The organism is Acidimicrobiales bacterium, assembly GCA_035294085.1.
Lineage (GTDB): Bacteria > Actinomycetota > Acidimicrobiia > Acidimicrobiales > Bog-793 > DATGLP01.
In genome coordinates this window covers 1-57,671 of the sequence record DATGLP010000018.1, presented here as the reverse complement: position 1 = coordinate 57,671, position 57,671 = coordinate 1, and the positions used below count along the sequence as shown (strand labels likewise).

Genomic DNA, 57,671 nt, shown 5'->3' with positions numbered 1-57,671 from the left:
CGAGGCCCTCTTCGCGCTCGTCTTCGCCGTCTTCGGCTACCGCATCTCGACCCGCTACCGTGCCGCTCGCGGCGTCACCCCCTGGCACCTGCCCTCGCTCGTGTGGGCGCTCATCTGCCTCGTGCTCCAGCCCTTCGGCATCATCGTCGAGCTCTTCGCCGAGTTCACGACCCGCGCCGCAGGCGTGACGCTGTCCGGCGAGCGGTTCGACCCCCTCGAGGTCGTGCCGGCCCGGAAGCTCGCGCCGAGCCCCATGCCGGCAGCCACCTGGGCGGTGCCCGTCGACGAGGCAGGGCGCACCGCCCTCTTCGGGTGGTACCCCGACCCATCGGGCCGCCACGAGCTGCGCTACTTCGACGGGCGCGTCTGGTCGGACCAGGTCGCCGACCGGGGGGCGGTCGCCACCGATCCCCTGTAGCGCCGGCACCGGCGCGCCGCGCGGCCCGGCGCCCGGGTGAGGGACCGGCGCGGCGGGAGTCACGACGGCCCCGGCCCCGTCCGCGAGGCGCAGCGCGCGAGGGCGTCGTGCGCCGCCGCCTCCACGCCGTGCGCTCCGGCGCGCTCCCGCAGCTCGAGAAGCCCGCGCGCGCCGCGCGCGGCGCGGGGGGCGACGAGCCAGGTCGGCGACGGCACCGCGCTCGGCGCGCGCGAGGTCGACGTCGTCGCGCGCCGGCCTCGGCGACGGACGCCGTCGACTGGACCACGGCGAGGCCGGTCGGCGCGCGACCGACGGCGACCGCCCGCGTCCGGCGCGTGCTGGCCGGAGACCGGCGCCGCGCTCGGCGTGGGCCGGTAGGTGCTGGCCGCCTACCCCGCCGGCGTCGCCGCTGCCAGCTCGCGGTGCGTGGCGCGGCGCCGGGGGCGGCCTCCGGCGACCGGCCGGATCACAGCTCCTTGTCGGGCAGGGCTTCGACGTTCACGTCCTTGAAGGTGACGACGCGCACCGACGAGACGAAGCGGGCCGGACGGTACATGTCCCAGACCCACGCGTCGCCGAGCTCGATCTCGAAGTAGGTCGCGCCGTCCCCCTCGTGGGGGGTCACCTTGACGTCGTTCGCGAGGTAGAAGCGCCGCTCGGTCTCGACGACGTAGCGGAACATCGGCAGCACCGCCCGGTACTCCTGGTAGAGGGCGAGCTCGATCTCCGCTTCGAACTGGTCGAGGTCCTCCTCTGCGCTCATCGTCGCCACTCCATCACCACGGGCTCCCCACGGTCCCACCGGCGCGCCGCGCCGCTAGCGGGCCTGGCGGCGCTCCCGCACCTTCGCGGCCCGGCCGACCCGGTCGCGCAGGTAGTAGAGCTTCGCCCGCCGCACGGCGCCCTCGCTCACGACCTCGATCTGCTGGATGATCGGCGAGTGCACGGGGAAGGTCCGCTCGACGCCGACACCGAAGCTGACCTTGCGCACGCTGAAGGTCTCCCGCGACCCGGACCCCTGGCGTCGGATCACCACGCCCTGGAACACCTGGATCCGCTCCCGGTTGCCCTCGACGACCCGGACGTGCACCTTCACGGTGTCGCCGGGGCGGAACTCGGGCACGTCGTCGCGCGCGTTGGCGCGGTCGACGAGGTCGGTCGGGTTCATGGCAGCTCACGCTCCTTGCGAGGTCGCGCCCGCCGCGGGGAGGCGCCCGCCGTCGGCGGCTCGGCGGCAGGAAGACAATAGCCGTGCTCCGCGAGGAGGCGCACCTCGTCCTCGCTGAGGCCGCCGCGCGCCTCGATGAGGTCGGGACGGCGCTCGAGGGTGCGCGCCAGGGCCATGGCGCGCCGCCAGGCCGCGACCCGGCCGTGGTCGCCGCTGCGCAGCACCTCGGGAACCTCGAGGCCTCGGAAGCTCGCCGGCCTCGTGTACTGGGGGTACTCGAGCAAGCCGGTGGCGAAGCTCTCCTCGCCCGGCGACGCCTCGTTGCCGAGCACCCCGGGAACGAGCCGGGCCACCGCCTCGAGGACGACGAGGGCCGCGAGCTCGCCACCGGCGAGCACGTAGTCACCGATGGAGAGCTCGCCGTCCACGAGCGCGTCGGCGATGCGCTGGTCGACCCCCTCGTAGCGGCCGCACAGCAGGGAGAACGCCCCGAGCTCGGCGAGGCGGGCGCAGCGGCGCTGGTCGAGTCGCTCGCCGCTCGGCGAGAGCAGGTAGAGCGGACGGGGCGGAGCGGCCGCCTCCACGGCCGCGAAGACCGGGCCGGGGGCGAGCACCATGCCGGGGCCGCCGCCGAAGGGTGCGTCGTCGACGGATCGCCGGGCGTCGGCGGCCCCCGCCCGCAGGTCGTGCACGGCGAGCTCGAGCAGCCCCGAGCGCCGGGCCCGGCCGAGGATGCTGGCGTTCGCGTACGCCTCGATGACGTCGGGGAAGATCGTGAAGATCGCGACGACGAGCGGCGCGCTCACTCGAAGAGCCCCTCGGGCACCTCGACGACGACGCGCCCACCCGTTCGAGCGACGACGAAGCGGAGCGGGACGAGGTAGCGGTCGTCGACGACGAGCAGGTCGCTCGCCGGGTTCGCCTCGAGCGCGGTCACCCGACCGCGCACCTCGCCGGCGAGGTCGACGACCTCTGCGCCGACGAGCTCGTGGACGAAGAGGGCCTCGGGGTCATCGATCGGGTCGCCCTCGAGGACCGCGCCGGTCAGCGCGCCCGCCGCCTCGCGGTCGTCCACCCCGGCGAAGCGGAGCAGGTGCCCGTGCCGGTGCGAGCGCGCCGAGACGACGACGAGCTCTGTCGGGAGGTCACGGCCCGGCTCCTCCCGCACGCCGAGGCGCGCCCCCGGCTCGAGCCGTTCGGGGCGGTTCGAGACGAGGTGGACGACGACCTCGCCCGACAGGCCGTGCGGCCTGCCGATCCGGCCGAGCTCGAGGCGGCGGCCCACCGCGCTAGCGAACTGCCGGGCGCGCGCCGCCTCGACCGGAGCGACCCCGGGGGGACCCGCTCCCGGGTGCGCCCGGACGAGTCCGTCGCGGCGTCGCGCGACTCGCCCGGGTCCGGCGACCGTCACTCGAGGGCGCGGCAGCGAGCGAGCGTGCGCAGAGCACGGCGCGCGAGCCGCCGGGCCGGTCGTGCCGGCACCCGTCCGAGGGCGCCCCGCCGCCGCGAGGCCGAGGCGGGCTCGCCGGGCGCGCCGGCGAGGCGGGAAGCCCGAGGCGCGGAAGCGCCGGGCGGAGCGGCCCGAGCGCGGGGGCGCGCCGCAGGGCGAGCGTCGCGCTCCCGCCGCCGATCGCCCTCACGCTGCCTGCACCTTCGCCCACCTCCGTGCCCTCGCGGCCCCCCGTCGCCGGTGGCCCGGCGCTCCCGTCCAGGCGCTGCACGACGCCGGTCGACCGCCTCGCGCCGATCGCCCCACGCTGCCATGCGACTGGGGAAGCCGCAACGCACCTGCGACCTCGCCTGCACGCCGACGCGCTCGCGCAGCGGCCCCCTCGCCCACGCACGGGCCTGAGCCACCTGCGGGCCCGGAACCTCCTGCCGGCGGCAAGGCCGCGAGGCGTTGCGCGCGTGCGACAGGCTGGGATACGTTTGCGGCATCGATTCCACACTCGGAACGAGCGGGGGTTCCCCGGGGGGAGGGCGACGCGAGGGCGGGGGGACGGCCCGAGCAGCCGGGACGCGCTCGTCCGGCTCGATCGGCCGCTCACCCTCACGTGCGGCCCCTTCCCGGTCGCTCCCCTCGGCAGAGCACGTCGCAGGTCACCTGCTCATCACCCGGTAGCAAGGGGGGAACACATGAAGCTGCATTCGGTCCACCGTTTCCGGACACCGGTCGCGCTCGTGGCCGCCGGTCTCGTGGCCGCCGGCCTTGCGGCGGGCTCGGCCGCGGCGGGCGCCACCGTCCGCTCGCGCCACGCCGGCTCCTCCCAGCCGGCGACGCTCGGCACCTTCCAGACGAGCGGCAACGCCTCGACCTGGGTCGTCTGGAACCGCTCGCGCTGTCGGTTCGTGCCGACGAGGAAGCACCCGCGTCGCTACCTCGCCGTCCTGCGCAAGCAGCCCAAGCGGCTCCTCCTCGGCTACGGCACGCAGAACGAGAACAGCCAGTTCCTCAACATCATGAACCTGAACATCCAGAACACCGCCGAGCGCGCCGGCTTCGCCTTCCACATGGTGAACTACCAGTACCCGAGCGAGCCGGACGCGATCGCGGCCGCGGAGTCCCTCGCGCTCGAGCACCCGGCGGTCGTCATCAGCTACAACGTGGACACGACGATCGATGGTCAGCTGAACTCGACCTTCAGGTGCACACCGGTCATCAAGATCTCGACGCCGTCGACGTCTGTGAACACGGTCGAGTTCGGCGCCGACAACGCTGCCATCGGCCACGCCGAGGGGGTGTGGCTGGCGCAGTACGCGAAGAAGCACGGCTGGAAGGCCTCGGGCACCGAGGCGTTCGGCGTCGTCATCCCCGCCCTCGCGGCGATCAACGAGCGCGTCACCGACTGCTTCGCCACGCTGAGGAAGCTGATGCCAGGACTGCAGACCTCCGCCGAGGCGATCACGTCGAGCACGACCCCGCTCACCGAGTCGGCCGCGGCGTCGTGGCTGACTGCCCACCCCTCGGTCCAGCACGTCCTCGGCTGCTCGATCTCCGATATCAACGGCGTCGGCTACAACGAGGCGCTCGAGACCGCCGGGCGCGCCACTGGGTCGGCGATCGTCGGCGTCGGCGTCGAGTCCATCGGTCTCGCGGCGATGGGTCCGGGGAGCGCCTTCAAGGCCTCGGTCAACATCGGCTACGCCACCGCCGGTAGGATCCTCGTCCCGATGGCCGAGGACATCCTCGCGGGTCGCCCCGTCCCGACCGAGGTGTTCTCGCTCACGCGGGTCTACAGCCGCGGCAGCTGAGCAGGCCGGATCGCGGCTCCACGCGTCGGCCAGGGACAGGGACCCAGAGGTGCGGTTGCCTGCGGTGCGAACGAGATGACGGTCCAAGCTCCCGTCGGTCTGCCGGAGCCGAGCGCAGCAGCGGCTGAGGACGCCGAAGCTCCTCAGCCGCTGCTGCGGCGAACCGTCGGCCTCCTCTACCACGCCAACTGGGCGGGGCTCCTCGTCGCGATCGTCGCCGTCTGCGTTGCCTTCTCCCTGCTCAGCCCCTACTTCGCCACCGCAGGCAACGTCGCGAACATCGTGCGTGCCCAGGCCTACATCGGCATCTGCGCCTCGATCACCACGATCGTGCTGATCGCGGGCGGTATCGATCTGTCGATCGGCGCCAACATGTCGCTGAGCACGGTCATCGCGGCGCAGCTGATGTCCCAGTACCACCTCGCCTGGTGGGCCGCGATCGCCATCACCCTGGCGGTCGGGCTCGGCATCGGCTTGGTCAACGGGTTGGTCATCGTGCGTATCGGCATCAACGCGCTCATCGCCACGATCGCGACCCAGTTCCTGCTCTACGGGGCGTCCTACCTCGCCGGCGGCGGCGCGGCAGGCGACATCCTGATCACGAACCGAACCTTCGTCGAGTTCGGTCGCGGCATGGTCCTGCACGTGCCCGTCCCGGGGATCCTCGTCATCGTCTCGTTCCTCGTCACCGGCTGGATCCTCTCTCGTACTCGCTTCGGCCTGCAGGTGAGGGCGATCGGCGGCACGCCGAACGGGTCCGCGGCGCGCCTCGCTGGCGTCAACGTGGCCCGCCAGCGGCTCATCGTGTACGTGCTGAGCGGGCTGTTCTCCGCGATCAGCGGCATCGTCCTCGCTGGCTACACCGGCTCGGGCAACTCGCAGGAAGCCTTCGGCGTCGAGCTCACGGTCATCGCCGCGGTCATCATCGGCGGCACCGCGCTCGGCGGTGGGTCCGGCTCGGTCTTCGGCTCCTTCCTCGGCGTGGTCCTGCTCGGCGTCGTCCTGGACGGCCTCCTGCTCGAGAACGTGCCGATCTCCTGGCAGTACGTGACGCAGGGGGGGGCGCTCCTCGTGGCGGTGGTCGTCGACGAGTACCGTCGTCGTAGCCAGCAGTCGACCTTCGTATGACGGCGAGCGACCACACCGCGCCCGCCGGCGCCGTCGGTGCCCTCGGGGATGCCGACGGCCAGGTCGTGTTCGAGGCTCGAGGCCTGTCCAAGCGCTACGGACCCGTCGAGGCGTGCCGCGACGTCTCCCTGCAGGTCGCTCGCGGCGAGCTCCTCGCCATCGTCGGCGACAACGGGGCCGGGAAGTCCACGGTCGCCAAGATCCTCACCGGCGCCCTCAAGCCCGACAGCGGGGAGCTGTTCCTCTTCGGCAAGCCGGTGTCCTTCACCGATCCCCTCGAGGCGCGGCTGGCCGGCGTCGAGGCCGTCTACCAGGAGCTCGCCCTCGCCCCGAACCTCGACGTCGTCGAGAACCTCTTCCTCGGCCGCGAGATGGTGCGCCCGGCCTTCCACCTGCCCTTCCTGCGGCGCCTCGCCGACCGGGAGATGACCGAGCTCGCCCGGCGGCAGCTGCGCGACCTGCAGATCCGCATCCCGCGCCTGCGCGGGGTTCCCGTCGGGCGCATGTCCGGCGGACAGCGCCAGACGATCGCCATCGCCCGCGCCATCTTCTGGGCGAGCCAGGTGCTCGTGATGGACGAGCCGACCGCCGCGCTCGGCGTGAAGGAGGCGGGCGCGGTGCTCGGCCTGGTGAGAGAGGCGGTCGCCCGCGGCATCGCGGTCGTCATGATCAGCCACGTCATGAGCCACGTCGTCGACCTCGCCGATCACGTCGTCGTGATGCGCCACGGGGTCAAGGTCGACGACCTGCGGCGGGGAGAGTTCGACACGGAACGGCTCGTCCGCTCCATCGTCGGCGCGTGACGTCGCGCGAGGGCACCGAGGCGAGGTACGAGGGGGACCGGTGCCGGGCACGCCCGAGCCTCGGGCGAGGCGGCCGGCCCGGTGCGCCGCGCGCCGCGAACGGCGCGGCCCGCAGTGCTCGCTGACCTCCTCGTCCGCGGTGGCCGGGTCATCGATCCCGCACGCGGCGTCGACGCGCCGTGCGACGTCGCGATCGCCGGCGGCAGAATCCTCGACGTCGCGCCCTCCATCGACCCTGCTCTGGCGGCGCGCACCGTCGCCGCGACGGGGTGCATCGTCGCGCCGGGCCTGGTCGATCTCCATGCCCACGTCTTCGCGGGCCAGGACCTGGGCGTCGACGCCGGCCGCTACGGTCCGCCCGCGGGCACGACCACCTTCGTCGACGCTGGGAGCGCAGGAGCGCACCTCTTCGACGCCTTCCGTCGCGCCTGCATCGAGCCGGCACGCGGTCAGGTTCTCGCCTTCCTCAACGTCTCGACGATCGGGACGACGAGCATCCGTCTGGCCGGGGAGTGCAACGACCTGCGCTACTGCTCGCTCGACGAGTGCCTCCGCTGCTTCGAGCGCCACGCCGACGTGCTCGTCGGCATCAAGGTCAGGGCGTCGGCGGACGCGGTCGGAACCAACGGGCTGGCACCGCTGCGCATCGCTCGGGAGGCCGCGGATCGCCTCGGTGTGCCGCTCATGGTGCACGTCGCCGAGCAGCCTCCGGGTATCGCCGAGGTCCTCGGCCAGCTGCGGGCCGGCGACATCCTCACGCACTGCTTCACGGGGTTCGGCAACCGCCTCGTCGACGACGCGGGCCGGCCGATCCCGGAGGCCGTTGCGGCCCGAGAGCGCGGCGTGCTCTTCGACGTCGGCCACGGCGCGCGATCCTTCGACGCGTCGGTCGCGGCGGCGATGCTCTCGCACGGCTTCGGGCCGGACACGATCAGCTCGGACCTCCATGCGTACAGCGCGGACCGCGTCACGGGCCTCCCGCAGGTGCTCTCACGGTTCCTGGCGCTCGGCTGCGACGTGCGCGACCTCGTCCGCCTCGCGACGATCGCGCCGGCGCGCGCCATCGGTCGGGACAGCCTCGCGTCGCTCAGGCCCGGCTCCCCCGCGACGATGGTCGTGCTCGAGGTGGTCCGGGAGCCCTGCTCGTGGGAGGACGCCTGGGGCCACGTGCTGCACGGGGCGGCGCGCCTCGAGGTCCGGATGACCTTGGACCGCGGCGTCCCCACCTACCTGAGCCTCCCGGCGCGAAGCGGGTAGCCGTGGCAGCTCGCAGCGCGATCGCCGCCGGGCGACGACGTGGCGCCACCCTCGGCCTCCCGCCGCAGCGCTCGCGCGCCAACCACGACGCCGCCCTGCGGCTCGTCGCCACGAGGAGCTGATAGGTGCGCCAGCGCAGGGAAGCCCTCGAGCGCCGCGGCATCCACGGCAGCCGGCGGGACCTCGCCGAGGAGTTCCTCGCCCGCCCATTCGGGAGCCACACGCCCGACCTGCAGTACCTCCTGAACGTCATGCGCTCGGCGCCCGACGCGGGCAAGCACTTCCTCTACGTGCGCGAGCCGCACCGCGTCTGGGAGCTCGCGCGCCTCGGCCCGGAGCCCTCGCTCCTGCCGATCGAGCTGAGCGGCCGCACCTTCAGGGACCTCCTGGCAGCCGAGCGCTACGTGTTCGAGGTCCGCTGGCGGGAGCTCTTCGGCAGCTGGCCCCTCGAGGATCAGGTCGAGCCCGTGGCGGGCGTGGCGACGACCACGAGCGGTCGCCTGCCGCTCCTCGCCTACGCCAGCGCCCAGAGCGTCGTCGCCGGCGATCAGATCTCGTTCTGCGTCAGCTGCGACGCCCCTCGCTACCGGGCCGACGTCGTGCGCCTCCACTGTCCGGACGTCGGGCCGGACGGTCCGCCGTTTCGCGAGGAGGTCGTCGACTGCGCGCTCAGCGGCGGGTACGACGGTCGCCGCCAGCCGATCCACCCCGGCTCCTACCTCTGCAGCGACGCCCGCGTGCCCCTGCCGGCCACCTTCTCGTTCCGGCTCGGGATCCTCCCGACCCTCCCGGACGCCCCCCATCGCCAGACCGTGCTCGACCTCGAGGCCGAGACCCAGCGCGTCCTGCTCTACGTCGAGGACGGGACGCTCGCCCTCGAGCTCGTCGCGCACGGCGTGACGGCCAGGCTCGACGCGCCGCTCGTCGCTGGTGCCTGGGCGGGCGTCGTCTGCGAGGTCGACCTGGCCTCGGGCGGCGCCGCCCTGCACGCTCGGGCCCGGGGCGACCGCGGCCTCGAGCTCGACTGGTCGGCGGACGCGACCGTCGGCACGCTGGCCGGCTCGACGCAAGGCGACGAGGCGCTAGCAGACTTCCGGGTGGTCCTGGGGGCGCAGGCGAACGCGCCCGGGGTTCCGGGCGTGGCCCCGGCGTGCAACCACTTCAACGGCAAGGTGGAGCGCCTCACGCTCTTCACGCAGCGCCTCGACGCCACCGCGACCGAGCGCGTCGCGCGCGGCGGTCCGAACGAAGAGGTGGGCGCCGCGCTCCTCGACTGGGACTTCGCCCACGGCATCGCCGACACCGAGCACGTCGCGGACGCGAGCGGCAACGGCCACGGGGCCTCGGCGCACCAGCTGCCGGCGCGGGCCGTGAAGAGCTCGAACTGGGACGGCTCCCAGATCGACTGGCGCGCCGCGCCCGAGCAGTACGCGGCGGTGCACTTCCACGAGGACGACCTCGCCGACGCCGGCTGGGACGCGACCCACGTGCTCACGGTGCCGCCCGACTGGCCGAGCGGCTGCTACGCGCTCCGCCTCGTCGCCGGTCGCCACGAGTGGCGGGTGCCCTTCTTCGTCCGACCACGCGCGCGGCGCAACCGCGTCGCCTACCTCGTGCCGACCGCGACGTACGCCGCCTACGCCAACATGCACCTGCGGGTCCGGGCCCCCTTCAACGAGATGAACCAGGGGCGCCTCATCGTCCTCGACGACACGGACCTGCTCCTGCTCGAGCTGCCCGAGCTCGGGAGGTCGACCTACGACGTCCACCGCGACGGCAGCGCGGTGCTGTACTCCTCGCTCCGCCGGCCCGTCACGAACTTCCGGCCGAGAGGCCGCATCTACAAGTTCTGCCTCGACCTCCTGCTCGTCGACTGGCTCGAGCACGAGGGCGTCCCCTTCGACGTCCTCACCGACGAGGACCTGCACCGCGAGGGACCCGCCGCGCTCGACGGCTACGCCGTCACGATCGTCGCGACCCACCCCGAGTACTACAGCTGGAGGATGCTCGACGCCCTCGAGGACTACGTCCGCAGCGGCGGACGGCTGATGGTGCTCGGCGGCAACGCCTTCTACTGGAACGCCGAGTTCCACCCCGAACGCACGGGCACGGTCGAGGTCCGGCGGCCCGGTGCGAAGACGCTGTGGACCGTGGACTACAGCGAGTCCGTGTACAACGTCAACCCGGCACCTGGCGGGGAGCTGCAGAAGGTCGGCCGCCCGCCGGCGCGCCTGTCGGGCTCGACCTACGTCACGATGGGCTTCGACGAGTCTCGCCCCTACCGCCGCCTCCCGGTACCAGAGGCGTGCGGCTTCGCCTTCGAGGGCGTGCGCGGAGAGGTCTTCGGTCAGACCGGGCTGCTCGCGGGCGGGGCGGCCGGCTACGAGATCGACCGGGCCGCCCCGAGCCTCGGCACGCCTCGCCACGCCGTCCGGCTCGCGACGTCGTTCGCGCACTCGAACAACTTCGACAACATGCTCGAGTCATGGTCCGACAAGGTCCCGCCGGCCAGCGACGACGAACCCGAGCCGGTGCGGGCGGACATCGTCTTCTTCTCCCTCCCCTCGGGCGGTGCGGTCTTCTCCGTCGGGTCGATCGCCTGGGCAGGCTCGCTGCCCGTGAACGGCTACCGCAACGACGTCCGGCGGGTCACGGCCAACGTGCTCGGCCGCTTCCTCGATCCCACCCCGTTCGACGAGCCGTCGCGCGATGGCGCGCTCGGGTCGCACGGGCATCCCGGGCGATGATGGCTGCCGGCGCAGGCTGCGCGATCGGCCACGGCAGATCCTCTCGCGCACCGGAACTCGACGATTCCCGCCCGATCCGCAAGGAGGTGCCCTCATGACGCTCTACGCCGGCGCGGCGCGCCTCGCGCTCGAGCCGCCCCTCGGCCTGCCGATGATCGGCTTCGTCCGCCAGCGCCTGCCCGCCACCGGCTACGGCGCGTGGCCGCTCGAGACGAGCGCGATCGCTCTCGACGCCGACGGCAGGCGCGTGATTCTCTGCGGCGTCGACGTGATCGGGGTCGGCGAGCCGGAGGTCAGCGACCTGATCGATCGCGTGGTCGACGCGACCGGCGCCGACCCGGCCGGCGTCGTCCTCAACTGGAGCCACACGCACCTCGCCCCCCCGGGCAGCGGCTGGGCCGGCGAGCTCCTCGGCGAGCCGGACGCGCGCCGCGAGGCGCGCGTCCGCTCGTTCGCCGACGTCCTCCAGGACAAGGTCGTCTCCGTCTGCCGGCTGGCGTTCGAGCGGCTCGAGCCGGCGCGCGTCGTGTGGGGGCTCGGCGAGGCCGACCTCGCCGTGAACCGCCGCGAGCGCGTCGGCGGCCGGACGATCCTCGGGTGGAACCCCGACAACCTCGTCGACAACCACGTCGGCGTCCTCCAGGCGCGCCGGCCCGACGACTCGGCAATCGCGACCGTCGTCGCCTACGGGTGCCACCCCGTCACGACCGGCTTCGACATGTCCGTCTACTCGGCGGACTACCCGGGGCCGCTTCGGGAGCTGGTACGGCGCATCACCGGGGGGGAGTGCGTCTTCCTGCAGGCGGCCGGCGGCAACGTGCTGCCCCGCGTGGCGTTCACCGACGACGAACGGGAGGCCGAGCGCATGGGCCGGCGGCTGGCCCTCGAAGCGCTCCACGCCGTCGCGGACCGGCCGTCGGCACCGGTCCGGATCGTCCGGCAGGACGACGGCTCGGTGACGCCGATCTCCGCGTACCGCAGGCAGGAGGAGGCTGCCGAGGCGCCCCTCCTCGCCGCGACACGCCGGCGCGTCACGTTCCCGCTGCTCCCGCTCCCCTCGCTCGACGAGGTCGCCGCGCAGCGGCAGGCCGCCGACGCCGAGCTCGAGGCGGCTCGGGCGAGCGGCGACGCCGGAAGGATCAAGGTCGCGTGGTACCACGCGGGGTGGGCCCGCAAGGTGGAGCGTGCACTCCGGGACGGGACCGCTCCGAGAGCAACCGAGGGCTGGGTCAACGCGGTCAGGATCGGCGACGGGCTCATCGCGACCGGGCCGGGCGAGATCTTCACCGAGATCGGGATGGCGGTGAAGGAGCGGGCGCCGGGCGTTCCGACGCTCTACCTCGGCTACACGAACGGCATCGTCTCGTACTTCCCGACCGCTGCCGAGTACCCCTACGGCGGCTACGAGGCCGACTACGCCTGCCGCAGCTACGGCCTGCCCGCGCAGGTCGCCCCCGAGTGCGAGCAGATCCTCGTCGAGACAGCCGTCCGGGCGGGCGAGGAGCTCTTCCCCGACGCGATCGCCTGGGACGCCACGAAGGGATGGCACGCGACCGGGAAGCTCCCGGAGCTCCCGGCGCCACCGCCCCTCCTCCACCCGTCGCGCGCCACGGGGGAGCCCGAGGGAGCAGGGATCGGCGCGGCCGCTCACCACCATCCTGCGCACGGCCGGGCCTGATCGCGAACGTCGGGCGGTGCGCCCCGGCAGGGGCCCGGGCCCGCGGTGACGGCCGCTCGGCTCGGGTGCCCACCGACGGGCGCCCGTCGTCCGGTCCGGCGGCGCGCGTCGGCTGCCGCGGGGTCGTCGCGAGGTCGTGCTCGATCCCACCGCAGCGGCGGACGCCGCCTCGGAGGGCACGGCGGGCGCGGGTATAGGGTGGCACCGGGCGGCCGACCTGCCACGAATCGCACCACGGGCACCGGACGCGCCGATGAACCGAGCGGTCCGGCAGCACGCCCGACCGGAGGAGGGACCGTGAGCGGAGCACCCATCGAAGGCATCAAGACCGTCCTCTACCCCGTCGCCGACCTCGCTGCGGCGAAGGCCGTCTTCACCGCCCTGCTCGGCGCGCCTCCCCAGGTCGACTCGCCCTACTACGTCGGCTTCGACGCGGCAGGCCAGCACGTCGGGCTCGTCCCCCGCGGCACGCCGCAGGCGCCGGCCACGCCCGTCGCGTACTGGCACGTGGCGGACATCGACTCGAAGCTCGCCGAGCTCCGCGCCGCTGGCGCGAGCGTCCAGGAAGCGCCGCGCGAGGTCGGCGGGGGACGGCGCGTCGCGACGCTCGCCGATCCTGACGGCAACCCCATCGGGCTGCTGCAGGACGGCTGAACGGCCGGGGCCGCCTGGCCCCGGCCGGCCGAGGCGGGCCGGCGCACGGCGGGGGGTCTGACCGGGTCGTCGAGCGCGACCGAGCGCTCGCGAGGCCGAGCCTGGCGCTCGTGCGCCGATCGGTCGCCGGGGACGGCGTCCCGGGCGCGAGGAGGCCGGGTCCGGCCGTCGGCAGCAGGTCGCCTCGTCCTAGTCGACGATGTCGACGGTCGCGTCCGTCCCCTCGCGCGACGCCGCCGCGCGCACGAGGGCGCGCATCGCCTGCGCGACCCGGCCGCGCTTGCCGATGATCCGCCCCATGTCGGAGGGGGCGACGTGGAGCGAGAGCCTGAGGCCCCCGCGCGCCTCCTCGACCTCGACGACGACCGCGTCGGGCTCGTCGACGATCGACCGGGCCACGTGCTCGAGCACCGAGCGTGCGGTCCCACCGGCGAGGCGGTTCCCCGCGTCCTCGTCCAGCTCGTCGTGCGCCGCGAGCCCGGAGAAGTCCGGCTCCTCGAAGGTCGCGTTGGCCCGACCCTCGCCGAGGGTTGCGTCGTCGCTCATCGGCCGTCCCTCACCGCCCAACGTCCGGAGCGTGCGAGACCTCGGTCGACGCCGTCCCCGGGCGGCGGCGCGCCGTGAACTCTCCCCACACGCCTGCGATCTCGAGCAGCCTGCGCACCGTGTCCGTCGGCTGCGCGCCCTTGGCGAGCCAGGCGAGCGCCTTCGTCGAGTCGACGTCGATCGCCGACGGTTCCGCGCGCGGCGCGTAGGTGCCCACGATCTCGATGAAGCGACCGTCTCTCGGGGAGCGGCTGTCGGCTGCGACGATGCGATAGGTCGGCTGCTTGGTCTTGCCCATCCGCATGAGGCGGAGCTTCACGGCCACCTGGCGTCCTTTCTGTCTCCCGGTCTTCGTCCGCGCCCGGCCTCAGCGCCCGGCGCCCTTCAGCGAGGCGCTCGTCCGCCCGCCCTTCTTGCGCTTGGCGCCGCGCCTCCCGCCTCGCGCCAGCCCGGCGAGGCCCGAGGAGCGCATGAGCCGCTGCATCTCCTTGAACTGGCGCAGGAGGTTGTTCACGTCGGTCGCCGTCGTCCCGCTGCCTGCCGCGATGCGCGCCCGGCGCGAGCCGTTGATGATCGTCGGGTCGTCGCGCTCCTCGGGCGTCATCGAGCGGATGATCGCCTCGACGCGCGTCACGTCGCGATCGTCGATCGGCGCGTCCTTCAGCTCCTTCGGCAGCCCGGGGAGCATCCCGATCACGCTCTTCAGGGGACCGAGCCGCTTCATCTGCTGGAGCTGCTCGTGGAAGTCGTCGAGGGTGAAGCGCCCGGCCTGCAGGCGCTCCATGGCGCGGGCCGTGACCTGCGCGTCGTAGGCACGCTCGGCGCGCTCGATGAGGGTCAGCACGTCCCCCATCCCGAGGATGCGGCTCGCCATGCGGTCGGGGTGGAACTGCTCGAAGTCCGCGACCTTCTCGCCGGTCGAGACGAAGGCGATCGGACGGCCGAGCACCTTCTTCACCGAGAGGGCGGCGCCGCCGCGCGCGTCGCCGTCGAGCTTCGTGAGGATGACCCCGTCGAGGTCGAGGGACTCGTGGAAGGCGATGGCGGTGCGCAGGGCGTCCTGGCCGGCCATGGCGTCGAGCACGAGGAAGCGGTAGTGGGGGCGAACCGCCTCGGCGACGCGCCGCACCTCGTCCATGAGCGCCTCGTCGACGGCGAGCCGGCCCGCGGTGTCGATGACCACGACGTCGCGGCCGACGCGCTCTGCCTCCGCGACCCCCCGGCGCGCGACCGTGACGGGGTCGCTCGGCTCGCTGAACACCGCCGCGCCCGCGTCGCGACCGAGGACGCGCAGCTGCTCGACGGCGGCCGGCCGCTGGAGGTCGGCGCCGACGAGCAGCGGGTGCCGGCCCTGCTGGCGCAGGTAACGAGCGAGCTTGGCGGCGGCCGTCGTCTTGCCCGACCCCTGGAGGCCGGCGAGCAGGATCACCGTCGGCGGACGCGAGGCGAAGGTGAGGCGGAAGGCCTCGCCGCCGAGGACGGCGGTGAGCTCCTCGTTGACGACCTTCACCACCTGCTGGGCCGGGCTCAGGCTCTTCGAGAGCTCCGCCCCCGTGCAGCGCTCGCGGATCGCGGCGACGAGGTCGCGCACGACGTCGAGGTGGACGTCCGCCTCGAGGAGGGCGACCCGAATCTCGCGCAGCGCCTCGTCCACGTCGGCCGCGGCGAGCCGGCCGCGGCCCCGAAGGCGCGTGAAGATCTGGTCGAAGCGATCGGCGAGGGTCTCGAACATGCGAGGGACAGGTTACCCGGCGCTCGACCAGGGGCCGCTGTGCCTCAGCCGAGGAGCGCGGCGGCGAACTCGCCGGGGTCGAAGTCGACGAGGTCCTCGGCTCGCTCGCCGAGGCCGACGAGCTTGATCGGGATGCCGAGCTCGGCGCGGATCGCGAGCACGATCCCGCCCTTCGCCGAGCCGTCGAGCTTCGTGAGGACGACGCCGGTCACCCCGACCGCCTCGCTGAACTCGCGCGCCTGGGCCAGGCCGTTCTGGCCGGTCGTGGCGTCGATGACGAGGAGGACCTCGGACACCTTGCCGGGCGGGCGGTCGGCTACCCGGCGCACCTTGCGCAGCTCCTCCATGAGGTTGACCTTCGTGTGGAGGCGGCCGGCCGTGTCTGCGAGGACGACGTCGGCGCCGCGGGCCGCCGCGTGCTGGATCGCGTCGAAGATCACCGAGGAGGGATCCGCCCCGTCGGCCCCCCGCACGATCTCGCTCGAGGTCCGCTCCGACCACAGGGTCAGCTGATCCCCCGCCGCGGCGCGGAACGTGTCGCCGGCCGCGAGCACGACCGAGCGCCCGGAACGTGCGAGGCGCGCCGCGACCTTGCCGATCGACGTCGTCTTCCCCGCGCCGTTCACGCCGACGAACAGCCACACCGCGGGCGCGCCCTCGAGCGACAGCGAGCGGTCCTCGCCCGCGAAGAGGGCCACCACCTCCTCGCGCAGCGCGTCGAGGAGGGCCTTCGGCTCCGCGCCGACCCGGCCGGCGCGCACCGCTTCGCGCAGGCGGTCGAGCAGGCGCCTCGTCGTCGGGAGGCCGACGTCCGCCAGGATGAGCGCCTCCTCGAGCTCCGCGAAGGCCGCCTCGTCGACGCGCTCGCGCCGGCGGAGCGCGGCGAGCGAGGCGCCGAGCGCCTGGCGAGCCGCGCCGACCCGCTCGGCGAGCCGCGGCGGCTCGCCAGCGGCCACCTCGGCTGGCGGCGCCGGCGGGCCAGGCGGCGCTGGCGCTGCCCGGGGCCGGCGCCGGCGCAGCGCGACGACCCCGCCGGTCGCGGCGAGGACGACGAGGACGGCGAGGACGATCGCGATGACGAGGATCGTCACGAGACCTCCGCCTGCTCGAGGACCTCGGGCGCGCCCCTCGGGCGCCGCAGCCGCTCGCTCACCACCTTCGTCGACCCGCCCGGCTGCATCGAGACGCCGAAGAGGGCGTCGGCGATCTCCATGGTCTTCTTCTGGTGGCTCACGATGACGAGCTGCGCCTCGGCGCGGAACTCCTCGAGCAGCGCGAGGAAGCGCGCCAGGTTGACGTCGTCGAGCGCGGCCTCGACCTCGTCCAGGAGGTAGAAGGGGGAGGGCCGGCTCCGGAAGACGGCGAAGAGGAAGGCGAGCGCGGCGAGCGAGCGCTCCCCGCCCGACAGCAGCGACAGCCGGCGCACCGTCCGCCCAGCCGGGCGGACCTCGAGCTCGACGCCGGTCGACAGGAGGTCCTCGGGGCTCGTGAGGTGCACCCGGCCGGTCCCGCCCGGGAAGAGCGTCGAGACGAGCGCGGCGAAGTTCGCCTCGACGTCACGGTAGGCGGCGGCGAAGGCCTCGACGATCTCGGCGTCGATCGCCGCGATGACCTCGTTCAGCTCGCGTCGCGCCCGCCGGACGTCCTCGAGCTGGGACTCGAGGAAGGCGTGGCGCTCGCCCAGCGCGGCGAGCTCCTCGGCGGCGAGCGGGTTCACCGGCCCGAGGGCGGCGAGCGCGGCCTCGAGCGCCCGGCAGCGACCCGGGGCGTCCGTGCCCTCGGGGAGCTCGGGGCAGGGCGCCGCGAGCGCGTCGTCCGGCTCGACGCCGAGCTCGCGCCGCAGCGTCTCGACGGCCGCCTCCCGCCGCACCCGGGCCTCGGTCTGCTCGACCTCGAGGCGCTGACGACGCGCGCGCGCCGTCGCGAGCGCCGCCTCGAGGCGCGCCCGCTCGGCGCGCAGGTCGGCGAGACGCTGGCGGCGGGCCGCGAGGGCGGCGACGGCGGCCTCGTGGCGCTCCGCCAGGACGGCGCGCGCCGCCCCGGCGCGCGCCTCGAGGGCGTCGAGCGACGAGAGCAGGGCGGCGAGGCGTGCATCGTCGCGCCGGTGCTCGTCGCGGCGAGCCGCGGCCCGCTCGCGCTCGGCCGAGCGCTCGGCGAGCTGACCCACGCAGGCCGCCTCGCGCGCTCGAAGCAGCGAGCGGCGCTCCTCGAGCGCCGCGGCGCGCACCTCGAGGTCCCGTCGGAGGGCGCCGAGGGCACGCACCCGGGCGTCGAGCGCGCGCCGTGCCTCGGCGGCCTGGCGCGCCCTGGCGAGCCGGGCCTCCTCGAGCCCCTCGAGCTCGGCGAGGCCGCGCTCGGCCTCGGCGAGGCGCCCCGAGAGCGCCGCGACGGCCTCCTCGCCGGAGCGTTGCGCCGCCCGGGCGGCCTCCTCCTCGGCGCGCACCGCGGCGAGGAGCTCTCCCGAGCGCTCGAGCGCCTCGAGGTGGCGGCGCTGCTCCGCGGCGAGCCGGTCGAGGTGGCGGGTCGCCTCGCTCGCCGCCCGGCGTGCCCGCTCGAGCCGCTCCCTCGCCCGCTCGTGCGCCGCCGCGGCCTCGCGCGCCCGCCCGGTCGCGGCCTCGAGACGCCGTCGCGCCGCCTCGAGCGCGGCGCGCGTCGCGCCGGCGCTACCCGCCCCGACCCGCCAGCCGAGCGGCGAGAACCGGTCCCCCTCCGAGGTCACCACCGTCCACGTCGGCGCGCGCCCCGCCACCTCGAGCGCGGCCGCGAAGCCCGCGTCGCACAGGCACACGCCGGCGAGGAGCTCGTCGAGGAGCGCCTCGAGCGCCGGGTCGCCGCCACGCACGAGCCCGCGCAGCGCGACGGTGCCCGGCGGGGGCGGCCCGGCCGGGGCCCGGCGCGCCGCCAGGCCGCCGAGGGGCACGACGGCGCCGCTCGCGCCGGTCGATCGGAGGCGCTCAAGGGCGGCTCGAGCCGCCGACGCGTCGCGCACCACGACGGCGTCGAGCACCCCCTCGGCGGCCGCCTCGAAGGCGTGCAGCGCCCGCTCGTCGACCTCGACGAGGTCGACGAGCGTGCCGAGGACGCCCGGCGCGTCGGCCAGGCGCGCGAGGCCGGCGCGGGCGTGCGCCTCGGCGAGCGCCTGCTCGAGCGCCTCGACGCGGCCCCGGGTCGCGAGGCGCTCCTCGTCGGCGCCGCGCAGCGCCGCCGCCGCCTCGAGCTCGCCGGCCGCGGCGCTCGCCTCCTGCGCCGACGCCTCGCGCTCGGCGGCCACCGCCCGGTCGAGCTCGGGAGCAAGCGCCTCGAGCGCGGCGCGAGCCGCCTCGGCGAGCCCGGCGAGCTCGTCGGCCCGGGCCGCGAGCGCGCCGGCGCGTTCGGCCGTACGCGCCTGGGCCTCCCGCAGGCCCGCCAGCTCGGCGCGCAGCTCCGACGCCGCGGCGCGCCGGGCGGCCGTCTCCCCGGTCGAGAGGTCCCCCGCCTCGGCCTCGGCGAGGCGGTGCGCCTCGAGCGCCTCGGCGAGCGCGGCCTCCTGGCGGCCGAGGTCCTGCCACTCCGGCTCGAGCGAGGCGGCGTCCGCCTCCACCTGCACGAGCTCGGCGCGCACCGCCGCGAGCTCGGCCTCGAGGTCGCGCAGCCCACCGGCGTCCTCGTAGGCCCGCGAGAGCGCGGCGAGGGCGCGTCGTCGCTCCGTCGCGAGCGCCGCGAGCCCCCGGGCGCGCTCGCCGAGGCGGTCGAGGCGCGCGAGGAGGGCGGACGTCTCGTCGACGTCGCCCTCGGCGAGGGCGTCCTCGAGCGTCGCGAGCCGCGCCTCGAGCGCCTCGAGCTCGCCCTCGGTGCGCTCGAGCTCGGCCGCCGTCTCGTCGGCCTCGGCGCGCGCCGCCTCGAGGCGCCCGGCGAGCTCGAGGAGCTCCCGGCCCGCGAGGTGGACCCGCAGCGCTCGCAGCTCGGCGGCGAGCTCGTCGTGACGGCGGGCCGCCTCGGCCTGGCGCTCGAGCGGCTTCAGCTGGCGCCGGACCTCGCGGAGGAGGTCCTGCACCCTCGCGAGGGAGGCCTCGCTCGCCTCGAGGCGCCGCTCGGCGCGCTCGCGCCGGCGGCGGTACTTGAGGACGCCGGCCGCCTCCTCGATCACCATCCTGCGCTCCTCCGGCCGAGCCTGCAGCACGGCGTCGAGCTGGCCCTGGCCGACGATCACGTGCTGCTGGCGGCCCACGCCGGTGTCCGAGAAGAGCTCCTGGACGTCGAGGAGGCGGCACGGCACGCCGTTGATCGCGTACTCGCTCTCGCCGCTGCGAAACAGCGTGCGGGTCACGGTGACCTCGGTGAAGTCGATCGGCAGGCGGCGCGAGGCGTTGTCGATCGTGAGCGAGACCTCGGCCCGCCCGAGCGCGGGCCGCTTCGCGCTGCCGGCGAAGATGACGTCGTCCATGCGCGCCGAGCGCACGACGCGCGGACCCTGCGCGCCGAGCACCCAGGCGACCGCGTCGACGACGTTCGACTTGCCCGAGCCGTTCGGGCCGACGACGACCGTGATGCCGGGCTCGAGCTCGATCGTCGTCGGGTCGGCGAAGGACTTGAAGCCCTTCAAGGTGAGCGACTTGAGGTACACGGCGCCGCCACGCTACCGGCTGCACGCGCGCCCACGCTGCCATGCCCGCCCGCGCGCCCGCGGGCGGCACCCGCCCGACATATACGGGGGTGGGGTATGCTTGGGCGGCGGAGGGAGGTGCCATGGCCGAGACGATCACCTACCGGGTCCCCGGGATGAGCTGCGAGCACTGCCGGGCGGCGCTGTCGTCGGCGCTTCGCGCCGAGGCCGGCGTCGACGGCGTGGAGGTCGACCTCGAGGCGAAGCTCGTGACGGTGAGCGGCGCCCGCCTCGACGACACGGCGCTGCGCGCCGCCATCGTGGCGGCCGGCTACAAGGCCGAGTGACCGACACGCTCGCCCCCGTCCCGAGCCGCACCGCCGACCAGCGGGTCGAGCTCGCCATCTCGGGGATGACCTGCGCGTCGTGCGCGGCCCGCATCGAGCGTCGGCTCAACAAGCTCGAGGGCGTGCGCGCGAGCGTCAACCTCGCGACCGAGCACGCCGCGGTCACCTTCGACCCGACGCGCGCCGCGCTCGGCGACCTCATCGCCGCGGTCGAGGCCGCCGGCTACGGCGCGACGCCGGTCGAGGTCGCGACGACCGGGGACCCCGCCCGCCCCTACCTCGCGCGCCTCGCGACGGCCGTGGCCGGCACCGTCCCCCTCGCCGTGCTCGCCTGGGTCCCCGGCGCGCGCCCGCCGGGATGGCAGTGGGTCTCGCTCGCGCTCGCGACCCTCGTCGTCTTCTACGCCGGCTGGCCCTTCCACGCCGCCGCGCTCGCCAACGCCCGCCACGGCGTCGCGACGATGGACACGCTCGTCTCGCTCGGCACGCTGGCGGCGTGGAGCTGGTCGGTCGTCGTGGTCGCGGCGGGCATCCCGGCGAGCGTCTACTTCGACACGGCCGGGGCGATCACCTCCCTCATCCTGGTCGGCCGCCTCCTCGAGGCCAAGGCCAGACGCCGGGCGAGCGAGGCGGTGCGGCGCCTCCTCGAGCTCGGCGCGAAGCAGGCCAGGGTGCTGCGCGCCGGGCGCGAGGTCCTCGTACCGATCGCCGAGCTCGCCGTCGGCGACCGCTTCGTCGTGCGCCCCGGCGAGAAGGTTGCGACCGACGGGGTCGTCGTCTCGGGCACCTCGGCGATCGACCGCTCGATCCTCACCGGCGAGGCCGTCCCCGTCGAGGTCGGCCCCGGGGACGAGGTCGCCGGCGCCACGCTGAACACGTCGGGCCGCCTCGTCGTCGAGGCCACCCGGGTCGGCTCGGCGACGACCCTCGCGGAGATCGCCCGCCTCGTCGCGCAGGCCCAGGCGGGGAAGGCCCCCGTGCAGCGCCTCGCGGATCGCGTCTCGGCGGTGTTCGTGCCGGCCGTCGTCGCGCTCGCGGCGCTCGGTGCCCTCGGCTGGCTCCTGCTCGGGGGCGTCTCGGCCTCGGCGGCCCTCGCCGTGGCGGTCGCGGTCCTCGTCGTCGCGTGCCCGTGCGCGCTCGGCCTCGCCACGCCGACCGCGCTCAGCGTCGGCACCGGCCGCGGCAGCGAGCTCGGCATCCTCCTCAAGGGACCCGAGGTCCTCGAGCAGGCCCGCAGGGTGACGACGGTGGTCCTCGACAAGACCGGCACGCTCACCGAGGGGGCGATGGCCGTCTCGGCGGTCGTGCCGGCGCCCTCCTTCGACGAGGAGGCGCTCGTGCGCCTGGCGGCCGCCGCCGAGGCCCCGAGCGAGCACCCCATCGCCCGAGCCATCGCCGCCCACGGGCGCGAGCGCCTCGGCGACGTCCCGCCCGCCGACTCGTTCGCGGCGACCGCGGGGCTCGGCGTCGAGGCCCTCGTGGACGGCCGGACGGTCGTCGTCGGCCGGCCGAGCCTGCTCGAGCGGGAGGGAGAGGGCCGCCCCGAGGCGCTCGCCGAGGCGGCGTCCCGCCTCGAGGCCGAGGGTGCCACGGTCGTCGCCGTCGCCGTCGACGGCGTGCCGGCCGGCCTGCTCGCGCTGGCCGACCGCGTGCGGCCGACGAGCCGGCACGCGCTCGACGAGCTCCGCCGGCTCGGGCTCACGCCGGTGCTGCTCACCGGCGATAGCGCCCCGGCGGCGCACGCCGTCGCCGCGCAGCTGGGCGTCGAGCGGGTGCTCGCCGAGGTGGGGCCCGAGGGCAAGGCCGCGGCGATCGCGCGCCTCCAGGACGCGGGCGAGGTCGTCGCGATGGTCGGCGACGGCGTGAACGACGCCCCGGCGCTCGCCCAGGCCGACCTCGGCATCGCCCTCTCGACCGGCAGCGACGTCGCCATCGAGGCCGCCGACGTCACCCTCGTCGGCAAGGACGTGCGCGCCGTCGCCGACGCCATCCGACTCTCGAGGCGGACCCTCGCCACGATCCGGGCGAACCTGTTCTGGGCCTTCGCCTACAACGTGGCGGCGATCCCCCTCGCGCTCGCCCGGGTCGTGAGCCCGATCGCCGCAGCGGCGGCGATGGCCGCCTCGAGCGTCCTCGTCGTCGCGAACTCGCTGCGCCTGCGGCGCTTTCGTGCCGGGGCGGCGCGCTCGTGAGCGCGTCGGCCGCCGGCGGGCGCCCCACGGCTCCGCCGCCCCCGCCGCCGTACGGCTACGGCGCGGACAAGGACGCCCTCCTCCGGCGGCTGCGCCGCATCGAGGGCCAGGTGCGCGGCATCGCGCGCATGGTCGCCGAGGACCGCTACTGCATCGACATCCTCACCCAGGTGGCCGCAGCGGCCACCGCCCTCGAGGCGGTCGCCGTCAGGGTCCTCGACGACCACGTGAACCACTGCGTCGAGCGCGCCCTCGCCTCGGGCGACGAGGCGGCCGCGGCGGCCAGGACGCGCGAGCTCCTCGAAGCCGTCCACCGCTTCACGCGCGCCCGGTGAGGCCTGCAGGCGATGGCACGGCGCGCGTTGCTCTAGCGTGAGGGCGTGGCGGCGGGTGCGGGCGGCGACGGGGAGCGGCGATCGGGCCCGACGGAGGCGACGACGGTCGAGTGGCGCCCCGTCCAGGCCGAGGAGCTGCGCATCTCGCGCGTCGTGGACCGCCCGCTCGGCGAGCTCGGGGGCATCATCCGCATCCGGCCGGCCGAGCTCATCCGCCTCGCCTACGGCGAGACGAGCGGCGACGAGGCGGTCGTGCGCCTCCCGCTGTCGGACCGGGTGCCCTGGCTCGCCGTGCCGGTCCGCATCGAGTGCTGGACGCCGAGCCCGCAGCCGGCGGGCGACGCCATCTCGCTGCGGTGGCGGGCGGCGCGCCTCGCGAGCTCGTTCCCCGAGATGGAGGCCGACCTCCAGGTGCGCCCGGAGGGCGAGGGGCGCACGAGGCTCGTCCTCGACGGCCGCTACCGGCCGCCGCTCGGGCTGCTCGGCCTCGTCATCGACCGGCTGGTGGGCCGCTACGTCGCCACCGCCATCGCGCGCCACTTCGTCGAGCAGCTGGCCCGCCACGTCGAGCGGTCCGCCGACAACGGCCCGTCCGCCGGCGCCGGCTCCTCCGCGCCCTGACCGGGCGCGGGCTCACGTCGCGCGCGCGCCCTCGATGGCCGGCTTCCCGCCCGCCGTGACCACGAGGCGGTCCCACATCCCGGCGATCTCGTGGCCCGGCACGAGGCAGGCGACGCGGTAGGCGCCGGGGCGCGCGGCGACGAAGGAGAACGACCCCTCCCCGCCCGGCGCGAGCCCCTCCGTCGCGTTGGCGACCGACGCGCCGGGGAAGGCGAGGCGCCCGCTCGCGGTGACGACGGCGCAGGAGTGCGTGAGCGTCGTGGAGGCGTTCTCGCAGGTCACCTCCACCCGCCAGCCGGCCGGGACGGTGACGGTCATCGCCCCCTTCGCGGCGCCGTCGAAGTTGAAGCCGCCGTTCACCCCGTTGGCCGCGGCGACGAGGAGGAGGTGGACGGTGCGCGCCGAGCGGTCGACCGACAGCGGTGGCGACGCGCCCGTCCCCGCCACGGTGCCGCCCGACGAGCAGCCGGCGAGGAGGGCCGCAGCGCCGGCGAGGAAGGCGCCGGCGCGCCAGGGGGTCCAGCGCCGCCTGCGCACCGACGCGAGGCTAGCCGAGGCGCTCGGGACGGCGACCCTCAGCGCTGGCACGCCGGGCAGAAGTGGGCGGAGCGTCCGGCGATCCTCGCGCGCACGACCGGGCGGGCACAGCGCGGGCACGGAGCGCCCGCTCGGCCGTAGACGGCGTGGCGATCCTGGTAGGCGCCGGGCTCGCCGCCGAGGTCCCGGTAGCGGCCGTCGCGCAGCGACGAGCCGCGCGCCGCGACGGCCGCCGAGAGCACCTCGGCGATCGCCGCGGCGAGGCGCGCCGCCTCGCGCGCCGAGAGCGAGTCGGTGCGGCGCCCCGGGGCGAGGCGAGCGGCGAAGCAGATCTCGTCGGCGTAGAGGTTGCCGATGCCGGCGACGGCGCGCTGGTCGAGGAGGAAGGCCTTGAGGCTCGTGCGCCGCCGGGCGAGGAGGCGCCGCAGCAGCGCCGTCGGCAGGCCGTCGGCGAGCGGGTCCGGACCGAGCGTGCGAAGCTCGGCGGGCAGGCCGCTCGCCGGGTCGAGCGGCGCCACGAAGAGCTCGCCGAAGGTGCGCGGATCGACGAAGCGCAGCTCGCTCGCGTCGTCGAGGCCGAGCACGACGTGGGTGTGCGCGACGCGCGGCGCGCCCGGGGGCACGAGGAGCAGCTGGCCGCTCATGCGCAGGTGGCACACGAGCGCCTCGGCCGGCCCGCGGCCGGGCGCGAGGTCGACGAGGAGGAACTTGCCGCGCCGCCGGGCCGCGACGAGGCGACGTCCGACGAGCGCGGCGCGAAACGCCGGCGCGTCCTGGCGCCGGACCGAGCGGGCGCCGAGCACCTCGACCGCGACGACGCGCCGACCGAGCACGGCCCGCTCGAGGCCGCGCCGGACGGTCTCGACCTCCGGCAGCTCAGGCACGCTCGCCGGCCGCGAGCACGGCGAGGCCCTCGTCCGCGGCGGCGCGCTCGGCCGCCTTCTTCGAGCGGCCCTCGCCGTGGCCGACGACGCGCCCGCCCACGGCGACGCTCGCGCGGAAGCGCTTCGCGTGGTCCGGGCCCTCGTCCTCGACGCAGTAGCTCGGGGGCTCGAGGCCGAGGCGCGCCGCGAGCTCCTGGAGGCGGTTCTTCGCGTCGCCGAGCGCCGCGGCGTCGCGGGGGGCCGCCGCGAGGCGCTCGCCGAGCAGGTCGAGCACGAGGGCGCGTGCCGGCGCGAGACCGCCGGCGAGGTAGGTCGCGCCGATGAGCGCCTCGAGGGCGTCGGCGAGGATCGATGCCTTCGAGCGCCCGCCGGAGGCCTCCTCGCCCCGCCCGAGCAGGACGGCGTCGCCGACCCCGAGCTCGGCGGCGGCCTGGGCGAGCGTCCCGGTGCTCACGATCGCGGCGCGCATGCGCGCGAGGTCGCCCTCGGGCAGGTCCGGGTGGGCGCGGTAGAGCTCCTCGGTCGCGACGAGGCCGAGCACGGCGTCGCCGAGGAACTCGAGACGCTCGTTCGACTCCTCCCCGGGCGCCTCGGCGCAGTAGGAGCGGTGGGCGAGCGCCCGGTGGAGCAGGTGCGGGTCGTCGAGGTAGCCGGCGAGGCGCCGGGCGAGCGCCTCGGGCCCGCCGGCACGCCCCGCCCCCGGCTCAGGCGCCGGCGCGGGCACCGCCCGGCGGAGCCTCAGGCCGCACCGAGCTTCGCGCTCACGTAGTCGACGGCGTCGCGCACGGTCCGGAGGTCCTCGAGGTCCTCGTCGTCGATGCGGAAGCCGGCGACCTTGTCCCGCAGCTCCTCCTCGAGCGCCTCCACGAGCTCGATGAGCGCGAGCGAGTCGGCGTTCAGGTCGTCGGCGAAGGAGGAGGACTCGCTGATCGCCGACGGGTCGATCTCGAGGATGTCGGCGAGCTGGGACCGCACGAGCTCGAGGACCTCGCCCCGGGACATCGGGGTCGCGGTGGCCGGTTCGGGCACGAGACGCCTCCTTCGCTCGTCACGCCCGCGCCCCAGGCGGGCGCAGGCCGCGGCGATGTTACCGGCTGGGCGGCGCCGAGGTCGCCGGCCCCGAGCGCCGATCAGCCGCGCTCGGGCGCCACCGCGGCGCGCACCTTGCCGACGAGGTCGACGCTCGCCATCTCGGCGGCGACGCGCGCCGCGTTCACGATCGCCCGTGCCGAGGAGCTGCCGTGGCTGATGACGCACAGGCCGTCGACGCCGAGCAGGATGGCCCCGCCGGTCTCCTCCGGGTCGACGTGGCTCGCGTACGGCAGGAGCGCCGGCACGAGGACCTCGCCCGCGGCCCTCGCCTCGGGGCTGGAGGCGATCACCGCCTGGAGCAGGCCCATGAAGGCCTCGAGCGCGCCCTCGAGCGCCTTCAGGGCGACGTTGCCGGTGAAGCCGTCGGTGACGACGACGTCGACCCGCCCCGCGAGGAGGTCCCGGCCCTCGACGTTGCCGACGAAGCGGATCCGGGGCGCCGCGGCGAGGAGGGCGTGCGCCTCCTTCACGAGCGGACTCCCCTTCGTCGGCTCCTCGCCGATCGACAGCAGGCCGACCGACGGCTCCTCGATGCCGTAGCGGATGCGGGCGAAGGCGGTCGCCATCTGGGCGAACTGGACGAGCCACTCGGGGGCGCACTCGGCGTTGGCGCCGGCGTCGATGAGCACGGTGGGCGTGCCGCCGATGACCGGCAGCGGCGTGGCGATGGCGGGGCGCGCCACCCTCGGCAGGCGGCCCAGGCGCAGCAGGGCGGCCGCCATCGCCGCCCCGGTGTTGCCGGCGCTCACCATGGCGCACGCCCGCCCGTCGCGCACCGCCTCCGCGGCGCGCACGAGGGTGGCGTCCCGCTTCGTACGCACGGCGCGCGCCGGGTCCTCGTCCATCGCGATCGCCTCGCTCGCCGGGATGACCTCGAGGCCGCCCACGTCGCCGAGCGTCCCGTCCGTCGGGCCGACGAGGACGACGGGGATGCCGTGCTCCTCGTGGGCGCGCCGCGCCCCGGCGACGATCTCGCTCGGCGCCTTGTCGCCGCCGAGCGCGTCGATCGCGACGGGGAGGATCAGACGACCTCGATCGCCTGGCGGCCCTTGTACCAGCCGCAGCTCGGGCACACGACGTGCGGGCGCTTCGCCTGGCGGCACTGGGGGCAGCGGCTGAGCGCCGGGCGCCCGAGCGTCCAGGCCGAGGCGCGCCGGCTCCGGCTCTTGGACTTCGAGGTCTTCTTCTTCGGGACTGCCATCGCGCTAGTCGTCCTCTCGCGTCGCGTCGCCGGGAGCGCCCGTCGAGCGGCCGCCGGCGAGCGAGGCGAGCACCGCCCACCGCTGGTCTCGCCCCGGGGCGCACCCACAGCGCTCGAGGTTGCGGTTCGCGCCGCACGCCGGGCACAGGCCGCGGCACCCCTCCCGGCAGAGGGGCGCCAACGGGAGGTTGAGGATACACGCGTCGTGGACGACGGGCTCGAGGTCGAGCTCGTCGGGGCCGAGCGGGTAGGTCGTGTCGGGGTCGCCGGCCTCGACGCACCACTCGCGCACCGCCACGACGAGCTCGCCGCCGGCCGGCTCGAGACAGCGGCGGCACGGGCCCTCCCACGGTGCGCGGACCGTGCCGGTGACGAGGACGCCGCCGTGCAGCGCCTCGAGGAGGCCGTCGAAGCGCACCGAGCGCCCTGCCGGCACGTGCGAGCCGCTCACCTCGAGGCCCTCGACGACGCCCTCGAGCGCGAGGCGCCGGCGCGCGCCGGGCTCGCGCCGGACGGCGGCGACCTCGACGACGAAGCTCCGGCCGGCGCGCAGCCTCGCGAGCGGGACGCTGGGCGATCTCACGTGCGGTCCTGGTCGAAGAAGTGCTCCTCGCCGGCGGGCGTGGTCCCGGCCGGCTCGGCCGCCTCGTCCACCCCCGAGGGCGCGAGCCGCTCGCGCCCGGCACGCACGGCCCGCATCGTGCGGTCGAGCACGATCTCGAACGCCGCCAGCTTGCGGTCGACGTAGTCGTCGGCCTCGCGCCGGATGCGGCGCGCCTCGGCCTCGGCGTCCTGGAGCAGGCGCTCGGCGTGCAGCTCGGCCTGGCGCACGACCTCCGTGCGCTGCACGAGGTGCGCGGCCTGGGCGCGCGCCGCGGAGAGGATCTCCTCCGCCTCGAGGCTGGCGCGGGCCCGAACCTCGTCGCGCTCGGCGAGGACGCGGCGCGCCCGCTCGAGCTCGGCCGGCAGGGCCTCGCGCGCCCGGCCGATGAGCTCGAGCACCTCGTCGCGGGCGATGATCGCCGAGGTCGACAGCGGCATCGACTTCGCGCGCTCGATCAGCCCGGCCAGCTCGTCGAGGAGCGCCGCGCACGCCCCCGCCGCCTCCCCGGCGAGCGGCGAGGCGAGGTGGTCAGCCACCGAAGCGCTCCTTCATCCGGCGCGCGACGGGGTCCGGGACGAAGGCGCTCACGTCGCCGCCGAAGCGGGCGATCTCCCGCAGCAGGCGCGACGCGATGAACGACGTCGTCGCCCCGGTCGGCAGCAGGAGCGTCTCGATCCCCGAGAGCTGCTGGTTCATCTGCGCCATCTGCAGCTCGTTCTCGAAGTCCGACACCGCGCGCAGCCCCTTCACGATCACGTCGGCCGAGACGTCGCGCGCGACATCGACGACGAGGGTGGACATCGAGACGATCGACACGTTCGGCTGGTGCCCGAGGCACTCCGCGATGAGCGCCTCGCGCTCGGCGGCCGAGAAGAGCGGCTCCGCCTTCTGCGGGTTGCGCAGGACGGCGACGACGACGCGGTCGAACAGACGAGCCGCCCGCTCGACCACCTCGAGGTGGCCGTTGTGGAACGGGTCGAAGGAGCCGGGGAACAGAGCGGTCGTCACGGCCCGACCTCGGCGCCGGCCGCCTCGGGGGCAGTCACCACGGTGAGGAGCGTAGTTCCATAGCGGTAGGTGCGGTGCACCTCGAAGCGCCCCGGGACGTCGAGCGGGCGCGAGGACTCGAGCACGGCGAGGCGCGCGTCGAGGCGGTCGAGCAGCGCCGGCCAGGCGGCAAAGCCGTAGGGGGGGTCGACGAGCGCGACGTCGTAGCGCCGCTGCGAGCGGGCGAGGAAGGCGAGCGCCTCGCAGCGCACGACGCGTACCCCGGCCTGCCCGGCGAACCCGCAGCGCTCGAGGTTCGCCGAGATCGCCTCGAGCGCCCGGCGCCCGGACTCGACGAAGGTGACCGAGGCGGCCCCCCTCGACAGCGCCTCGATACCGAGCGCCCCCGAGCCGGCGAACAGGTCGAGCACGTCGGCCCCCCCGAGCACGCCGAGCGCGGCGAGGACGTCGAACATCGCCTCCTTGACGCGGTCGGCGGTCGGGCGGACCCCGCTCGAGCGGGGGGCGCGCAGCGACCGGCCCCGCGCGCTCCCGGCGATCACCCGCACCGCCGGCAGGCTAGCGACCGGGGCAGCCGCCTCAGCCGCGCTGGTCGCGCCCGAGGGCGTGGTGGAGCACGCCGTCGTAGCAGACGAGGCCGATGACCGCGAGCGGCCCGGCGGGGCCCTCGCCGATCGCGACGCGCTCGGGCACGACGCCCCACACCTGCTCGCCGGCACGCGCCCACGCCTCGAGCGCCGCGACGAGCTGGTGGGTGCCGCGGCGCGCCGCGCACACGACGAGGCCGCGGCGCGTCCTCGCCGGGACGAGGTCGACGGTGACGGCGACCCGGCCGAGGTCGGTGCCGCCGACGCGCGTCGCGATCGCCACCGAGCGCGCCTGCTCGACCACGGTCCGCACGATCTTCTCGTCGCCCGCGCCCGGCGGCGTGTCGACGACGACGACGCCGGCGTCGAGGCGGTCGATGACGCGGCCCGCGAGGTGGGCGGTCGGCGCCCTGACGAGCTCCACCCCCGGGACGGGGGCCGCCTCGAGCCACTCGCTCGCGCTCGCCTGCGGGTCGCAGTCGACGAGGGTCACCGGCGCGTACCCCGCGCGCACCGCCGCGGCGGCCAGGTAGACGGCGCTCGTCGTCTTGCCGACCCCGCCCTTCAGGTTCGCCACGGCGATGACCGAGCGCACCCCACCACCTCGTTCGTCCCCGTCCATCCTCCCCCGCCCAGGCCCGTCGCGCAATCCCCGCGGCGGGCGGCGCCGCGGGCTCAGCTGCGCAGCAGGTACGCCGACTCTTCCTCGCCGACGAACAGGCGCAGCTCCTCGCGAAAGCGGGGGTGCGCGACGAGCTCGGGGTCGGCGTCGACGATCTCCTCGGCGAGGCGGCGGGCGAGGACGACGAGGTCCCGGTCGCGCCGCAGCGAGGCGAGCCGGAGGTCGTTGCGGCCCTTCTGGCGCGTCCCGAGCACCGTCCCCTCGCCGCGCAGCTCGAGGTCGACGTCGGCGAGCTCGAAGCCGTCGCTCGTCGCCACGAGCGCGGCGAGGCGGCGCGAGGCGGCGGCGCTCGCCCGGTCGCTGAGGAGGAAGCACCACGACGCCAGGCCGCCCCGCCCCACCCGGCCGCGCAGCTGGTGGAGCTGCGCGATGCCGAAGCGGTCGGCGTCCTCGACGACCATCACCGTCGCGTTCGGCACGTCGACGCCGACCTCGACGACCGTCGTGGCGACGAGCACGTCGAGCTCGCCGGCGCGAAACGCCGCCATCGTCGCCTCCTTCTCGGCGGAGGGGAGCTGGCCGTGGAGCAGGCCGAGGCGCCAGCCCGAGAGGTCGCTCGTGGCCAGGCGGGCGCGCTCTTCGAGCGCGGCGCGAAGCGGCCGCGCCCGGCGGGGCGCCGCGTCGGGCCCGCCGGCGGCTGCCCCGGCCGGCTCGGCGCCGGCGTCCTCGGCGTCGCCGCCCTCGGCCTCGGCGTCCTCGGCGCCCTCCTCGAGCGGGCCGCCGGCGCGCACGAGCGGGCAGACGACGTAGGCCTGGTGGCCCGCCTCGAGCTCGGCGCGCACGCGCGCCCACGCCTCCCCGTGGCGGGCCGGGTCGTCGAGCCAGCAGGTGAGGACGGGCGCCCGGCCGGCCGGCAGCTCGTCGAGCACGCTCAGGTCGAGGTCGCCGTAGACGGTCATCGCCGCGGTGCGCGGGATGGGCGTCGCCGTCATGACGAGGAGGTCGGGGTCGTGCCCGCCGGCGGTGCCGCCGCCCTTCTCGCGCAGCGCGGCGCGCTGGTCGACCCCGAAGCGGTGCTGCTCGTCGATGACGACGACGCCGAGGGAGGCGAAGGCGACGTCGTCGGTGGTGAGCGCGTGCGTCCCGACGAGCAGGTCCACCTCGCCCGTGCGCGCCTCGGCGACGAGGCGGGCGCGCTCGGCCGCCGGGGTGCGCGAGGTGAGCAGGGCGGGGCGCACGGGGCGGCGACCGCCCAGGTGGCGCGCGTCGGGCACGTCGAGCCCCGCGAGCAGGGCGCGGGCTGCGAGGAAGTGCTGCTCGGCGAGGACCTCCGTCGGAACCATGAGCGCGCCCTGGTGGCCGCCCTGCACGGCGTACAGGAGCGCGGCGAGGGCCACGACCGTCTTGCCGGCACCGACGTCGCCCTGCAGGAGGCGGTGCATCGGGACCGGGCGCGCGAGGTCGGCGGCGACCTCGGCGATCACCCGGGTCTGCGCGCCGGTGAGCGGGAACGGCAGCGACGCGACGAAGCGCTCGACGAGGGCGCCGCGGGGCGCGTCGGCGCCGACGGCGTGGCGGATTCCCCGCGACGCGGCGTCGAGGGCGCGCCGGCGCAGCACGAGGGCGACCTGGAGGCGCCACAGCTCGTCGAAGGCGAGCCGACGGCGCGCCGAGCGGCTCGCGTCGAGCGTCTCGGGGAAGTGGATCGACCGGAAGGCCTCGGCGCGCGACACGAGGCCGAGCTCGGCGCGCCGTCGCTCGGAGAGCGGGTCGGCGAAGGCGCCCGCCGCCTCGGCGAAGGCGAGGGCCTCGGCGACGTAGCGGGCGATCTGGTAGGAGGTGACGCCCGCCCGCTCGGACTGGGGGTAGATGGGGACGACCCGCCCGGTCTGGCGCGTCTCGTGCGGCGCGCCGACGAGGTCGAGGCGCGGGTTCGTCATCTTGAGGCGCCGGCCGAAGCGCTCGACCCTGCCGAAGACGACGACCTCGGCACCCGGCTCGAGCTGGCGGAGGCGCCAGGTCTGGTTGAAGAAGGTGCACCCGAGCCGGCCTCCGTCGTCGTCGACGAGCTCGACCTCGACGAACGGCCGCCCGCTGCGCGCCCGGCGCAGGCTGGCCGCCACGACGCGCGCCACGACGGAGGCCTGCACGCCCTCGGCGAGCTCGGCGATGCGAGCCGTGGCGCTGCGGTCCGCGTAGCGGCGCGGGTAGTGCAGGACGAGGTCGAGCACCGACGTGATGCCCAGGGCGGCGAGGGCGTCGGCGCCCCGTCGCCCGAGGCGAGGCAGCTCGCGCGGGCTCGTCCGCTCGAGGAGGGCGAGCCGGTGCGCGGCGTCGGTGGCGCCAGGAACCGGGCCGGTCAATCGAGCGACACGAGGTAGGGGTAGTGGGGCTGGCCACCCTCGAGGACCTCGATCGCCAGCCCGGGGTGCTCGGCGCGCAGCCACTCGGTGACCCGGCGCGTCTCCCCCGGGGTCGAGCCGGCTCCCTCGATGAGGGTGACGATCTCGTGGCGATCCTCGAGGAGGCGCGCCACGAGGCCGATCGCCGCCTCGGCGGGGCTCTTGCCCACCGAGACGACCCCCTCCCGTGCGAGGCCGATGTAGTCGCCCGCCTCCACCCGTCCCGCCTCGACCCGCGCGGCGCGCGCGGCGCGCGTCACCTCGCCGGCGACGATCCCCGCAGCCGACGCCGCCATCGCGGCCGCGTTCGCGTCCGCGTCGTCCTGGGGGTCGTAGGCCAGGAGAGCGGCGAAGCCCTCCTGGATGGCGCGCGTCTCGACGACGCGCACCGGCCGCGACGCGAGGTTCGCCACCTGGCGGGCCACGGGCAGGATGTTGGCGTTGTTCGGCAGCAGCACCACCTCCGAGCCCGGCACCGACTCGACGACGGCGAGGACCTCCGCCGTCGAGGGGTTCATCGACTGGCCGCCGGCGACGACGTGGTCGACCCCGAGGGAGCGGAAGATCCGCCGGATGCCCTCCCCGGTCGCCACCGCGACGACCGACGTCTTCGGCGCCGGCCCCTCGCGCACCGGGAGCCCGGCGGCGGCCGCGGCACGCACCCACTGCTCCTCCTCGACCTGCTCGGCGAGGTCGGTGACGCGAATGTCCCGGGGGCGCCCGGCGTCGAGCCCGGCCTCGATGGCGGCGCCGACGTCGTTCGTGTGGATGTGGCAGTTCCACAACCCGTCGCCGCCGACGACGGCGATCGAGTCCCCGATCCCCGCCCAGACCTCGCGCAGCGCGGGGATCGCCTCGTCTCGGGCCTCGAGGAGGTACATGACCTCGAAGCGCAGGCCGCCGGGGGCGTCGTGCCCGGGCCCGCCCGCGAGGGGCGCGTCGCGGGACGCGCCGGCCTCGACGAGGGCGCGCACCTCGTCGGGCAGCGGCAGGCGGTCGGGGAGCGGCCGGTCGGCGACGACGTGCGAGAGGGCGTCGAACAGGAGGGTGAGCCCGGCCCCGCCGGCGTCGACGACGCCCGCCTCGGCGAGGACCGGCAGCAGCTCGGGCGTGCGCCCGAGCGCGTCCGTGGCGCCCTGCCTCGCCGCCTCGACCACGCCGGCGAGCCCCTCGCCCTGCGAGCGCGCCGCGGTCGCCGCGCGGGCAGCCCCGGCGGCGACGGTGAGGATCGTCCCCTCCACCGGGCGCTGGACGGCCCCGTAGGCGGCGGTCGCGGCGGCCGCGATCCCGCCGGCGAGCTCGTCGGCGCCGATCGCCCCGGCGCCCGGGAAGCCCTGGACGAGGCCGCGCAGGATCTGGCAGAGGATCACGCCGGAGTTGCCCCGCGCCCCCATGAGCGACCCGCGCGCGATCCCGGCGCACACGCTCGCCAGGTCCGCCCCGCCGCCCGCCGGGTCGTCGAGCTCGGCCAGCGCGGCCCGCACGGTGGCGAGCATGTTCGTCCCCGTGTCGCCGTCGGGCACCGGGTAGACGTTGAGGCGGTTCAAGACGGCCTCGTGGCGCTCGAGGCCGGCGCGAAACGCCGCCACGACGGCGACCAGCTCACCGGGACCGAGCGACCTCGCGCCCATCGACCACTCCATTCTCCGCCTCGACGCGACGGTGCCCGCCGGTCCAGTGGGGCGCGCGCCGTTCCCGGGCGATGGTATCCTCCCGCCTGTCCCCGGGCCGCCGCTCGCTCGCGGCGCGCGGGGCGCGAACGGAGGGGTTGCGCGTCGTCATGGCAGCGGTCTGCGAGATCTGCGGGAAGAGGCCCGGGTTCGGCATGCGCGTGTCGCACTCGCACCGGCGCACGAAGCGGCGGTGGAACCCGAACGTCCAGCGCGTCCGCGCCCTCGTCGAGGGGACGCCGCGCCACCTGTACGCCTGCACCTCCTGCATCCGGGCGGGCAAGGTGGAGCGGCCGCGCCGCCGGCCCGCCGAGGTCCGCGCCGGCGCCTGACGCGGCGGCCCTCGCCGCTCAGGCGAGGCGGTGCTCGTAGCCGAGCACCGGGAGGGCCTCGCCGCGCAGCGAACGCTCTCGCGCGTCGGCCACGACGCGCCCGATGCGCAGGGGTAGCGCCAGCCCCGCGGCGGCGAAGGCGTCCTCGAGCACCCCGGGCGCGGCCGCGAGGCACAGCTCGTAGTCCTCGCCACCGCCGAGCGCGTCCTCGAGCGTGGCGCCGGGGGCGACCGGCACGTCGTCGAGCGCGACGCCCACCGCGGAGGCGCTCGCCAGCCGCTCGAGGTCGAGGCCGAGGCCGTCGGAGACGTCGATCATCGCGCTCGCGCCGGCCCGTGCGGCGGCGCGCCCCTCTGCGAGGCGCGCCGAGGGGCGCCGGTGCGCCGCGACGAGCGGGCCGGTGCTCGCCGGGTCGCGCCGCAGCAGGCGCAGCCCCGCCGACGCGGCGCCGAGCGGTCCGGTCACGTAGAGGGCGTCGCCGGGGCGGGCGCCCGAGCGCCGCACCGCCGGCCGGCCGTCGGTCGTGCCGAGGATCGCCACCGAGACGACGAGGGCCGGGGCGTCGGAGAGGTCGCCGCCCACGACCGGGCAGCCGTAGCACTCGGCGGCGGCCACGAGGCCCTCGTAGAGCTCCTCGAGCTCGGCCCGGCTCGCCCCCGCCAGGGCGACGACCGCCGCGAGCGGCCGGCCGCCCATGGCCGCCACGTCGCTCACGTTGGCGACGAGCGCCTTCCAGCCGACGTCCGCGAGCGACTCGAGCCGCCGGTCGAAGTGGACCCCCTCCGCCAGCAGGTCCGTCGCGAGCAGGAGGGGGCCGGCCGGCGCGGCGAGCACCGCGGCGTCGTCGCCGACCCAGACCTCGCCCTCAGGTCCGGACCCGAGCCGGCGCGCGAGCCAGCCGAGCGCGGCGAGCTCGCCGCCGCGCTCGGGCCGCCCTCCCACGTCGCAAGACCCTACGCGCCCGCCCTCGCCCCGTCACCCGGTTGGTGCGCGCCGCGCGAGCAGCACTAGCGTGACCGAATCGTCGGCACGCCCGGCGATCGCACGCAAGGAGGAGGCCCCGCTCGTCGAGGTGGGGGGGACACCGGTGACTTTCTTCGGGACCGGGAAGAAAGGGCGACGCGATGCGATCGACTGCCCACGAAGGGCTGCTGTCTTGGGTTGAGCAGTTCGCCGCGCTCACCGAGCCGGACGCGATCGAGTGGTGCGACGGCTCGGACGAGGAGTACGACCGCCTCTGCGAGCTCCTCGTCCGCCAGGGCACCTTCACGCGCCTGTCGGAGGCGAAGCGCCCGCGCAGCTTCTGGGCGCGCTCGGACCCCGCCGACGTGGCGCGCGTCGAGGCGCGCACCTTCATCTGCTCGAAGCGGCGCTCGGACGCCGGCCCGACGAACAACTGGGTCGATCCCGACGAGATGCGCGCCACGCTCGCGTCGCTCTTCGCCGGCTCGATGCGCGGTCGCACCCTCTACGTCGTGCCCTTCTCGATGGGGCCGATCGGCTCCCCGCTCGCGCGCATCGGCGTCGAGCTGACGGACTCCCCCTACGTCGTCGTCAGCATGCGGATCATGACGCGCATGGGGCGGGCGGCGCTCGAGGCGCTCGGCGACGACGGGGACTTCGTCCGCTGCCACCACTCCGTCGGCGCACCGCTCGCGCCCGGCGAGGCGAGCGCACCCTGGCCGTGCAACCCGGCGAACCTCTACATCTCGCACTTCCCCGAGACCCGCGAGATCTGGTCGTTCGGCTCCGGCTACGGCGGCAACGCGCTCCTCGGGAAGAAGTGCCTCGCGCTGCGCATCGCGTCGGTCATGGCGCGCGACGAGGGCTGGCTGGCCGAGCACATGCTCATCTTGAAGCTCACCTCCCCCGCCGGCGAGGTGCGCTACGTCACGGGCGCCTTCCCGTCTGCCTGCGGCAAGACGAACCTCGCGATGCTCGTCCCGACCACCCCGGGCTGGAAGGTCGAGACCGTCGGCGACGACATCTGCTGGATGCGCATCGGCCCGGACGGGCGCCTGCGCGCCATCAACCCCGAGTACGGCTTCTTCGGCGTCGCGCCGGGCACGAACGCGACGACGAACCCGAACGCCATCCGGACGCTGTCGGCCAACACGATCTTCACGAACACGGCCTACACCGAGGACGGGGACGTCTGGTGGGAGGGCCTGTCCGAGCGGGCACCCGAGCGCCTCACCGACTGGCGCGGCCGGCCGTGGACGCCCGCGTCGAGCGAGCCCGCCGCGCACCCGAACGCTCGCTTCACCGCGCCGGCCGCCCAGGACCCGGCGATCGCGCCCGAGTGGGAGGATCCCGAGGGCGTGCCGATCTCGGCGATCCTGTTCGGCGGCCGGCGCGCGAGCGTCGTCCCGCTCGTCCACGAGGCCTTCGACTGGCGCCACGGCGTCTTCCTCGGGGCGATCATGGCCTCGGAGACGACCGCGGCCGCCGACGGTGCCGTCGGGAGGCTGCGGCGAGACCCCTTCGCCATGCTCCCGTTCTGCGGCTACAACATGGCCGACTACTTCGCGCACTGGCTCTCGTTCGCGCAGCGCGTCGACCCGGCCAAGCTGCCGCGGATCTTCTACGTGAACTGGTTCCGCCGCGGCAGCGACGGGCGCTTCCTCTGGCCTGGCTTCGGGGACAACGCGCGCGTCCTCGAGTGGGTCTTCGAGCGCTGCGCCGGGCGCGCCGAGGCGGTGGAGACGCCGATCGGCCTCGTGCCGGCACCGGGCGCCCTCGACACGCGCGGCCTCGCGCTCGGCGAGGCGGCCCTCGCCGAGCTGCTGCGCGTCGATCGCGACGAGTGGCTCGCCGAGCTGCCGGCCATCGCCGAGCACTTCGCCACCTTCGGCGACCGCCTGCCGCCGGCGCTCGAGCACGAGCTCGAGGCGCTGCGCGTCCGGCTCGAGGCGGCAGAGCCCGCCGGGCTCGGCACGACCCGCCTGCCGTAGCCGGAGGCGCCGGCGCAGCCGTGCGTCGCCCGCCCGTCGGCCTCCCTCAGGCGCCCGTCGTCGGCGCCGGCGTCGCTGACCTCGGGGCGGGGCGCGCCGAGGCGTAGGAGAGCGCGCCGAGCGCGCCGGCGGCCGCGACGACGACGTCGCCCGCGAGGAGGGAGAAGGGGATCACGACCCCGAGCAGCGACGCGAGCACCCAGACGAGCTGGAGGCGGGTCTCGATGCGCCCGAAGACCCGCCCGAGCAGCGCCCCCGGGACGCGCGTCTGGACGATCGAGTCGAGCGCGGGCTTGGCGCTCATCGGGCCGAGGCCGACGACGAACGTGAGGAACGCCTGCGCCCAGCGCCCGCCGAGCACGGCGGCGACGAGCGCGCCGAGGGCGATGGCGACGAGGGCGGCGACGATGATCTGGCGCGGGCTCCAGTAGCGGCGCAGGCGCGGCACCGCCATCGAGCCGACGAGCGACCCGGCGCCGCTCGCCACGAGCAGCACCCCGTACCACCACGGGGCCGCGTGCGCGCGCCGCAGCGCGAACGCGAGGAAGAAGGCGACGAAGCCGACCGAGGCCCGCGCCACCGACATGGCGGACACGGCGGCGAGCAGGTCGCCGCGCACGAAGGAGAGCCGGAGGCGACCGCCGGGCAGCCCCGCCGGCGGCGGAGCTTCCGTCGACGCTCGCGCCGGCGGCTCGACCGGCGCGCGACGCGCGCCCGGGCGCGCCAGGCGGAGCGACGCGAGCGCGCCGCCGAGGAACACGATCGCCCCGACGCGCAGCACCCAGGAGGGCCCTCCCAGCCGCAGGATCCCGACGCCCACCGGCGCGACGACGGCGCTGGCGAGGGAGGCGAGCACGGCGAGGCGCGCGTTCGCGCTCGCCAGCTCCTCGCCGGCCGCGACGTCGGGCACGAGGGCGGCCCGCGCGACGAGGTAGAGCTTGCCGAGGACGAGGACGCCGAACGCCTCCGGGAACAGGAGGAGGTCGTGGACGTTGCGAGCCATCCCGAGGCAGAGCACGGCCGAGGCCGCGTTGGCGACCGCCACGCTCGTGCGCCGGGCCTGCCGGCCGAGGTCGAGGAGCGGGCTGAGCGCCGGGCCGACGAGGGCGAACGGGGCGATCGTGAGGAGGAGGTAGAGGACGACCTTGGACTCGGCCGCCTTCGGCGAGATCGAGAAGAAGAGCGAGCCCGCGAGCGAGACGGTGATGAGCGACGTCCCCGCCGCCTGGAGGGTGTGCACGAGGGCGAGCCGACCGAAGGGACGCGACTGGTCGAAGAGGCCCGCGAGCGCCAGGCGGGGGAGCCGCCAGAGGGCGGCGAGCCCGGCGCCCCGCTCCCCCGCAGCGGCCCCGGCCGGCCCGCCTCGCCCCGTCGCCATCGCCACCAGCATGGCGCGGCCGGCACCGCCGCCGGTCGCTGGGCCGGACGGATGCTCACACGCCCATGACATCTGACCGACACTTGCTAGCAATCAGACTGTAATGTGGTGCCCGGTGAGCCACGGGTCTCGGGCGAGGAGGGGGCGGTGCACGACGCGTCGCAGCGCAGCCAGCCGCCGGGCCCGACGCACACCGGCCCCGCCCTGCGCGCGCCGGCGCGGCAGGGCGGCGGCGAGGCCCCGAGCGGGCGAGTCGGCAGGGCGCGAGGGGGGCGCCGCCCTGCCGGGGCGCGCCTCGCCCGCCAGGGGTCGCCGACGCGGCGAGGGTGATGGGGGACCCCTCGCCGCGTCGGCCCCGGGCGCCGGCTGACCGGCCCGGGCCGTGCGGTCGAGCGCACCGGGCGGCGCTGGCGACGGGGCGCGGCCTGGCGCGATGATGCCGCCTCGTCGGCAGCGAGCGCGAGGGAGGGCGGCATCGGCGAGCGCATCGTCGTGACCCGGCGCCTGCCGGACGAGGCGCTCGGGCGCCTGCGGCGCGCCGGGGCCACCTCCTGCTGGGACGGCGACGGGCCGATGCCCGCCGACGAGCTGGCCCGCCAGCTTCGCGACGCGACCGGCCTCGTGTGCATGCTGACCGATCGAGTCGACGGCCCGCTCGTCGCTCGCGCGCCTGCGCTGCGGGTCGTCTCCCAGGTGGCCGTCGGCGTCGACAACATCGACCTCGCCGCGTGCACCCAGGCCGGAATCCCCGTCGGCCACACCCCCGGCGTGCTCACCGAGACCACCGCGGACAGCGCCTTCGCGCTCCTCGCGGCCGCGGCGCGACGCGTCGTGGAGGGGGTGGACCACGTGCGCGCCGGCCGCTGGGGGCCCTGGCAGCCCGACCTCCTCCTCGGGCGCGACCTGCACGGCACGACGCTCGCCATCCTCGGGCTCGGTCGCATCGGCACCGCCGTCGCGCGCCGAGCCGCTGGCTTCGACATGTCGGTCCTCTACAGCGGGCCCCGGCGCAAGCCGGAGGCCGAGGCGGCGACCGGGGCGCGCTACGTCGGCTTCGACGAGCTGCTCGAGCGCGCCGACCACCTCGTCCTGTGCGCGCCGCTCACGCCGGCCACCTACCACGTCATCGACGAGCGCGCCCTCGCTCGGATGCGGCCGCACGCCACCCTCGTCAACGTCGCCCGCGGGGGCCTCGTCGACTCGCACGCCCTCGCCGAGGCGCTGCGCGACGGGACGATCGCCGCGGCGGCGCTCGACGTCACCGAGCCCGAGCCGCTCCCGGCGGACCACGAGCTGCTCGGCCTCGCCAGCTGCATCGTGACCCCCCACCTCGCCAGCGCCAGCGTCAGCACACGAGCGCGCATGGCAGCGGTGGCGGTCGACAACCTGCTCGCGGGGCTGGCCGGCGAGCCGCTCCCCCACTGCGCGAACCCAGAGGTCTACGCCGGCCGGAGGCGCTCGGCGCCGTCCCCGGCGAGATCGCCCGCACCCGACGCGCCGGCGCGTCGCGCCGCGCGCGAGGCACGCGCCACGCCGCGGGGAGGCGAGGGGTCCGAGCGCTCGCCGGGCGTCGAGTAACCTCGCCCAGGTGGCACCCCTGCGCATCGCCGTGCTCGCGAAGCAGATCCCCGACCCCGAGGAGACCGTCCTCGACGAGCAACGGATGACCATCGTGCGCGACGGCAAGCTCATCCTCGACGACTCCGACTCCTACGGGGTCGAGGTGGGGCTGCGCCTCGCCGAGGCGAGCGGCGAGGGCGAGGTCGCGCTCGTCTCGATGGCGCCCCACGAGGAGACGAACGGCCTGCGCACTGGCCTCGCCATGGGCGCGGCGCGCGCCGTGCTCGTCTCCGACGAGGCGCTCGCCGGCTCGGACGCCCTCTCGACGGCGAAGGTGCTCGCGGCCGCCCTCCGGCGGGTGGAGCCGGACCTCGTGATCGCCGCCACCGAGTCGACCGACGGCTACACCGGCACCGTGCCCGTCCAGGTGGCCGAGCTGCTCGGCTGGCCGGCGGTCACCTTCGCGCGCCACGTCGAGCTCGACGGCGAGCGCCTGCTCGTGCACCGCCAGACCGAGGGCGGCTACGACGAGGTCGCCTGCGCGCTCCCCTGCGTCGTGAGCGTGACGGCGGGGGTGGTCGAGCCTCGCTACCCCTCGTTCAAGGGCATCATGAGCGCGCGCTCCAAGCCGGTCGACGTGGTGTCCCTCGCCGACCTCGGGATCGAGCCCGAGACCGTCGGCGCGCGCGGGAGCAGGCAGGAGGTCGTCTCGGTGGTCGAGGCGCCGGCGCGCGCCGCCGGCGAGGTCGTCACCGACACCGGCGACGCCGAGGCCCGCATCGTCGCCTACCTCCAGCAGCTGAAGCTCGTCTGAGGAGATCACGTGGCTGCGATTCTGGTCCTCGTCGAGGCGGAGGCGGGACGGCCGAGCACGACGAGCCTCGAGCTCGTCGGCGCCGCTCGCCGCCTCGCCGAGCGCGTCGAGGCGCTGAGCTCGGGCCCGGGTGCGGAGGCGCTCGCGGCCACCCTCGGCGAGCACGGCGTCGCGACGCTGTGGCACGCCGGCGAGCTCGGCAGCTCCCTCGCCGCGCCGACGCTCAGCGCGGCGCTCGCCGAGCGGTTGCGCGCCGACGGGGAGGTCGAGGCGATCCTCGTCCCGGCCACCTACGACGGCCGGGACGCCGCCGGCCGGCTCTCGGCTCGCATCGACCGGCCCGTGCTCGCGAACGTCGTCGGCCTCGAGCGCGTCGAGGGGAGGCTCGTGGCCGAGCACGCCATCTTCGGCGGCACGAAGCTCGTGCGTTCCCGGTTCACGGGGGAGGGACCGGGCATCTTCCTCGTGCGCGCGAAGTCCTTCCCCGTCGAGCCCACCGGGGGCCCGCCGGCCGAGGTGCGCCAGCTCTCGGTCGCGCCGACGGCCGGGACGGACCGGGCCGAGGTGCTCGGCCGCCACGCCGAGGAGCAGTCCGGGCCGCGCCTCGACGACGCCGACGTGGTCGTCTCCGGCGGGCGCGGGCTCGGGACGAAGGAGAACTTCGCCCTCGTCGAAGAGCTCGCCCGCCTCCTCAACGGCGCTCCCGGCGCGTCGCGCGCCGTCGTCGACGCGGGCTGGGTCCCCTACGCCTACCAGGTCGGCCAGACGGGCAAGACGGTGAAGCCGACGCTGTACGTCGCCGTCGGCATCTCGGGCGCGACCCAGCACCTCGTCGGGATGAAGGGCTCGTCGCACATCCTCGCGATCAACAAGGACCCCGACGCCCCGATCTTCTCCGTCGCCGACCTCGGCGTCGTCGCCGACGCCACGTCGCTCGTCCCCAGGCTCATCGACGCCCTGAAGGCCCTCCCTCGGCGCGCGTAGCGCCGGCACGCCCTCGTCCGGCGCGAGCGCGCCGGCGCCGCCTCGGACCAGGCGCAGCCCGCGCCGCACCGGCCGCACGCCCCCCGGTGCGTCACCGTTCGTCCTCGACCGCCGCCGGGCGCAGGCACCGACGGCCCTCCCCCGCCGGCACGCCGTCGAGGGATCGCCCGAGCGCGCGCCCTCGGGCCCGAGCGGGCCACCCGCGCCGGCCCCGCGCGCTCGGCTGCCCCGGTCCGACCGCCACCCGCCGGATGACCGGCGCCGCCCGCACCAGCAGCAGCCATACTCAGGTGTCCCACCGGGACGGGGCAGCCGCACCGGCCCCCGTTCGAGCGTGGCGCCAGGAGGTGCACGATGCGGATCGACTACCGCGACCACCCCGAGATCACCGGCCCGCTTCGGGAGCTCACGGCCGCCTCGAGCGCCGGCACGCTCGAGCCGTTGCTGCTCGAGCTCGTGAAGGTCCGGGCCTCGCAGCTGAACGGCTGCGCGCACTGCCTCGAGATGCACACGAAGGACGCGAGAGCGCTCGGCGAGTCCGACGACCGCCTCCACCTCGTCGCGACCTGGCGCGAGGCGCCGTGCTTCAGCGCGCGCGAGCGAGCGGCGCTCGCCTGGTGCGAGGAGCTGACGCTGATCGCCGAGCGCGAGGTCCCCGACGAGCTCTACGAGCAGGTGCGCGCCCAGCTCTCCGAGGACGAGCTCACGAGGCTCACGCTCGCGGTCATCGTCATCAACAGCTGGAACCGCCTCGCGATCGCCTTTCGCGCCCCGGTCGGCGGCTACGTCTCGCGCCATGGCGCGCCGCGCTCGGCGGCCTCGTGAGCACGCTCGCCGCCCGCGCGGACGCGCTCCTCGCCGCACACCGGGCGGACGCCCCACTCCTCCTGCCGAACGTCTGGGACGTCGCGTCCGCCAAGGTCGTGGAGGCGGCCGGGTTCCCGGTCGTCGCCACCTCGAGCCGCGCCATCGCCGAGGTCCTCGGCGTCGCCGACGACGACTCGAGCGACCCGGACCTCGTCTTCGAGCACCTCGGCCGCCTCGCGGCGTCCGTCGACCGGCCGGTCACGGCGGACCTCGAGGCTGGCTACCGTCTCGCGCCCGACGAGCTCGTCGAGCGGATGCTCGCGGCGGGCATCGTCGGCTGCAACCTGGAGGACACCGACCACCACGGTGACGAGGTGCTCGTCGACGCCGCGCGCCAGGCCGAGTACCTCGCGGCGGTGCGCGCCGCGGCCGGCGCGCACGGCGTGCACGTCGTGATCAACGCGCGCATCGACTGCTTCATCCGCCACCTCGGCGACCCGCCGGCCCAGCTCGCCGAGGCGCTCCGCCGCGCCGAGCGCTACCTCGCCGCCGGTGCGGACTGCGTCTACCCGATCGCGCTCGCCGACCGGGCGGCCATCGCCTCCTTCGTCTCGTCCGTGCCCGGTCCGGTCAACGTGACGGCGCGCCCGGGCGGCCTCTCCCTCGGGGAGCTCGCCGAGCTCGGCGTCCGGCGGGTGAGCCTCGGCTCCGGCCTCTTCAACCTCGCGCGCGAGCACCTCCGGGCGGTGCTCGCGCGCCTCGGCTCGGACGGCCTCGCCTCCCTGTGGCCGCCGACCACGACGCCGCGCTGAGGGCAGGCCGCGTCGGCACACGAGCGGAAGGCGGTCCCCGCCCAGGCGCGCCCGCCCTCGCGCGAGCTCCCGCCACTCGTCGCCTCGCGGGCGCGGCCGTCGTGCCACGACGTGCGCTCCAGCGTGCCGAGCGATGCGTCGCCCGCGCGGGTGGCACGCGACCGGCGGCGGCCTCGGACGCCGCGGCCTTCGGCGCTCGCAGCGTGCCGACCGTGCGCCGCCCGGCTGGCCGAGGTCACCGGGCCGTCGCCTCGCGCCGGCGCAGCGAGCCGGCACCGAGGCGTCCCGTGAGCTCGAAGGCACGCCACATGGACGCGTAGTGCCCGCCGAGCTCGAGGAGCTCGTCGTGGGTGCCGGCCTCGACGAGCTCGCCGTGGTCCAGGACGAGGATCCGGTCCGCGCTGCGCGCCGTCTGCAGGCGGTGCGCGATGACGATGGTCGTCCGGCCGCGCGCGACCTCGCGCATCGCGGCGGCGACGCGCGACTCGGTCGCGAGGTCGAGGTTCGAGGTGGCCTCGTCGAGGAGGAGGACCGCCGGCTGGACGAGCTCGGCACGCGCGAGCGCGACGAGCTGACGCTCGCCGGCCGACAGCGAGCGCCCTCGCTCGGCGAGCTCGTGGTAGTAGCCGCCGGGGAGGCTCGCGATGAACTCGTGCGCCCCGACGGCGCGAGCGGCGGACTCGACCTCGGCGTCGGAGGCCGAGGGGCGGCCGTAGGCGATGTTGTCCCGGATCGTGCCCGAGAAGAGGAAGGCCTCCTGCGGCACGTACCCGAGCCGGCGGCGGTAGGCGTGGAGGGAGAGCCGGCGCAGGTCGATCCCGTCGACGCGCACGTGGCCGTCGTCGGGATCGTAGAAGCGGGCGAGCAGCTTGACGACCGTCGACTTACCGGCCCCGGTCGCCCCGACGAGCGCCACGGTCTCCCCCGGCGAGACGTCGATCGTGAGGCCGCGCAGGGCCTCGAGGGCGGCGCCCGGTCGGTGGGCTCCCTCCCCGGGCACGCCCCCCGCGGCGCCGTTGCGCCTCGCGCCGAGGTCGCTCGGGTAGGCGAAGCGCACCGCGCCGAGGTCGAGGGCACCCTCGAGGCGCCGGGGCTGGAGCGGCGCCTGCGGGTCGCGCACCAGCGGCTCGAGGCGCATCAGCTCGGCGATGCGACGGATCGAGACCCGCGTCTGCTGCCAGGAGTCGAACACCTGGGAGAGCTGCTGGATCGGGGAGAAGAACATCTCCACGTACAGCACGAAGGCGACGAGCGAGCCGGTGAGCAGCCGGCCGGAGGCGACGAGCGACGCGCCGACGCCGAGGACGATGGCGGTGGCGACGGCGGACAGGAACTGGACGAAGGGGAAGTAGGTCGCGACGAGGCGCTGCGCGCCGACGCGCGTCTCGAGGTAGCTGCGGTTCAGGCGGTGGAAGCGCTCGTTCGCCAGGGCCTCGTGCGCGAAGGCCTTCGACTCGCGCGCCCCGGCGAGGCTCTCCTGGAAGTCGGCGTTCAAGAGCGCGAGGCGCTCGCGCGCCTGCTCGTAGAGGCGGGCGGCGCGCCGGCGGAAGGCCCACGTCGCGACACCGAGCGGCACGGTCACCGACAGGGTGCACAGGCCGAGCTCGGCGTTCATGACGACGAGGGCGATCCCGACGCCGACGAACGTCACGATCGCGACGAGCGCCGCCAGCAGGCCGTTCTCGAGCAGCGACTCGAACTGGTCGACGTCGGTCGTCATGCGGGTCATGATCCGGCCCGCCATCTCCCGCTCGTAGTAGTCGAGGGAGAGCCGCTGCAGCTGCGCCCAGATCCGGATGCGCAGGGAGAGCATGATGCGCTGCGCGCTCCGCCCGGTGACGAAGGTCTCTCCGATCGCGTCGGCGAGGTCCGCGAGCGTCACGGCGAGGTAGAGACCCGAGGCGACGAGGAGCGCGGCGAGCGACCCCCGCTCGACGCCCCGGTCGATGCCCGCCTTCACGAAGGCCGGCCCGGCGAGCGAGAGGAGGGCGTCCGCCACGACGAGCGCGAGCCCGCCGAGCAGCGGGCGACGGAACTCGCCGGCCAGGCGGGCGAGGCTGAAGGCCGGGTCGCGGCGGGTCTCGCGCTCGAGGTCGACCGCCGCCGCGTCGCGCACCGGCCGCAGGGAGGCGACGCCGGCGAGCAGCTCGTCCGTCGGGGCGAGGCTGCGGCGCCATCCCTCCCCTCGCTCGCGACCGAGACCGGCCGGCAGTGCCGCGGGCGCAGGCGCCACCGCCGCCCGCCGCGCCGACGAGGCGCGCCGGGAGGTGGCGCCGGTGGCGCCCGGGTGCGCCTCGTCGGGGCCGGCGACGAGCTCGCGGTAGAGGGCGCTCGTCGCCACGAGCTCGTCGTGGGTCCCCTCGGCGACGACCCGCCCGTCGTCGAGGACGACGATGCGATCCGCGAGGCGCAGCGTCGAGCGACGGTGCGCGCACACCAGCAGGGTGCGACCGGCGAAGGCCTCCCGCAGCGCCTCGTGGATCCGTTCCTCGACCCCCGCGTCCACCGCGCTCGTGGCGTCGTCGAGGACGAGGACGCGCGGGCGGCGCAGGATGGCGCGGGCGAGGGCGACGCGCTGGCGCTGCCCGCCCGACAGCGTGAGGCCGCGCTCGCCGACGACGGTGTCGTAGCCGTTCGGCAGGGCCTCGATGAACTCGTGCGCCTGCGCGGCGCGCGCCGCGGCCTCGATCTCGGCGTCGCTCGCCTCGGGCCTGCCGTAGGCGATGTTGGCGCGCACGGTGTCGGAGAAGAGGAAGCTCTCCTCGAACACGATGCCGACCGCCCCCCGCAGCGACGCGAGCGCGACCTCGCGCAGGTCGTGGCCGTCGAGGCGGACCGAGCCGCGCCCGGGGTCGAGGAGGCGGCACGCGAGCAGCGCGACCGTCGACTTCCCGCTGCCGCTCGCGCCGACGATAGCCACGCGCTCGCCCGGCGCGACCGACAGGTCGAAGCCGTCGAGGACGGGCTCGCCCTCGCCGTAGGCGAAGGCGACGTCGGAGAAGTCGAGGGCGCCGTCGACGTCGCCGAGCTCGAGGGCGCCGGGCGCGTCGGCGATGGCGGGCGCGAGGTCGAGGAGCTGGAAGATCCGCTCGAGGCCGGCGCGCGCCTGCTGGCCGACCGTGAGGACGCCCGCGAGCTGGCGAGCCGGGGCCATGAGCTGCGTGAGGTACGCCGCGAAGGCGAGGAAGGTGCCGAGGGTGATGGCGTGGCGCAGGGCGAGGGAGCCGCCGAGGGCGAGGAGGGCGACGCGCCCGAGCGCCGGGACGGCCTGCAGCAGCGGCTGGAACCGGGACTGGAGGCGCACGACGCGCATCTGCGAGCCGTAGAGCGAGCGCGCTCGCTCGACGAGCCGGTCGAGCTCGCGCCGCTCCTGCCCGAAGGCCTTCACGACGCGCACGCCGTTCACGGCCTCGTCGACGACCTGGACGAGCTCGCCCTCCCGCTGCTGCGCGTCCCAGGTCGCCGGGAAGATCTGCTGGCGCATCCGGTAGGAGACGAGCGCCACCGCGGGCACGACGGCGAGGCTGATGCTCGCGAGCAGCGGCGACAGGTAGACCATGACGCCGAGGGCGACGAGCATCAGGAGGAGGTTGCCGCTCACGATCGGGAAGAACCCGAGGAAGCCCTGGACGAGCTTCGCGTCGGAGCTGGCGCGCGCGACGAGCTGTCCGGTCGGCAGGGCGTCCAGCGTCTGGAGGTCCAGGGCCTGGAGGTGGTCGTGCATGTCGTTGCGCAGGTCGTGCTGGACCGCGAGCGCGGCCCGCCCGCCGAGGTAGCGGCGCAGGTGGGAGAAGCCGAAGGAGGCCGCGCCGACGCCGACGAGCGCGGCGAGCCACGGCCAGCGCGCGGCGGCACGCGCCACGACCACCTCGTCGACGATCTGGCGCACGAGGAGCGGCACGACCGCCTGGCAGCCGCTCGCCAGCACCCCCGCGGCGAGGGAGCCCACGACGTCGCGCCGGTGCGCCAGCAGGTAGCGCCCCAGCCGCCTCAGCCAGCCCGCCCGTCGGCGCCTCGGCCCGCCGCTCATGGCCTCGGCCGGGCGTGCCGGGCGCGGTGCTCGGCCGCCCGCGCCTCGAGCAGCTCGCCGAGGCGCCCGAGCGAGGCGAGGATCTCGGCGCGCTCCTCACAGCGCTCGAGCACCGCCTGCAGGCGCTCGGCCATGGCGCCCTCGGCACGCGCGAGGACGGCGGCGCCCTCCCGCGTCACGCGCAGGGCGACCGCTCGCTGGTCCGAGGCGACCACCTCCCGGTCGAGGAGACCACGGCGTGACAGCGACTCGACGAGGGCGCTCACGGCGGGCTTGCCGATCGCCAGCCGGCTCGCCACCCAGCTCGCCCGCTCCTCGCCCGAGGCGATCGCGGCGAGGACGCGGTACTGGGCGAGGCTCAGCTCGTCCGAGGCGAGCTCGAGGGTCCGTGACGCCCGCGCGAGCGCCCGGACCGCCGTGACGAGGCGCGCCCGGTCGGGTCGGTCACCTCGGGGCCTCGCCTCGCACGCCACGCGCACAGCGTAGCAATTAGTTCGCCTTGCGAACTATCTCCCGGCGTGGTCGGCCGCGACGAGCAGCTGCTCCTGGCGGCCGAGCCCCTCGATCTCGAGCGCCATGCGGTCGCCGGGGCGCAGGTAGGGGAACCGCCCGGACAGCGCCACGCCCTCGGGCGTGCCGGTGCAGACGAGGTCCCCGGGCTCGAGCACGAGGTACTGCGAGAGGTGCCACACGAGGTAGGGGACGGGGAAGATCATGTCCGCGGTCGTCGAGTCCTGGCGCGCCTCGCCGTTCACGAACGAGCGGAGGCGGAGGTTGCCGGGATCGGCGACGTCGTCGGCGGGCACGAGCCACGGCCCGAGCGGCAGGAAGGTCTCGCAGGACTTCCCCTTCGTCCACTGCCCCCCGCCGCCCTCGAGCTGGAACGCCCGCTCCGAGACGTCGTTGGCGATCGTGTAGCCGGCGATGCAGGCGACGGCGGCCGCCGGCGAGTCGAGGTACCGGCACCTGCGGCCGATCACGACGGCGAGCTCCACCTCCCAGTCGGTCCTCGCCGAGCCGCGGGGGATCACGACGTCGTCGTTCGGCCCGACGACGGTGTTCGGGTGCTTGAGGAAGACCACCGGCGAGGTGGGAGGCGGCACGCCGGACTCCGCCGCGTGCGCGGCGTAGTTCTGGCCGATGCAGACCACCGCGGCGGGCCGCGCGATCGGGGCGCCGACGCGCAGCCCCTCGATCGAGCGGGGCTCGAGCCAGCCCTCGGCGAGCGCCGTCCGCACCCGCTCGGTCCCGCCGCCCGCCAGGAAGGCACCGTCGATGTCGCCGCCGGCGAGGACGGGCGCGAGATCGAAGGCCCGCCCCGCCTCGTCGAGGACCACGGGGAGCTCCCGGCCGGGATCCCCGACCCGAAGCAGCCTCATCGCGACGGCTCGGGGGGTGCGAGGAGGCCGGCGGCGAGCGCCGCCTCGAAGTGCTCGACGGTGCGGCGCGCGCCCTCCTCGATCGGCCGGTCGAGCGCCTCGCCGAGGAGGGACCCGAGGGCCGGCGCCTCGAGGAGCGCGGGCAGCAGGAGCGGCTTGCGCTCGAAGCTCACGAGGCCCGCGGCCTCCGGCGCGATCCGCTCGATGAGCTCGACGAAGGCGGCGACGCCGACGCGGGCGCCGGGTACGTTGAGGCAGAGCGCGTCCCCCGAACCGGCGGCCGCCCGGGCGGCCCCGATGAAGGCGCGCGCGCAGTCCGGCGCGTAGGTTGCGAGGACGTTGCCGCCGAAGGCGATCCGGAAGGGCACCCGAGCCGCGGCGGCGAGCAGCGCCTTCGTGAGGTCCGAGGTCATCCCCTGGTCGCGCCCGGGACCGTAGACGACGAAGGGGCGGAGCCCGACCGACCCGATCCCCTCGCTCATCGAGTAGATGCGCGCCGTTCCCTCGTTGGCGACCTTGTACACGCCGTAGTGGGAGTCCGGCCGAAGCGGCGAGCGGTCCGCGACGACGCCGCTCGAGTAGAAGGAGCTGCTCCCGAAGACCGCCGCCGAGCTCGCGTAGGCGATGCCGACGCGCCGGCCGCTCGAGCGGACGGCCTCGAACACGTTCACCGTGCCGACGACGTTGACGGCTGCGCCGAGCGGCGGGTTCGCCGCGCACAGCGGCAGCTGCAGGCCGGCCAGGTGGACGATGTGGGTGATGGCTCGGTCGCGCACGACCTGCGCGACCGCCTCGGTGCTCGTGACGTCGAGCGCGACGAAGTCGACCTCCTCGCCCCGACGAGGGTGGGAGATGAGCTCGAAGCGCCGCAGGTCGGCGCGCAGGTCGCTCGCCACCACGGCCGTGCCCTCGTCGAGGAGCAGGCGCACCACCCACGCGCCGATGCAGCCCGACGCGCCGGTGACGAGGAAACGCTCGCCTGCGTGCACCGAAGCCGCCTCGTCCATGTCGATCGGTCCCTCCTCCTCGTGCGCGCCCGTGCCCGCCTCCACGCTCGCACGGCTGGCAGCCGGCGCGGCGACGTCGCTCACCACCTCGGCGACCTGCGCCACCGGGTCACGCCGGGCGAGCGCGAGCGCTCGCCGGCGGGCCGGGCGTGGCCCCGTCTGCGCGGCGGTGAGGCCCGCCGACCGCCACCTCGCTCGCCTGGACCCGGCGGAGCCACTCCTCCACCCCCGCGATGTGCACGACCGCCCGGGCGGCCGCGATGTCGGGCTGGTGCGCCTCGAGCGCGTCGACGATGGCGAGGTGCTCGGCCCGCGTGCGCTCGAGCGCGTTCGGGTCGGTGACGCCGCGCCAGACCCTCGCCCGGTGCATCGGCCCCGACAGCGAGTCGAGGAGCGAGATGAGCACCGCGTTGCCGCAGAAGGAGTTGACGCGGCGGTGGAACTCGCGGTCGTTCTCGACGAAGCGCTCCGGGGGCGAGCTCGGCGTCACCTCGTCGAGGAGCCGGCGGAGCTCTGCCACCTGCTCGGGCGTCGCGCTGCGAGCCACGAGGGAGACGGCGTAGGGCTCGAGGACGCGGCGGACCTCGAGGAAGTTGAGGACCGAGTCGTCCCGGTGGAAGTCGACGACGAAGCTCACCGCGTCGAGCAAGACGGCCGGGCTGAGGCTCGTCACGTAGGTGCCGTCGCCCTGACGGACGTCGAGGATGCGCACGAGGCTGAGGGCGCGCACCGCCTCGCGCAGCGAGCTACGCGACAGGCCGAGGCGCGCCGCGAGCTCGTCCTCCTTGGGCAGCCGGTCGCCCGGGCGGAGGCGGCCCGCCACGATCATCTCCTTGATCTTCTCGATCGCCTCGTCGGTCACCGCCATGGCGCCACCATCCCCTCGCCTCGCGCCGCAGGCCGCCTCACGCCGCCAGCCCGTAGAAGCGCGCCGCGTTCGCGCCGAGCACCTCGGCGCGCTCCGCGTCGCTCAGGCGCTCGATGAGCGCGCCCGCGAGCGTGACGACCTCGCCGTAGGAGGCGGCGACGGTACAGACCGGCCAGTCCGAGCCGAACAGCAGCCTCCGCGGCCCGAAGCACTCGAGCAGGTGGTCAGCGTAGGGCGCGATGGCCTCGACCGTGCAGCGATCCCCGGCCTCGGTGACGAGGCCCGAGAGCTTGCAGCTGACGTGCTCGAGCTCGGCCAGGCGGGCGATCCACGACCGCCACGGCTCGAGCTCGCCGGTGGCGATCGGCGGCTTCGCGCCGTGGTCGAGGACCATCGGGAGGTCGTCGAGCGCCGCGGCGAGGCGCGTCGCGGCCGGCAGCTGCGCCGTCGTGACGAGGAGGTCGAAGCGGCAGCCGGCCCCTGCTACCTGGCGCAGCCCGGCGACGACCGCCTCGCGCCCCAGGTAGCCGGGGTCCGGCTCGGACTGGACGAGGTGGCGGACCCCGACGAGGCGCTCCCCGCCCGGCCCGTCGCGAAGGCGCGCGATCGCCTCGCCGACGTCGGGCGCCGACAGGTCGACCCAGCCGACGACGCCGGCGACGAACTCGTGCGCCTGCGCGAGGGCGAGGAACTCCTCGGTCTCGTCGGTCTCGGCGAGGACCTGCACGAGCACGCCGCGCTCGATGCCGCAGCCGTGGGCGAGGGCCTCGACCTCCTCGACCCCGAAGCGCCGGTAGAGCGCGGGCGTCTGCTCGATCCAGGCGTGGCGACGGGTCGCCGGGTCCCAGACGTGGAAGTGCGCGTCGATCCTCACCGCGAGCCCACCTCGCTTCGCACGAGCCGCCGGGCTGCGAGCTCGTCGTAGAGCGCCTCGGGGACCTCCGACTGGAAGCAGTCGACGTCCTCGGCGACCTCGGCGGCCGAGCGCGCGCCGACGACGACCGCCGAGACCGCCGGGTGGCGCAGCGGGAAGCGGATCGCGGCAGCCTTGAGCGGCACGCCGTGGCGCTCGCAGACGAGGGCGATCGCCCGCGCCCGCTCGAGGACCTCGTCGCTCGCCGGGCGGTAGTCGAAGCGCGCCCCCGGGCGCACGTCGGCGAGCACGCCGCTGTTGAACACGCCGCCGACGAGGACCGAGACCCGGCGGGCCTCGCACAGCGGCAGGAGCCGCGCCGCCGCCCCCTGGTCGAGCAGGCTGTAGCGGCCGGCCACGAGCACGCAGTCGACGTCCGCCTCCGCCACGATGCGCTCGAGCGGCGCGCACAGGTTCATCCCGGCGCCGATGGCGCCGACGACGCCGGCGGCGCGCAGCCTGGCGAGCTCCGGCAGGGCGCCGGCGAGCGCCTCGTCGAGGTGGTCCTCCGGGTCGTGCACGAGCGCGACGTCGACTCGGTCGAGGCCGAGGCGCTCCAGGCTCTCCTCGAGCGAGCGGCGGACGCCCGCAGCGCTGTAGTCCCGGACGCGGTGCACGCGGTCCTCCCCAGCGAACTCCGGCGGCGCCGGCGCGCCGTCGGGCCCGGCCGGGCGCAGCAGGCGCCCCACCTTCGTCGACACGGTGGCCTGCCCGACCGGCACGGTCGCGAGGAAGGCGCCGAGCCGCCGCTCGGCGAGCCCGGCGCCGTAGTGCGGCGCGGTGTCGAAGCTGCGGACCCCGAGCCGCCACGCCTGCTCGAGCGCCGCGGCCGCGTCCTCGGCCGACACCGCCTCGTAGAGGCCGCCGATCGGCGCGCAGCCGAGGACGAGCCGGGTCACCTCCACCCCCGTCGAGCCGATCCGAACCCGGCCGAGGTCGCCGCCGGACGCCATCACCGCCCTCCCGGGCGGCGCGGTCCGCTCGGCGCGGTACCGCTCGTGCGCAACCCGCGCGCCGGACGCCGCTCGGCCGCCCACGCAGGCCCGGTCGGGTAGGTGTACTCGGCGATCGACTCGGCGCGCAGCTCCGCCGACGCCCCCGGCGCGCGCGGGGCGACGTAGCGACCCGAGACCACCGAGGCGGGCTCGAGGAAGTTCTCGTGGAGGTGATCGATCCACTCGATCATCCGGCCGTCGCGCGCGCCCGAGACCGCGACGTAGTCGAAGAACGCGAGGTGCTGGACGACCTCGCACAGGCCCACCCCGCCGGCGTGCGGGCAGACCGGCACGTCGAACTTCGCGGCGAGCAGCAGGTTGGCGAGGTTCTCGTTGACACCTCCGACCCGACAGGCGTCGATCTGCATGATGTCGATCGCGCGCGCCTGCAGCAGCTGCTTGAACACGACGCGGTTGGCGACGTGCTCCCCGGTGGCGACCGGCACGGGCCGCACGCCCTCGCGGATCGCGGCGTGCCCGAGGATGTCGTCGGGGCTCGTCGGCTCCTCCACCCACGCCAGCTCGAACTCGGCGAGCGAGCGCACCCACGAGATCGCCGTCGGCACGTCCCACACCTGGTTCGCGTCGACGGCGAGGCGGACCCCGCCGCCGAGCGTCTCGCGCGCCAGACGGCAGCGCCGCAGATCGTCCTCGAGGCGGGCGCCGACCTTCAGCTTGACCTGGCCGAAGCCCTCCTTGCGCGCCTCCTCGCAGCTCTCGACGAGGCGCTCGTCGCCGTAGCCGAGCCAGCCCGGCGCGGTGGTGTACGCCGGGTAGCCGGACGCCTCGAGCTCGGCGATGCGCTCGGACCTCCCCGGCAGGGCGCGCTCGAGGATCTCGAGCGCCTCGTCGGGCGTGAGCGCGTCCCGCAGGTAGCGGAAGTCGACGAGGTCGACGAGCTCCTCGGGCGACAGCGCGGCGAGGTAGCGCCACAGCGGCAGCCCGGCGCGCTTGGCGGCGAGGTCGAACAGCGCGTTCGTCACCGCGCCGACTGCCATGTGCATGACGCCCTTCTCGGGCCCGAGCCAGCGCAGCTGGCTGTCCGCGACGAGGCGCCGCCACGTGCCGCCGAGGTCGCCGAGCACCTCGTCGACGTCGGCCCCGGCGAGCAGCGGCTCGAGCGCGCCGATCGCCGCGACCTGCACCTCGGTGCCGCGCCCGATCGTGAAGACGAAGCCGTGGCCGCTCGTCCCGTCGTCGACTCGCACCTCGAGGTACGCGGCCGCGTAGTCGGGATCCGGGTTCATCGCGTCCGACCCGATCGCGCTCGCCGAGGTGGGGAAGCGCACGTCGTGGGTGCGAAAGCCGGTGATCCTCGCCATGGTGCCTACCCGTTCGAAGCGCCGAGCGCGCCGACCCTCGACGCCGTGTCCGCGCCTCGCGCCCGCCCGGCCCGGGCGCGCCGGGCCCTCACGGCACCGCCCTCTCGCGCCCCCGCCCGGCCTCGTACTCCGCGACGACCTGCCGGAACCACGACTCGAGCTCGCCGAGCATGCGCTCGGCGCGAGCCGGCTCGCGTGCGCGACAGTCCGTCGTCTCGAGCGGGTCGGCGGACAGGTCGAAGAGCATCGGCTCGGGCGGCGCGGGTGCCTCGGGACGGTCGCCCGTGCGCGTCACGATCTCACCGATGAGCCCGCGCCGCTTCGCCGCGACGTCGTTCGCCCGGTCCTCGGCGCTGATCTGGAGCAGCTCGCGCGCGGCCGGCACGACGAGCTTCCAGTCGCCGTCGCGCATCGCCGCGTTGCAGCCCCACACGGGCTCGAACCGGTTCCACTGCCAGAAGCGCGCCGGGTACTCGGCTCGCGGGCTGCCGAGGAGCGTCGGCGCGAGGCTCACCCCGTCGAGCGGTGGCCCGTCGCCGAGCGGGGCACCGGCCAGGTCCGCGAAGGTCGGCAGCCAGTCGACGAAGTGGGCGAGGTCGTGGGACACCGTCCCCCCGCGCAGCCGGCCCGGCCAGTGCACGATCGCCGGCGTGCGCACCCCGCCCTCGAAGACGAGGCCCTTGTGCCCGGCGAAGCCGCAGTTGAACCGCCGCGTGCTCTGCTCGCCCTCGCCCCCGAACTGCGGGCCGTTGTCGCTCGTGAAGAGCACGAGGGCGTCCTCGAGCAGCCGGTGGCGCTCGAGCGCCTCGACGAGGCGGCCGACGCCGCGGTCGAGCTCCTCCACCATGGCGTAGATGCGTGCGACGCCGAGCCGGAAGCCGCGCGCGAGGTAGCGCTCGACGGTCGCCTCGGGCGCCTGGAACGGGAAGTGCGGGGCGTTGTAGGCGAGCAGGAGGAGGAAGCGCTCGCTCGCGTGGCGCTCGACGAAAGCGACCGCCTCGTCGGTGAGGCGCGCCGTGAGGTACGAGCCGTCCGGGCCGACCGGCGCCCCGTCGGCCTGGAGCCGGTAGTCGTAGTAGTCCTGCCAGCCGCCGCAGAAGCCGAAGAACTCGTCGAAACCGCGGGCGGTCGGCCAGTACCGGGGATCGAAGGCGCCGTTGTGCCACTTGCCGACGTAGCCGGTGCGCCAGCCGGCCGCGCCGAGCACGTCGCCGAGCGTCCGCTCGGACCGAAAGAGCCGGTCGTGGCCGTAGGCCTCGATCGTGTCGAGCGCGCCCGTCCGGTGCGGGTAGCGGCCGGTGAGCAGCGCGGCGCGCGCCGGCGCGCACACCGGGGAGCCGGAGTAGTGCTGGCTCAGACAGCAGCCACCGGCGGCGAGGCGGTCGATGGCCGGCGTCGAGCTGGCGCCGAAGTTCCAGCGGCCGAGGTCGCCGAATCCGAGGTCGTCGGCGACGATGACGACGATGCAGCGCGGCGCACGGTCCCCGATCACCGGCCGGACCTCGCAAGGCGGGGGTCGCGGGCGCTTCGACGCCTCGTGGCCATCACCTCAGGCGGCGACGCCCGGCCGGAGCAGCAGCTCGATCACCGGTACCTCGACGTCGGGCTTGACGATCGGGAGGTTGAGGGTCAGCGTGCCGGGACGCTCACCGCTGTTCGGTCCGGAGTTCGCGACCGAGCCGGGCGCGATCTCCTGCATACGCACCTCGGAGCCGTCGTGGAGGAAGCGGGCGAACTCGACCTTGCCTGCCAGGTCGGCGAGGTGGAGGTGGCGGAAGGGCCAGGCGAACACGTGGAGGTAGAGCCGGTCGCCGCGGCGCGTGAAGCGACAGTCGGGGGGCGGGGCGAACGAGGACGGGCCGCAGCCGCGGATGGAGCGCTCGTGGAGCGCGAACCAGCGCCCGATCTCGGCGAGCACGGCGCGCGCCCGGGGGTCGAACTCCCCGCGCGCCGTCGGCCCGACGTTGAGGAGGAGGTTGCCGTCCTTGGACACCCCGTCGATGAGCATGCGCAGCAGCTGGTCCGCGGTCTTCCAGTTCTGGTTGTCCCGGTCGTAGCCCCAGCTCCCGTTGAGCGTCTGGCAGGCCTCCCACAGCTGGCCCTCGCCCGTCTCGAGCGGGCGCGACGGCTGGTACTGCTCGGGGCTGATGACGTCGCCGGGGACGCCGAGCCGCTCGTTCAGCACGATGTCGGGCTGCAGCGAGCGGCAGAGCTCGACGAGCTCCTCGGACCGCCAGGCTCGGACCGCGGCGCCCTCCTCCCAGATGCGCACCGGGTAGGACGGGTCGAACCAGAGGTAGTCGATCCTGCCGTAGTTCGTGAGCAGCTCCCGGACCTGGCCGTGGAGGTAGGGCGTGTACCTGCTCACGTCCCGCTCGGCGGCGTGCGCGAGCGCCTCGGGGTCCTCGCGCTGGGGATGGTGCATGTCGATCGGCATGTCCGGGTGGTGCCAGTCGACCACCGAGTAGTACAGGCCGACGCGCAGGCCCTCGGCGCGGAAGGCCTCCACGTACTCGGCGACGAGGTCGCGCCCGGCCGGGGTGTTCGTCGCCTTGTAGTCGGTGAGCTTCGAGTCGAACAGGCAGAAGCCGTCGTGGTGCTTCGCCGTCATCACCGCGTAGCCCATCCCCGCCTCGCGCGCGGCTCGCGCCCAGGCCACCGGGTCGTAGCGATCGGGGTCGAACACCCGCAGGTAGCGGTCGTAGTGGGCGTCGGAGAGCTTCTCCCGGCTCTTCACCCACTCATGGCGCGCCGGGACGGCGTACACGCCCCAGTGGATGAACAGGCCGAAGCGCGCCTCGCGCAGCCAGTCGACCCGGTGCCCAGCTGCCGCCACCCCGCTCACCTCCGCTCGCTCCGGGCGCCGGTCCCTCCGGCGCCCAGGTCGGTACCCGACCCCCGTGGCCCGCGACGCGCCGCCGGCACGATCGCGCCACCGTCTCGCCGACCAAAGGTCGGATGACTCTACCGCGGGTTCGGGCGCACGTCAAGGCGATGACGACGCGAGGCACCCGCCGTCTCCGGCGCTCGGCGCGAGCCTGTGCTGGCTCTTCCCGGTCGATTCTGCCCATTCAACGGCATGACGCGCGTCTGCGAGGAGGTCCCGGGTCGTTGCGCAGGGCGTGGCCGGTTGTCTCGGGCCGCGCTCGCGCCCCTACCGACACGGCAATTCGTCCGATGTCTTGCCGACCGCGATCGGCACGTCGAAGCAGAGCCCGCTCCCCGGCCCGCGCGCGAGCCGCTTCAGCTCGCCGTACAGCTCGGCGACGACCTCCGGCCGAGCCGCCCAGGCGTCGGCGGTCTCGGCGGGATCCGCGGCGAGGTCGTAGAGCTGGCCGGCGGCCTGCGTCGCGCTGCAGGGCTCCCCTCGGGGGACCGAGAAGCCGCCCGAGCCGGTGCCCATGATGAGCTTCCACCCCTCGCGCCGCAGCGCGAAGGTCCCGTTCACG

Annotated in this window: 54 protein-coding genes (1 of these 54 running past the window's edge); 19 read left to right on the top strand and 35 right to left on the bottom strand. The window is 75.6% G+C overall.

The features are described 5' to 3' along the window. Window positions 1-418 carry the 3' portion of a DUF2510 domain-containing protein gene (locus VKV23_06265; GenBank protein ID HLI15639.1) on the top strand. 71 nt of this gene lie to the left of the window's left edge, so 418 of the gene's 489 nt are visible here — the last part of the coding sequence; the start codon falls outside the window, past its left edge; its stop codon occupies window positions 416-418. A 466-nt stretch (window positions 419-884) separates the two neighbouring features. Here the strand turns inward: VKV23_06265 and VKV23_06260 are convergent, their stop codons facing one another. From VKV23_06260 to rimM, 4 genes are read right to left on the bottom strand one after another with little or no spacing between them, the layout of a single operon-like run. Next, window positions 885-1,181 carry a DUF2469 family protein gene (locus tag VKV23_06260; protein ID HLI15638.1) on the bottom strand — a complete coding sequence of 99 codons (297 nt, stop codon included), beginning with the start codon at window positions 1,179-1,181 and terminating at the stop codon, window positions 885-887. Between the two features lie 54 nt (window positions 1,182-1,235). After that, window positions 1,236-1,586, bottom strand: coding sequence for a 50S ribosomal protein L19 (rplS, locus tag VKV23_06255; GenBank protein HLI15637.1), 351 nt, complete (start codon window positions 1,584-1,586; stop codon window positions 1,236-1,238). After that, on the bottom strand, window positions 1,583-2,392 hold the full coding sequence (gene trmD / locus VKV23_06250; protein HLI15636.1) for a tRNA (guanosine(37)-N1)-methyltransferase TrmD: 810 nt from the start codon (window positions 2,390-2,392) through the stop codon (window positions 1,583-1,585). Before trmD ends, rplS begins: the two co-directional genes overlap by 4 nt. Beyond that, window positions 2,389-2,871: a ribosome maturation factor RimM gene (gene rimM / locus VKV23_06245; GenBank protein ID HLI15635.1), complete on the bottom strand. Its 483-nt coding sequence runs from the start codon at window positions 2,869-2,871 to the stop codon at window positions 2,389-2,391. The genes trmD and rimM overlap by 4 nt, the downstream gene beginning before the upstream one ends. A gap of 851 nt (window positions 2,872-3,722) precedes the next feature. Here rimM and VKV23_06240 point away from each other — a divergent pair. The 7 genes from VKV23_06240 (at window position 3,723) to VKV23_06210 (ending at window position 13,105) form a co-directional block, all read left to right on the top strand. Beyond that, a complete protein-coding gene (locus VKV23_06240; GenBank protein HLI15634.1) occupies window positions 3,723-4,838 on the top strand; it encodes a substrate-binding domain-containing protein in 1,116 nt (371 codons plus the stop codon). A 75-nt stretch (window positions 4,839-4,913) separates the two neighbouring features. Further along, window positions 4,914-5,966 (top strand): ABC transporter permease, encoded by a 1,053-nt coding sequence (locus VKV23_06235; protein HLI15633.1) that lies wholly within the window; start codon window positions 4,914-4,916, stop codon window positions 5,964-5,966. Next, complete coding sequence (locus tag VKV23_06230) at window positions 5,963-6,769, top strand: ATP-binding cassette domain-containing protein (GenBank protein ID HLI15632.1); 807 nt, start codon at window positions 5,963-5,965, stop codon at window positions 6,767-6,769. Before VKV23_06235 ends, VKV23_06230 begins: the two co-directional genes overlap by 4 nt. 114 nt (window positions 6,770-6,883) lie before the next feature. After that, window positions 6,884-8,026, top strand: a complete 1,143-nt coding sequence (locus VKV23_06225; GenBank protein HLI15631.1) for an amidohydrolase/deacetylase family metallohydrolase — start codon at window positions 6,884-6,886, stop codon at window positions 8,024-8,026. A 125-nt stretch (window positions 8,027-8,151) separates the two neighbouring features. Continuing rightward, window positions 8,152-10,773, top strand: coding sequence for a N,N-dimethylformamidase beta subunit family domain-containing protein (locus tag VKV23_06220; protein HLI15630.1), 2,622 nt, complete (start codon window positions 8,152-8,154; stop codon window positions 10,771-10,773). A 94-nt stretch (window positions 10,774-10,867) separates the two neighbouring features. Continuing rightward, a complete protein-coding gene (locus tag VKV23_06215) occupies window positions 10,868-12,451 on the top strand; it encodes a hypothetical protein (GenBank protein HLI15629.1) in 1,584 nt (527 codons plus the stop codon). A 297-nt stretch (window positions 12,452-12,748) separates the two neighbouring features. After that, the gene (locus tag VKV23_06210) at window positions 12,749-13,105 is read left to right on the top strand and encodes a VOC family protein (GenBank protein ID HLI15628.1); all 357 of its coding nucleotides are present in this window, start codon (window positions 12,749-12,751) and stop codon (window positions 13,103-13,105) included. A 189-nt stretch (window positions 13,106-13,294) separates the two neighbouring features. On the opposite strand, the gene VKV23_06205 is transcribed toward VKV23_06210, so the two are convergent. The 5 genes from VKV23_06205 to smc are packed head-to-tail and all read right to left on the bottom strand — an operon-like array spanning window position 13,295 to window position 19,986. Next, the gene (locus VKV23_06205; protein HLI15627.1) at window positions 13,295-13,651 is read right to left on the bottom strand and encodes a KH domain-containing protein; all 357 of its coding nucleotides are present in this window, start codon (window positions 13,649-13,651) and stop codon (window positions 13,295-13,297) included. Window positions 13,652-13,661: 10 nt separating this feature from the next. Beyond that, window positions 13,662-13,976: a 30S ribosomal protein S16 gene (gene rpsP, locus VKV23_06200; GenBank protein HLI15626.1), complete on the bottom strand. Its 315-nt coding sequence runs from the start codon at window positions 13,974-13,976 to the stop codon at window positions 13,662-13,664. Window positions 13,977-14,018: 42 nt separating this feature from the next. After that, window positions 14,019-15,383 (bottom strand): signal recognition particle protein, encoded by a 1,365-nt coding sequence (gene ffh / locus VKV23_06195; GenBank protein ID HLI15625.1) that lies wholly within the window; start codon window positions 15,381-15,383, stop codon window positions 14,019-14,021. Window positions 15,384-15,427: 44 nt separating this feature from the next. Next, the gene (gene ftsY / locus VKV23_06190) at window positions 15,428-16,474 is read right to left on the bottom strand and encodes a signal recognition particle-docking protein FtsY (GenBank protein ID HLI15624.1); all 1,047 of its coding nucleotides are present in this window, start codon (window positions 16,472-16,474) and stop codon (window positions 15,428-15,430) included. Continuing rightward, entirely contained in the window at window positions 16,471-19,986 is a 3,516-nt protein-coding gene (smc, locus tag VKV23_06185) for a chromosome segregation protein SMC (protein ID HLI15623.1), read from the bottom strand. Before smc ends, ftsY begins: the two co-directional genes overlap by 4 nt. A gap of 122 nt (window positions 19,987-20,108) precedes the next feature. Between smc and VKV23_06180 the strand changes: the two genes are divergently transcribed. From VKV23_06180 to VKV23_06165, 4 genes are read left to right on the top strand one after another with little or no spacing between them, the layout of a single operon-like run. Continuing rightward, a complete protein-coding gene (locus VKV23_06180) occupies window positions 20,109-20,312 on the top strand; it encodes a heavy-metal-associated domain-containing protein (GenBank protein HLI15622.1) in 204 nt (67 codons plus the stop codon). Then, complete coding sequence (locus VKV23_06175; protein ID HLI15621.1) at window positions 20,309-22,504, top strand: heavy metal translocating P-type ATPase; 2,196 nt, start codon at window positions 20,309-20,311, stop codon at window positions 22,502-22,504. The genes VKV23_06180 and VKV23_06175 overlap by 4 nt, the downstream gene beginning before the upstream one ends. Further along, entirely contained in the window at window positions 22,501-22,839 is a 339-nt protein-coding gene (locus tag VKV23_06170) for a metal-sensing transcriptional repressor (GenBank protein HLI15620.1), read from the top strand. The genes VKV23_06175 and VKV23_06170 overlap by 4 nt, the downstream gene beginning before the upstream one ends. Before the next feature lie 45 nt (window positions 22,840-22,884). Continuing rightward, a complete protein-coding gene (locus tag VKV23_06165) occupies window positions 22,885-23,460 on the top strand; it encodes a hypothetical protein (GenBank protein HLI15619.1) in 576 nt (191 codons plus the stop codon). 12 nt (window positions 23,461-23,472) lie between these two features. On the opposite strand, the gene VKV23_06160 is transcribed toward VKV23_06165, so the two are convergent. The 13 genes from VKV23_06160 to VKV23_06100 all read right to left on the bottom strand — a co-directional run bounded on the left by VKV23_06160 (window position 23,473) and on the right by VKV23_06100 (window position 34,028). Then, complete coding sequence (locus tag VKV23_06160) at window positions 23,473-23,997, bottom strand: sulfocyanin-like copper-binding protein (GenBank protein ID HLI15618.1); 525 nt, start codon at window positions 23,995-23,997, stop codon at window positions 23,473-23,475. A gap of 38 nt (window positions 23,998-24,035) precedes the next feature. Continuing rightward, window positions 24,036-24,881, bottom strand: coding sequence for a bifunctional DNA-formamidopyrimidine glycosylase/DNA-(apurinic or apyrimidinic site) lyase (mutM, locus tag VKV23_06155; protein HLI15617.1), 846 nt, complete (start codon window positions 24,879-24,881; stop codon window positions 24,036-24,038). Next, the gene (gene rnc / locus VKV23_06150; GenBank protein HLI15616.1) at window positions 24,874-25,605 is read right to left on the bottom strand and encodes a ribonuclease III; all 732 of its coding nucleotides are present in this window, start codon (window positions 25,603-25,605) and stop codon (window positions 24,874-24,876) included. Before rnc ends, mutM begins: the two co-directional genes overlap by 8 nt. A gap of 14 nt (window positions 25,606-25,619) precedes the next feature. Then, window positions 25,620-25,910 carry an acyl carrier protein gene (locus VKV23_06145; protein ID HLI15615.1) on the bottom strand — a complete coding sequence of 97 codons (291 nt, stop codon included), beginning with the start codon at window positions 25,908-25,910 and terminating at the stop codon, window positions 25,620-25,622. Window positions 25,911-26,011: 101 nt separating this feature from the next. Then, window positions 26,012-27,046, bottom strand: a complete 1,035-nt coding sequence (gene plsX / locus VKV23_06140; GenBank protein HLI15614.1) for a phosphate acyltransferase PlsX — start codon at window positions 27,044-27,046, stop codon at window positions 26,012-26,014. Further along, window positions 26,995-27,174: a 50S ribosomal protein L32 gene (gene rpmF, locus VKV23_06135; protein ID HLI15613.1), complete on the bottom strand. Its 180-nt coding sequence runs from the start codon at window positions 27,172-27,174 to the stop codon at window positions 26,995-26,997. The genes plsX and rpmF overlap by 52 nt, the downstream gene beginning before the upstream one ends. A gap of 4 nt (window positions 27,175-27,178) precedes the next feature. Then, window positions 27,179-27,757: a DUF177 domain-containing protein gene (locus VKV23_06130; protein ID HLI15612.1), complete on the bottom strand. Its 579-nt coding sequence runs from the start codon at window positions 27,755-27,757 to the stop codon at window positions 27,179-27,181. Beyond that, entirely contained in the window at window positions 27,754-28,314 is a 561-nt protein-coding gene (locus VKV23_06125; protein ID HLI15611.1) for a hypothetical protein, read from the bottom strand. The genes VKV23_06130 and VKV23_06125 overlap by 4 nt, the downstream gene beginning before the upstream one ends. After that, window positions 28,307-28,786, bottom strand: coding sequence for a pantetheine-phosphate adenylyltransferase (gene coaD, locus VKV23_06120; protein ID HLI15610.1), 480 nt, complete (start codon window positions 28,784-28,786; stop codon window positions 28,307-28,309). Before coaD ends, VKV23_06125 begins: the two co-directional genes overlap by 8 nt. Further along, window positions 28,783-29,334, bottom strand: coding sequence for a 16S rRNA (guanine(966)-N(2))-methyltransferase RsmD (rsmD, locus tag VKV23_06115; GenBank protein HLI15609.1), 552 nt, complete (start codon window positions 29,332-29,334; stop codon window positions 28,783-28,785). Before rsmD ends, coaD begins: the two co-directional genes overlap by 4 nt. A gap of 31 nt (window positions 29,335-29,365) precedes the next feature. Then, a complete protein-coding gene (locus tag VKV23_06110) occupies window positions 29,366-29,968 on the bottom strand; it encodes a ParA family protein (protein ID HLI15608.1) in 603 nt (200 codons plus the stop codon). A gap of 80 nt (window positions 29,969-30,048) precedes the next feature. Then, window positions 30,049-32,358 (bottom strand): ATP-dependent DNA helicase RecG, encoded by a 2,310-nt coding sequence (locus VKV23_06105; GenBank protein HLI15607.1) that lies wholly within the window; start codon window positions 32,356-32,358, stop codon window positions 30,049-30,051. Continuing rightward, entirely contained in the window at window positions 32,355-34,028 is a 1,674-nt protein-coding gene (locus VKV23_06100) for a DAK2 domain-containing protein (GenBank protein ID HLI15606.1), read from the bottom strand. The genes VKV23_06105 and VKV23_06100 overlap by 4 nt, the downstream gene beginning before the upstream one ends. Window positions 34,029-34,177: 149 nt before the next feature. On the opposite strand from VKV23_06100, the gene rpmB reads away from it, so the two are divergent. Further along, complete coding sequence (gene rpmB, locus VKV23_06095) at window positions 34,178-34,399, top strand: 50S ribosomal protein L28 (protein HLI15605.1); 222 nt, start codon at window positions 34,178-34,180, stop codon at window positions 34,397-34,399. An 18-nt stretch (window positions 34,400-34,417) separates the two neighbouring features. On the opposite strand, the gene thiL is transcribed toward rpmB, so the two are convergent. Beyond that, a complete protein-coding gene (thiL, locus tag VKV23_06090) occupies window positions 34,418-35,341 on the bottom strand; it encodes a thiamine-phosphate kinase (protein HLI15604.1) in 924 nt (307 codons plus the stop codon). A 182-nt stretch (window positions 35,342-35,523) separates the two neighbouring features. On the opposite strand from thiL, the gene VKV23_06085 reads away from it, so the two are divergent. After that, a complete protein-coding gene (locus VKV23_06085; protein HLI15603.1) occupies window positions 35,524-37,353 on the top strand; it encodes a phosphoenolpyruvate carboxykinase (GTP) in 1,830 nt (609 codons plus the stop codon). Between the two features lie 46 nt (window positions 37,354-37,399). On the opposite strand, the gene VKV23_06080 is transcribed toward VKV23_06085, so the two are convergent. Next, entirely contained in the window at window positions 37,400-38,731 is a 1,332-nt protein-coding gene (locus VKV23_06080) for an MFS transporter (protein ID HLI15602.1), read from the bottom strand. 492 nt (window positions 38,732-39,223) lie between these two features. Between VKV23_06080 and VKV23_06075 the strand changes: the two genes are divergently transcribed. From VKV23_06075 to VKV23_06055, 5 genes are all read left to right on the top strand, one after another. Continuing rightward, on the top strand, window positions 39,224-40,309 hold the full coding sequence (locus tag VKV23_06075) for a D-glycerate dehydrogenase (protein HLI15601.1): 1,086 nt from the start codon (window positions 39,224-39,226) through the stop codon (window positions 40,307-40,309). 10 nt (window positions 40,310-40,319) lie between these two features. Further along, the gene (locus VKV23_06070) at window positions 40,320-41,105 is read left to right on the top strand and encodes an electron transfer flavoprotein subunit beta/FixA family protein (GenBank protein HLI15600.1); all 786 of its coding nucleotides are present in this window, start codon (window positions 40,320-40,322) and stop codon (window positions 41,103-41,105) included. Between the two features lie 9 nt (window positions 41,106-41,114). Beyond that, window positions 41,115-42,089 (top strand): electron transfer flavoprotein subunit alpha/FixB family protein, encoded by a 975-nt coding sequence (locus VKV23_06065; protein ID HLI15599.1) that lies wholly within the window; start codon window positions 41,115-41,117, stop codon window positions 42,087-42,089. Window positions 42,090-42,443: 354 nt separating this feature from the next. Beyond that, on the top strand, window positions 42,444-42,914 hold the full coding sequence (locus tag VKV23_06060; protein HLI15598.1) for a carboxymuconolactone decarboxylase family protein: 471 nt from the start codon (window positions 42,444-42,446) through the stop codon (window positions 42,912-42,914). Continuing rightward, on the top strand, window positions 42,911-43,708 hold the full coding sequence (locus tag VKV23_06055; GenBank protein HLI15597.1) for an isocitrate lyase/phosphoenolpyruvate mutase family protein: 798 nt from the start codon (window positions 42,911-42,913) through the stop codon (window positions 43,706-43,708). The genes VKV23_06060 and VKV23_06055 overlap by 4 nt, the downstream gene beginning before the upstream one ends. A gap of 235 nt (window positions 43,709-43,943) precedes the next feature. Here VKV23_06055 and VKV23_06050 read toward each other — a convergent pair whose 3' ends face one another. The 11 genes from VKV23_06050 to VKV23_06000 form a co-directional block, all read right to left on the bottom strand. After that, on the bottom strand, window positions 43,944-47,738 hold the full coding sequence (locus tag VKV23_06050; GenBank protein HLI15596.1) for an ABC transporter ATP-binding protein: 3,795 nt from the start codon (window positions 47,736-47,738) through the stop codon (window positions 43,944-43,946). Then, window positions 47,735-48,211 (bottom strand): MarR family winged helix-turn-helix transcriptional regulator, encoded by a 477-nt coding sequence (locus tag VKV23_06045; GenBank protein ID HLI15595.1) that lies wholly within the window; start codon window positions 48,209-48,211, stop codon window positions 47,735-47,737. The genes VKV23_06050 and VKV23_06045 overlap by 4 nt, the downstream gene beginning before the upstream one ends. Before the next feature lie 33 nt (window positions 48,212-48,244). Then, on the bottom strand, window positions 48,245-49,117 hold the full coding sequence (locus VKV23_06040) for a fumarylacetoacetate hydrolase family protein (protein HLI15594.1): 873 nt from the start codon (window positions 49,115-49,117) through the stop codon (window positions 48,245-48,247). Further along, window positions 49,114-50,208, bottom strand: a complete 1,095-nt coding sequence (locus tag VKV23_06035; GenBank protein ID HLI15593.1) for an NAD(P)-dependent oxidoreductase — start codon at window positions 50,206-50,208, stop codon at window positions 49,114-49,116. Before VKV23_06035 ends, VKV23_06040 begins: the two co-directional genes overlap by 4 nt. 25 nt (window positions 50,209-50,233) lie before the next feature. Beyond that, window positions 50,234-50,992, bottom strand: a complete 759-nt coding sequence (locus tag VKV23_06030) for a FadR/GntR family transcriptional regulator (GenBank protein ID HLI15592.1) — start codon at window positions 50,990-50,992, stop codon at window positions 50,234-50,236. Window positions 50,993-51,029: 37 nt separating this feature from the next. After that, window positions 51,030-51,866 carry an amidohydrolase family protein gene (locus VKV23_06025; GenBank protein ID HLI15591.1) on the bottom strand — a complete coding sequence of 279 codons (837 nt, stop codon included), beginning with the start codon at window positions 51,864-51,866 and terminating at the stop codon, window positions 51,030-51,032. Beyond that, window positions 51,863-52,858, bottom strand: coding sequence for an aldo/keto reductase (locus VKV23_06020; protein HLI15590.1), 996 nt, complete (start codon window positions 52,856-52,858; stop codon window positions 51,863-51,865). Before VKV23_06020 ends, VKV23_06025 begins: the two co-directional genes overlap by 4 nt. Then, complete coding sequence (locus tag VKV23_06015) at window positions 52,858-54,222, bottom strand: enolase C-terminal domain-like protein (GenBank protein HLI15589.1); 1,365 nt, start codon at window positions 54,220-54,222, stop codon at window positions 52,858-52,860. The genes VKV23_06020 and VKV23_06015 overlap by 1 nt, the downstream gene beginning before the upstream one ends. A gap of 88 nt (window positions 54,223-54,310) precedes the next feature. Beyond that, entirely contained in the window at window positions 54,311-55,714 is a 1,404-nt protein-coding gene (locus VKV23_06010) for a sulfatase-like hydrolase/transferase (protein HLI15588.1), read from the bottom strand. A 57-nt stretch (window positions 55,715-55,771) separates the two neighbouring features. Continuing rightward, complete coding sequence (locus VKV23_06005; GenBank protein HLI15587.1) at window positions 55,772-57,058, bottom strand: alpha-L-fucosidase; 1,287 nt, start codon at window positions 57,056-57,058, stop codon at window positions 55,772-55,774. 318 nt (window positions 57,059-57,376) lie between these two features. After that, a partial coding sequence (locus VKV23_06000) for a hypothetical protein (GenBank protein HLI15586.1) occupies window positions 57,377-57,671 on the bottom strand: 295 nt, incomplete at its 5' end.

Coding starts and splice junctions, on each gene's coding strand:
- VKV23_06180 (HLI15622.1), top strand. CDS start 20,109: ATGGCCGAGACGATCACCTACCGGGTCCCCGGGATGAGCTGCGAGCAC.
- VKV23_06230 (HLI15632.1), top strand. CDS start 5,963: ATGACGGCGAGCGACCACACCGCGCCCGCCGGCGCCGTCGGTGCCCTC.
- VKV23_06240 (HLI15634.1), top strand. CDS start 3,723: ATGAAGCTGCATTCGGTCCACCGTTTCCGGACACCGGTCGCGCTCGTG.
- VKV23_06080 (HLI15602.1), bottom strand. CDS start 38,731: ATGGCGACGGGGCGAGGCGGGCCGGCCGGGGCCGCTGCGGGGGAGCGG.
- VKV23_06050 (HLI15596.1), bottom strand. CDS start 47,738: ATGAGCGGCGGGCCGAGGCGCCGACGGGCGGGCTGGCTGAGGCGGCTG.
- VKV23_06235 (HLI15633.1), top strand. CDS start 4,914: ATGACGGTCCAAGCTCCCGTCGGTCTGCCGGAGCCGAGCGCAGCAGCG.
- VKV23_06040 (HLI15594.1), bottom strand. CDS start 49,117: ATGAGGCTGCTTCGGGTCGGGGATCCCGGCCGGGAGCTCCCCGTGGTC.
- ffh (HLI15625.1), bottom strand. CDS start 15,383: ATGTTCGAGACCCTCGCCGATCGCTTCGACCAGATCTTCACGCGCCTT.
- rpmB (HLI15605.1), top strand. CDS start 34,178: ATGGCAGCGGTCTGCGAGATCTGCGGGAAGAGGCCCGGGTTCGGCATG.
- VKV23_06205 (HLI15627.1), bottom strand. CDS start 13,651: ATGAGCGACGACGCAACCCTCGGCGAGGGTCGGGCCAACGCGACCTTC.
- VKV23_06060 (HLI15598.1), top strand. CDS start 42,444: ATGCGGATCGACTACCGCGACCACCCCGAGATCACCGGCCCGCTTCGG.
- VKV23_06085 (HLI15603.1), top strand. CDS start 35,524: ATGCGATCGACTGCCCACGAAGGGCTGCTGTCTTGGGTTGAGCAGTTC.
- rpmF (HLI15613.1), bottom strand. CDS start 27,174: ATGGCAGTCCCGAAGAAGAAGACCTCGAAGTCCAAGAGCCGGAGCCGG.
- VKV23_06260 (HLI15638.1), bottom strand. CDS start 1,181: ATGAGCGCAGAGGAGGACCTCGACCAGTTCGAAGCGGAGATCGAGCTC.
- VKV23_06215 (HLI15629.1), top strand. CDS start 10,868: ATGACGCTCTACGCCGGCGCGGCGCGCCTCGCGCTCGAGCCGCCCCTC.
- VKV23_06015 (HLI15589.1), bottom strand. CDS start 54,222: ATGGCGAGGATCACCGGCTTTCGCACCCACGACGTGCGCTTCCCCACC.
- VKV23_06020 (HLI15590.1), bottom strand. CDS start 52,858: ATGGCGTCCGGCGGCGACCTCGGCCGGGTTCGGATCGGCTCGACGGGG.
- rplS (HLI15637.1), bottom strand. CDS start 1,586: ATGAACCCGACCGACCTCGTCGACCGCGCCAACGCGCGCGACGACGTG.
- VKV23_06030 (HLI15592.1), bottom strand. CDS start 50,992: ATGGCGGTGACCGACGAGGCGATCGAGAAGATCAAGGAGATGATCGTG.
- VKV23_06100 (HLI15606.1), bottom strand. CDS start 34,028: ATGGGCGCGAGGTCGCTCGGTCCCGGTGAGCTGGTCGCCGTCGTGGCG.